Source organism: Methyloligella halotolerans (assembly GCF_001708935.1).
GTDB classification, from domain to species: Bacteria; Pseudomonadota; Alphaproteobacteria; order Rhizobiales; family Methyloligellaceae; genus Methyloligella; species Methyloligella halotolerans.
The window spans coordinates 279,698-337,368 of record NZ_MASI01000001.1 but is presented as its reverse complement, the minus strand read 5'-3'; the positions used below and the strand labels follow the sequence as shown (position 1 = coordinate 337,368).

General features: G+C 63.6%; 46 protein-coding genes, 3 tRNA genes and 5 pseudogenes (2 of these 54 running past the window's edge). 47 read left to right on the top strand and 7 right to left on the bottom strand.

The genetic code is table 11. The features are described from left to right. Positions 1–6: pseudogene (locus A7A08_RS01700) on the bottom strand (cysteine synthase A); it reaches 1,028 nt to the left of the window's first position. Between the two features lie 313 nt (positions 7–319). On the opposite strand from A7A08_RS01700, the gene A7A08_RS01695 reads away from it, so the two are divergent. The 45 genes and pseudogenes from A7A08_RS01695 to lpxB all read left to right on the top strand — a co-directional run bounded on the left by A7A08_RS01695 (position 320) and on the right by lpxB (position 49,397). Beyond that, positions 320–404, top strand: a tRNA-Leu gene (locus A7A08_RS01695). Positions 405–491: 87 nt separating this feature from the next. Beyond that, the gene (gene tig, locus A7A08_RS01690; protein WP_069093813.1) at positions 492–1,901 is read left to right on the top strand and encodes a trigger factor; all 1,410 of its coding nucleotides are present in this window, start codon (positions 492–494) and stop codon (positions 1,899–1,901) included. 185 nt (positions 1,902–2,086) lie between these two features. After that, positions 2,087–2,728, top strand: coding sequence for an ATP-dependent Clp endopeptidase proteolytic subunit ClpP (gene clpP, locus A7A08_RS01685; RefSeq protein WP_069093812.1), 642 nt, complete (start codon positions 2,087–2,089; stop codon positions 2,726–2,728). Positions 2,729–3,044: 316 nt separating this feature from the next. After that, positions 3,045–4,310 carry an ATP-dependent Clp protease ATP-binding subunit ClpX gene (gene clpX, locus A7A08_RS01680; RefSeq protein WP_069093811.1) on the top strand — a complete coding sequence of 422 codons (1,266 nt, stop codon included), beginning with the start codon at positions 3,045–3,047 and terminating at the stop codon, positions 4,308–4,310. Between the two features lie 326 nt (positions 4,311–4,636). Then, positions 4,637–7,072, top strand: a complete 2,436-nt coding sequence (gene lon, locus A7A08_RS01675; RefSeq protein ID WP_069093810.1) for an endopeptidase La — start codon at positions 4,637–4,639, stop codon at positions 7,070–7,072. Positions 7,073–7,267: 195 nt separating this feature from the next. Further along, a complete protein-coding gene (locus A7A08_RS01670) occupies positions 7,268–7,543 on the top strand; it encodes an HU family DNA-binding protein (RefSeq protein WP_069093809.1) in 276 nt (91 codons plus the stop codon). 236 nt (positions 7,544–7,779) lie between these two features. Then, a tRNA-Val gene (locus A7A08_RS01665) sits at positions 7,780–7,855 on the top strand. A 192-nt stretch (positions 7,856–8,047) separates the two neighbouring features. Further along, positions 8,048–8,124, top strand: a tRNA-Asp gene (locus tag A7A08_RS01660). A 208-nt stretch (positions 8,125–8,332) separates the two neighbouring features. Next, complete coding sequence (locus tag A7A08_RS01655; RefSeq protein ID WP_069093808.1) at positions 8,333–8,698, top strand: NADH-quinone oxidoreductase subunit A; 366 nt, start codon at positions 8,333–8,335, stop codon at positions 8,696–8,698. After that, positions 8,689–9,264: a NuoB/complex I 20 kDa subunit family protein gene (locus tag A7A08_RS01650; protein WP_083226351.1), complete on the top strand. Its 576-nt coding sequence runs from the start codon at positions 8,689–8,691 to the stop codon at positions 9,262–9,264. Before A7A08_RS01655 ends, A7A08_RS01650 begins: the two co-directional genes overlap by 10 nt. A gap of 27 nt (positions 9,265–9,291) precedes the next feature. Further along, positions 9,292–9,918 (top strand): NADH-quinone oxidoreductase subunit C, encoded by a 627-nt coding sequence (locus A7A08_RS01645; protein ID WP_069093807.1) that lies wholly within the window; start codon positions 9,292–9,294, stop codon positions 9,916–9,918. Continuing rightward, positions 9,915–10,364, top strand: a complete 450-nt coding sequence (locus tag A7A08_RS01640) for a thioesterase family protein (protein ID WP_069093806.1) — start codon at positions 9,915–9,917, stop codon at positions 10,362–10,364. Before A7A08_RS01645 ends, A7A08_RS01640 begins: the two co-directional genes overlap by 4 nt. 26 nt (positions 10,365–10,390) lie before the next feature. Beyond that, positions 10,391–11,618: pseudogene (locus A7A08_RS17065) on the top strand (NADH-quinone oxidoreductase subunit D). A gap of 257 nt (positions 11,619–11,875) precedes the next feature. Continuing rightward, positions 11,876–12,682 (top strand): NADH-quinone oxidoreductase subunit NuoE, encoded by an 807-nt coding sequence (gene nuoE, locus A7A08_RS01630; protein WP_069093805.1) that lies wholly within the window; start codon positions 11,876–11,878, stop codon positions 12,680–12,682. Continuing rightward, complete coding sequence (nuoF, locus tag A7A08_RS01625; protein ID WP_069093804.1) at positions 12,682–13,983, top strand: NADH-quinone oxidoreductase subunit NuoF; 1,302 nt, start codon at positions 12,682–12,684, stop codon at positions 13,981–13,983. The genes nuoE and nuoF overlap by 1 nt, the downstream gene beginning before the upstream one ends. 4 nt (positions 13,984–13,987) lie before the next feature. Next, positions 13,988–16,096, top strand: a complete 2,109-nt coding sequence (gene nuoG, locus A7A08_RS01620) for an NADH-quinone oxidoreductase subunit NuoG (protein WP_069093803.1) — start codon at positions 13,988–13,990, stop codon at positions 16,094–16,096. Further along, positions 16,089–17,110 (top strand): annotated as a pseudogene (gene nuoH / locus A7A08_RS01615) (NADH-quinone oxidoreductase subunit NuoH). The gene nuoG and the pseudogene nuoH overlap by 8 nt, the downstream one beginning before the upstream one ends. A gap of 25 nt (positions 17,111–17,135) precedes the next feature. Next, positions 17,136–17,627 (top strand): NADH-quinone oxidoreductase subunit NuoI, encoded by a 492-nt coding sequence (gene nuoI / locus A7A08_RS01610; protein ID WP_069093802.1) that lies wholly within the window; start codon positions 17,136–17,138, stop codon positions 17,625–17,627. 117 nt (positions 17,628–17,744) lie between these two features. After that, positions 17,745–18,347, top strand: coding sequence for an NADH-quinone oxidoreductase subunit J (locus A7A08_RS01605; protein ID WP_425348978.1), 603 nt, complete (start codon positions 17,745–17,747; stop codon positions 18,345–18,347). After that, on the top strand, positions 18,344–18,652 hold the full coding sequence (nuoK, locus tag A7A08_RS01600) for an NADH-quinone oxidoreductase subunit NuoK (protein WP_069093800.1): 309 nt from the start codon (positions 18,344–18,346) through the stop codon (positions 18,650–18,652). Before A7A08_RS01605 ends, nuoK begins: the two co-directional genes overlap by 4 nt. Positions 18,653–18,668: 16 nt before the next feature. After that, a complete protein-coding gene (gene nuoL / locus A7A08_RS01595) occupies positions 18,669–20,594 on the top strand; it encodes an NADH-quinone oxidoreductase subunit L (RefSeq protein WP_069093799.1) in 1,926 nt (641 codons plus the stop codon). Beyond that, positions 20,591–22,104 (top strand): annotated as a pseudogene (locus A7A08_RS01590) (NADH-quinone oxidoreductase subunit M). The gene nuoL and the pseudogene A7A08_RS01590 overlap by 4 nt, the downstream one beginning before the upstream one ends. Positions 22,105–22,114: 10 nt before the next feature. Further along, positions 22,115–23,542, top strand: coding sequence for an NADH-quinone oxidoreductase subunit NuoN (nuoN, locus tag A7A08_RS01585; RefSeq protein ID WP_069093798.1), 1,428 nt, complete (start codon positions 22,115–22,117; stop codon positions 23,540–23,542). Then, positions 23,542–24,333, top strand: a complete 792-nt coding sequence (locus A7A08_RS01580; RefSeq protein ID WP_069093797.1) for a biotin--[acetyl-CoA-carboxylase] ligase — start codon at positions 23,542–23,544, stop codon at positions 24,331–24,333. The genes nuoN and A7A08_RS01580 overlap by 1 nt, the downstream gene beginning before the upstream one ends. A gap of 85 nt (positions 24,334–24,418) precedes the next feature. Continuing rightward, positions 24,419–26,101, top strand: a complete 1,683-nt coding sequence (locus A7A08_RS01575; RefSeq protein WP_069093796.1) for a ribonuclease J — start codon at positions 24,419–24,421, stop codon at positions 26,099–26,101. Positions 26,102–26,318: 217 nt separating this feature from the next. Then, entirely contained in the window at positions 26,319–26,723 is a 405-nt protein-coding gene (gene mce, locus A7A08_RS01570; protein ID WP_069093795.1) for a methylmalonyl-CoA epimerase, read from the top strand. A gap of 12 nt (positions 26,724–26,735) precedes the next feature. Further along, a complete protein-coding gene (locus A7A08_RS01565; RefSeq protein WP_069093794.1) occupies positions 26,736–27,014 on the top strand; it encodes a DUF1467 family protein in 279 nt (92 codons plus the stop codon). A gap of 552 nt (positions 27,015–27,566) precedes the next feature. Further along, positions 27,567–28,916 (top strand): proline--tRNA ligase, encoded by a 1,350-nt coding sequence (proS, locus tag A7A08_RS01560; protein WP_069093793.1) that lies wholly within the window; start codon positions 27,567–27,569, stop codon positions 28,914–28,916. Further along, entirely contained in the window at positions 28,906–30,201 is a 1,296-nt protein-coding gene (locus A7A08_RS01555) for a lipoprotein-releasing ABC transporter permease subunit (RefSeq protein WP_069093792.1), read from the top strand. Before proS ends, A7A08_RS01555 begins: the two co-directional genes overlap by 11 nt. Positions 30,202–30,211: 10 nt before the next feature. After that, positions 30,212–30,937: an ABC transporter ATP-binding protein gene (locus tag A7A08_RS01550; protein WP_069093791.1), complete on the top strand. Its 726-nt coding sequence runs from the start codon at positions 30,212–30,214 to the stop codon at positions 30,935–30,937. A 167-nt stretch (positions 30,938–31,104) separates the two neighbouring features. Next, positions 31,105–34,622 (top strand): annotated as a pseudogene (gene dnaE / locus A7A08_RS01545) (DNA polymerase III subunit alpha). A gap of 233 nt (positions 34,623–34,855) precedes the next feature. Beyond that, positions 34,856–35,716 (top strand): 30S ribosomal protein S2, encoded by an 861-nt coding sequence (rpsB, locus tag A7A08_RS01540; protein ID WP_069093790.1) that lies wholly within the window; start codon positions 34,856–34,858, stop codon positions 35,714–35,716. Between the two features lie 86 nt (positions 35,717–35,802). Continuing rightward, a complete protein-coding gene (tsf, locus tag A7A08_RS01535) occupies positions 35,803–36,696 on the top strand; it encodes a translation elongation factor Ts (RefSeq protein ID WP_069093789.1) in 894 nt (297 codons plus the stop codon). 117 nt (positions 36,697–36,813) lie between these two features. Further along, complete coding sequence (pyrH, locus tag A7A08_RS01530; protein WP_069093788.1) at positions 36,814–37,554, top strand: UMP kinase; 741 nt, start codon at positions 36,814–36,816, stop codon at positions 37,552–37,554. A gap of 109 nt (positions 37,555–37,663) precedes the next feature. After that, positions 37,664–38,221 (top strand): ribosome recycling factor, encoded by a 558-nt coding sequence (frr, locus tag A7A08_RS01525; protein ID WP_069094259.1) that lies wholly within the window; start codon positions 37,664–37,666, stop codon positions 38,219–38,221. Between the two features lie 62 nt (positions 38,222–38,283). Further along, complete coding sequence (locus tag A7A08_RS01520) at positions 38,284–39,042, top strand: isoprenyl transferase (RefSeq protein ID WP_245290775.1); 759 nt, start codon at positions 38,284–38,286, stop codon at positions 39,040–39,042. Next, complete coding sequence (locus A7A08_RS01515) at positions 39,039–39,893, top strand: phosphatidate cytidylyltransferase (RefSeq protein ID WP_083226350.1); 855 nt, start codon at positions 39,039–39,041, stop codon at positions 39,891–39,893. The genes A7A08_RS01520 and A7A08_RS01515 overlap by 4 nt, the downstream gene beginning before the upstream one ends. Before the next feature lie 28 nt (positions 39,894–39,921). After that, a complete protein-coding gene (dxr, locus tag A7A08_RS01510; RefSeq protein WP_069093787.1) occupies positions 39,922–41,142 on the top strand; it encodes a 1-deoxy-D-xylulose-5-phosphate reductoisomerase in 1,221 nt (406 codons plus the stop codon). A gap of 44 nt (positions 41,143–41,186) precedes the next feature. Then, positions 41,187–42,332: an RIP metalloprotease RseP gene (gene rseP, locus A7A08_RS01505; protein ID WP_069093786.1), complete on the top strand. Its 1,146-nt coding sequence runs from the start codon at positions 41,187–41,189 to the stop codon at positions 42,330–42,332. 179 nt (positions 42,333–42,511) lie between these two features. Next, a complete protein-coding gene (bamA, locus tag A7A08_RS01500) occupies positions 42,512–44,854 on the top strand; it encodes an outer membrane protein assembly factor BamA (RefSeq protein ID WP_245290774.1) in 2,343 nt (780 codons plus the stop codon). Positions 44,855–44,933: 79 nt separating this feature from the next. Next, the gene (gene lpxD / locus A7A08_RS01495; protein WP_069093784.1) at positions 44,934–45,989 is read left to right on the top strand and encodes a UDP-3-O-(3-hydroxymyristoyl)glucosamine N-acyltransferase; all 1,056 of its coding nucleotides are present in this window, start codon (positions 44,934–44,936) and stop codon (positions 45,987–45,989) included. Positions 45,990–46,022: 33 nt separating this feature from the next. Next, complete coding sequence (fabZ, locus tag A7A08_RS01490) at positions 46,023–46,466, top strand: 3-hydroxyacyl-ACP dehydratase FabZ (protein ID WP_069093783.1); 444 nt, start codon at positions 46,023–46,025, stop codon at positions 46,464–46,466. 40 nt (positions 46,467–46,506) lie between these two features. Beyond that, positions 46,507–47,310: an acyl-ACP--UDP-N-acetylglucosamine O-acyltransferase gene (gene lpxA / locus A7A08_RS01485; RefSeq protein ID WP_069093782.1), complete on the top strand. Its 804-nt coding sequence runs from the start codon at positions 46,507–46,509 to the stop codon at positions 47,308–47,310. Next, positions 47,291–48,187 carry an LpxI family protein gene (locus A7A08_RS01480; protein ID WP_069093781.1) on the top strand — a complete coding sequence of 299 codons (897 nt, stop codon included), beginning with the start codon at positions 47,291–47,293 and terminating at the stop codon, positions 48,185–48,187. The genes lpxA and A7A08_RS01480 overlap by 20 nt, the downstream gene beginning before the upstream one ends. Beyond that, the gene (gene lpxB / locus A7A08_RS01475; RefSeq protein WP_069093780.1) at positions 48,180–49,397 is read left to right on the top strand and encodes a lipid-A-disaccharide synthase; all 1,218 of its coding nucleotides are present in this window, start codon (positions 48,180–48,182) and stop codon (positions 49,395–49,397) included. The genes A7A08_RS01480 and lpxB overlap by 8 nt, the downstream gene beginning before the upstream one ends. A 12-nt stretch (positions 49,398–49,409) precedes the next feature. Here the strand turns inward: lpxB and gltA are convergent, their stop codons facing one another. Both gltA and gltX read right to left on the bottom strand, forming a co-directional pair. After that, complete coding sequence (gene gltA / locus A7A08_RS01470; protein WP_069093779.1) at positions 49,410–50,732, bottom strand: citrate synthase; 1,323 nt, start codon at positions 50,730–50,732, stop codon at positions 49,410–49,412. A 161-nt stretch (positions 50,733–50,893) separates the two neighbouring features. Then, a complete protein-coding gene (gltX, locus tag A7A08_RS01465) occupies positions 50,894–52,330 on the bottom strand; it encodes a glutamate--tRNA ligase (protein WP_069093778.1) in 1,437 nt (478 codons plus the stop codon). A gap of 255 nt (positions 52,331–52,585) precedes the next feature. Between gltX and A7A08_RS01460 the strand changes: the two genes are divergently transcribed. Continuing rightward, positions 52,586–53,203 (top strand): DUF4131 domain-containing protein, encoded by a 618-nt coding sequence (locus tag A7A08_RS01460; RefSeq protein WP_169822892.1) that lies wholly within the window; start codon positions 52,586–52,588, stop codon positions 53,201–53,203. A gap of 6 nt (positions 53,204–53,209) precedes the next feature. Continuing rightward, positions 53,210–54,709, top strand: a complete 1,500-nt coding sequence (locus A7A08_RS01455; protein ID WP_083226349.1) for a ComEC/Rec2 family competence protein — start codon at positions 53,210–53,212, stop codon at positions 54,707–54,709. A gap of 18 nt (positions 54,710–54,727) precedes the next feature. Here the strand turns inward: A7A08_RS01455 and lexA are convergent, their stop codons facing one another. From lexA to trpC, 4 genes are all read right to left on the bottom strand, one after another. Next, a complete protein-coding gene (gene lexA / locus A7A08_RS01450; RefSeq protein WP_069093775.1) occupies positions 54,728–55,429 on the bottom strand; it encodes a transcriptional repressor LexA in 702 nt (233 codons plus the stop codon). A 283-nt stretch (positions 55,430–55,712) separates the two neighbouring features. Then, the gene (locus A7A08_RS01445) at positions 55,713–56,921 is read right to left on the bottom strand and encodes a molybdopterin molybdotransferase MoeA (RefSeq protein WP_069093774.1); all 1,209 of its coding nucleotides are present in this window, start codon (positions 56,919–56,921) and stop codon (positions 55,713–55,715) included. Then, positions 56,921–57,421 carry a cyclic pyranopterin monophosphate synthase MoaC gene (moaC, locus tag A7A08_RS01440; protein WP_069093773.1) on the bottom strand — a complete coding sequence of 167 codons (501 nt, stop codon included), beginning with the start codon at positions 57,419–57,421 and terminating at the stop codon, positions 56,921–56,923. Before moaC ends, A7A08_RS01445 begins: the two co-directional genes overlap by 1 nt. Continuing rightward, positions 57,418–57,671, bottom strand: the end of a protein-coding gene (gene trpC, locus A7A08_RS01435) for an indole-3-glycerol phosphate synthase TrpC (RefSeq protein ID WP_069093772.1). It continues 556 nt past the right edge of the window; only the last 254 of its 810 coding nucleotides appear in the window; the start codon falls outside the window, past its right edge; its stop codon occupies positions 57,418–57,420. Before trpC ends, moaC begins: the two co-directional genes overlap by 4 nt.

Genomic DNA, 57,671 nt, shown 5'->3' with positions numbered 1-57,671 from the left:
ATTCAAGAGAACGCTTCCCGCTTGGTGAGTGAAGCGGCAACGTACTTTAGGCCGACCGCTCGCGGCAAGCCGGGGAGGACGAATGCCAACACTCAATTGCCGCGCTTCCTTGCACGACGAGGCAAGGTACGAGCCATGGAACGAACCATGGAACGATGCAGGGAATATTGGATGGCATCCCCCCGAATGCCAGCCGCCCGGGAACCGAAACGGCCGGCGAGCCGTCTTGTCATTCGATAAAGGTCGCGTTCGCTTCGGGCTAGCCGTCGGCTCGAACGCTGTGATATAGCGCGCGTCAGAAACGAGCCGATCCTACTTTGCGGGCGTGGTGAAATTGGTAGACACGCCAGATTTAGGTTCTGGTGGCTTCGGCCGTGGGGGTTCAAGTCCCTCCGCCCGCACCAACCGCAAATCACGAGGCTTCACGAATTTCCGCTTTTCCGCGGCCGTCCGTCCGGACGGCTGTGGATGTCAGCAATAGGTCAGCCAGCATGAATGTCACCGAAACCACGAACGAAGGCCTGCGTCGCGAACTGAAGGTCGTGATCGGCGCCGACGAGCTCGAACAGAAGCTCGAGAAGCGTCTGGAGGAACTGAAGGACAAGGTCCAGCTCAAGGGGTTCCGTCCGGGTCACGTTCCGAAATCGCATCTCCGCAAGGTCTACGGTCGTTCGGTGATGGCCGAGATCGTCCAGCAGGCCGTGACCGAGGCGAGCCAGAAAGCAATCGCCGATCGCGAGGAGCAGCCGGCCTACCAGCCGAAGATCGCGCTGCCCGAGGACGAGACCGAGATCAACAAGATCTTCGAAGGCGATTCCGATCTTGCCTACACCATGTCCTTCGAGGTGATCCCCGATTTCGAGCCCATGGATTTCAAGAAGCTCGAGCTGGAGCGTCCCGTGGCCGAGGTCAGCAAGGCCGATGTCGACGACGCGCTGGACCGCCTGCGCAAGCAGAACGTCAACTACGTCGCCAAGGAGGGCGCCGCCAAAGAGGGCGACCAGGTGACCATCGACTTCGTCGGCAAGAAGGACGGCGAACCGTTCGAAGGGGGCAAGGCCGAAGGCGCGCCCCTCGTGCTCGGCTCGAACCGCTTCATCCCCGGCTTCGAGGAAGGCCTGATCGGCGCCAAGGCCGGCGACGAGAAGAATATCGAGGTGACCTTCCCGGAGGATTATCCGGAGAAGAGCCTCGCCGGCCAGCCGGTCGTCTTCGAGGTTACGGTGAAAGAGGTCGCCGGTCCCGAGGACCCCAAGCTCGACGACGAGTTCGCTAAGGGCCTCGGCCTTGAGTCTCTGGAGAAGCTCCAGGAGATGATGAAGGTCCGCCTGGAAGAGGATCGCAAGAGCGCTTCACGCATGAAGCTCAAGCGTCAGATGCTCGACAAACTGAACGAAGCCCATGACTTCCAGCTCCCCGAGGAGCTGGTGGAGAACGAGTTCAAGGCCATCTGGGATCAGGTGACCCACGACATCGAGCACCATGGAAAGAGCTTCGAAGCCGAAGGCACCACCGAGGAGAAGGCGAAGGAGGAGTATCGCTCCCTCGCCGAACGGCGTGTCCGGCTGGGCCTGCTTCTGTCCGAGGTCGGCAGCAAGAACGAAGTCCAGGTCACCGACGACGAGGTGAACCAGGCGCTGCTGGAACGCATCCGTCAGTTCCCGGGCCAGGAGCGGGAGGTCTACGAGTACTACCGCAACAATCCCCAGGCCCTGAACGAGATCCGCGCGCCCCTCTACGAGGACAAGGTGATCGACTACATCGCCGAGCTCGCCAAGGTGAAGGACAAGAAGGTCTCCGCTGACGAGCTCTACGAAGGCATGGACGGCGGCATGGCACCGCATAGCCATGATCACGATCATGACCACGACCATGATCATGACCACGGTCACGACCACTAGCTGCCGCGATTAAGGAAAGGGCCGCCCCCCTGTTACCCTTGCCGGCTCCTTCCCATATGGTGTAGCCGAACACGTCATAGGGCCGCGCGGCGATTCCCGTTTTCGGGGAGCGTCTCGGGGACCGGCAATCCGAAGCCGGCGTTCCGCCGGACCAATCCGATCATTCAGCGAAGCCAGGACGAACGATGTCAGACCCGATGGAAATCCAGATGAGCACCCTCGTTCCCATGGTGGTCGAGCAGACCAATCGTGGCGAGCGCGCCTACGACATCTACTCGCGCCTGCTGAAGGAGCGGATCATTTTCGTGACCGGGCCGATCGAGGACAACATTGCGTCCCTGATCATCGCTCAGCTTCTTTTCCTCGAGGCGGAGAACCCGAAGAAAGAGATCTCCATGTACATCAACTCGCCCGGCGGCGTGGTGACCTCGGGCATGGCGATCTACGACACGATGCAGTTCATCCGTCCGCCGGTCGCGACCCTGTGCACGGGCCAGGCCGCTTCCATGGGTTCGCTCCTGCTGGCGGCCGGCGAGAAGGGCATGCGTTACGCGCTTCCGAATGCGCGCGTCATGGTGCATCAGCCGTCCGGCGGCTTCCAGGGCACCGCTTCGGATATCGAGCGTCACGCCGAGGACATCGTAAAGATGAAGCGGCGCCTGAACGAGATCTACGTCAAGCACACGGGCCAGGACTACGACACCGTTGAACGGACCCTGGATCGTGACTACTTCATGACGGCAGAGGATGCGAAGGCCTTCGGTCTCATCGACGAGGTGATTCAGAAACGCGAGGTTCTGGAGAAGGCGACCGGCTCCAGCGAGTAGGACGCCACGAACGCCGCCCGCCCGTAGACCGGACCGGGACCGCTTCGACACCCTCCGCCGGCCTAGACGAGCGGCTGAAATTTCCTTTTGAAAGAGGGGCTTGAGCAAGCCCCGGGCGCCCGGCGACAGTCGGAAGCACCCGATTAATCAATCCTTGATCCCTGAAACCTACCATGGTCAGATTGCGGTATGGTGGGGGTCGCCAGATTGATATCCTTCCCCGAAACGGGAACTTTCATGCAAGGATAACAGGCCGAATCATCGCAGGCTGACCGTTTCCGTCTGCAATAGCAGCAGCTAAGAACTGGATAGGCGAATGAGCAAGGTGAGCGGAACCGACTCCAAAAACACTCTCTACTGTTCCTTCTGCGGCAAGAGCCAGCACGAAGTTCGCAAGCTGATCGCTGGCCCGACCGTGTTCATCTGCGACGAGTGCGTCGAGCTCTGCATGGACATCATTCGCGAAGAGAACAAGAGCTCACTCGTTAAGTCGCGTGACGGCGTACCCACGCCGATGGAGATCTGCCAGGTCCTCGACGATTACGTCATCGGCCAGGACTACGCGAAGCGCGTTCTCTCCGTCGCCGTCCACAACCACTACAAGCGGCTCAATCACTCCGGCAAGAACGGGGACGTCGAGCTCGCAAAGTCGAACATCCTGCTGGTCGGCCCGACGGGTTGCGGCAAGACGCTGCTTGCCCAGACGCTGGCCCGCATCCTCGACGTGCCCTTCACCATGGCCGACGCCACGACTCTGACCGAGGCCGGCTATGTCGGTGAGGATGTCGAGAACATCATCCTGAAGCTGCTGCAGGCAGCCGACTACAATGTCGAGCGGGCCCAGCGCGGCATCGTCTATATCGACGAGGTCGATAAGATCAGCCGCAAGGCCGACAACCCGTCCATCACCCGCGACGTGTCGGGCGAGGGCGTGCAGCAGGCGCTTCTGAAGATCATGGAAGGCACGGTCGCTGCCGTTCCGCCCCAAGGCGGCCGCAAGCACCCGCAGCAGGAATTCCTGCAGGTGGACACGACCAACATCCTGTTCATCTGCGGCGGCGCGTTCGCCGGTCTGGAGAAGATCATCTCCGGCCGCGGCCGTTCGACGTCCATCGGCTTCGGCGCCAAGGTCGGCAATGTCGACGAGCGCCGCACGGGCGACATCCTGAAGGAGGTCGAGCCGGAGGATCTGCTGAAGTTCGGTCTGATCCCCGAGTTCATCGGCCGTGTGCCTGTCATCGCGACCCTCGACGATCTCGACGAGGACGCGCTGATCCAGATCCTCACGGAGCCGAAGAACGCTCTGGTCCGCCAGTATCAGCGGCTCTTCGAGATGGAAGACATCCAGCTCTCCTTCGCCGAGGAGGCGCTCCGCACCATCGCCCGTAAGGCGATCGAGCGGAAGACCGGCGCCCGTGGCCTGCGCTCCATCATGGAAGGCATCCTGCTCGACACCATGTTCGAGCTGCCGAGCATGCAGGGCGTCGAGGAAGTCGTGATCAGCCCCGAGGTGGTCGAAGGCAAGGCGCGGCCCTTGCGCATCTACTCCGAGCGCCATGAGGAACTCGGCACCAGCGCCTAAAGGCTTGTGGTTGGTGCCGAATCCCCGCCATCATGGCGAAACTGCGGCCCGGCATCTGTTCTCGTCTGCCGTTCGCTGGCTAAATATATGAGATCGGGGAAGAAACCCCGGTCTCGCGTAGCCTTCGTTCTCCTTGAATTCGTGCCGCGTGGTCGCCATTTACGTCAACCGCGGATGATCCGGCGCGTATCTGCCGATCCGGACCTGGCCCCAGCCGGGTCAGCGTTCGTGGGAACAGATCCTGGGGGAGGATCAAGAAGGGCGAGTGATCAAGCCAACAAGGCACCGCTGGCCACCATCGCAAATGGACTGCCGACAGGATTATTATGACCGATCAAAAAGACACTCCAGACTTCGAGACTGGCGGGCAGGAGATCTTTCCCGTTCTGCCGCTCCGGGACATCGTCGTCTTTCCATACATGATCGTGCCGCTCTTCGTCGGGCGCGAGAAGTCCATCGCGGCTCTCGAAGAGGTCATGCGCGCCGACAAGCAGATTCTGCTGGCCGCCCAGAAGAACGCCAACGATGACGAGCCGAGCGCCGACGGCATTTACCGTGTCGGCACCCTGGCGTCCGTCCTGCAGCTTCTGAAGCTGCCCGACGGCACCGTTAAGGTGCTCGTCGAGGGTACGAAGCGGGCGGAGATCGACTCCTTCACCGACAAGGAAGAGTATTTCGAAGCCAAGATCGGCCTCGTCGACGAGGAGATGGGCACTGAGGACGAGATCGAAGCGCTGGCGCGGTCCGTGATCAGCCAGTTCGAGAGCTATGTGAAGCTCAACAAGAAGATCTCGCCCGAGGTTCTGGCGACGCTGAACCAGATCGAGGATTACTCGAAGCTGGCCGACACCATCGCGTCCCATCTGGCCATCAAGATTTCCGAGAAGCAGCAGGTCCTCGAGATCACGTCGGTCTCCGAGCGGCTGGAGCGCGTCTTCACCCTCATGGAGAGCGAGATCTCCGTCCTCCAGGTGGAGAAGAAGATCAGGAGCCGCGTCAAGCGTCAGATGGAGAAGACACAGCGCGAGTACTACCTGAACGAGCAGATGAAGGCGATCCAGAAGGAGCTCGGGGACGGCGATGAAGGCCGCGACGACCTGGCCGAGCTCGAAGAGAAGATCGAGAAGACCAAGCTTTCCAAGGAAGCTCGCGAGAAGGCCATGGCCGAGCTGAAGAAGCTTCGCCAGATGAGCCCCATGTCGGCCGAGGCCACCGTGGTCCGGAACTATCTCGACTGGCTGCTGTCGATCCCGTGGGGCGTGAAGGGCAAGATCAAGCGCGATCTCGACGATGCCCAGAACGTGCTCGACGAGGATCACTACGGGCTGGCCAAGGTGAAAGACCGGATTGTCGAGTACCTCGCCGTCCAGAACCGCACCAACGCCATGAAGGGGCCGATCCTCTGCCTGGTCGGACCGCCCGGCGTGGGCAAGACCTCGCTCGGCCGCTCCATTGCGAAAGCGACGGGTCGCGAGTTCGTGCGCATGAGCCTGGGTGGCGTCCGTGACGAGGCGGAGATCCGCGGTCACCGGCGGACCTATATCGGCTCCATGCCCGGCAAGGTGATTCAGTCCATGCGGAAGGCGAAGAAGACCAATCCGCTCTTCCTTCTGGACGAAATCGACAAGATGGGCGCGGATTTCCGCGGCGATCCGGCCTCGGCTTTGCTCGAGGTGCTCGATCCTGAGCAGAACAACACCTTCAACGACCATTACCTGGAGGTCGATTACGACCTGTCCAACGTGATGTTCGTGACCACGGCAAACACCCTGAACATCCCGCCGGCCCTCCTGGACCGGATGGAGATCATCAGGCTCGCCGGCTACACCGAGGAAGAGAAGACGCAGATCGCAAGACGCCATCTGCTTCCCGCCCAGATCAAGGCCCACGGTCTGGAAGAGGGCGAGATGAGCCTCGACGACGCCGGTCTGAAGGAGATGATCCGCCGCTACACCCGCGAAGCGGGCGTGCGTAATCTCGAGCGCGAGCTTGCGAAGCTGGCTCGGAAATCCGTCAAGGAGCTCCTGACCAGCGACAAGACCTCGATCGAGATCACCAAGGAGAACCTCGAGGACTATCTCGGCGTGCCGAAATATCGTTACGGCGAGGCGGAGCTTGAGGATCAGGTCGGCGTGGTCACCGGACTTGCCTGGACGGAAGTCGGCGGCGAGATCCTGACCGTCGAAGGCGTCATGATGCCGGGCAAGGGCAAGATGACCGTGACCGGCAACCTGCGCGACGTCATGAAGGAATCGATCCAGGCGGCCAGTGCCTATGTGCGCTCCCGCGCGGTCGAGTTCGGCATCGAGCCGCCGCTCTTCGAGAGGCGGGACATCCACGTCCACGTTCCCGAGGGCGCGACTCCGAAGGACGGTCCGTCCGCCGGTGTGGCGATGGTCACGACGATCATCTCCCTGATGACAGGCATCAAGGTCCGCCGCGATGTCGCCATGACCGGCGAGATCACGTTGCGCGGCCGGGTGCTGCCGATCGGCGGCCTGAAAGAGAAGCTGCTCGCAGCGCTTCGGGCCGGCATCAAGACGGTGATCATTCCGGAGGAGAATGCCAAGGATCTCACGGAAATCCCCGACGAGATCAAGAACAAGCTCGACATCAAGACGGTGTCGCGCATGGACGAGGTCGTGCCTCTGGCCTTGGTGCATCCGCCCCAGCGAATCGAATGGTCGGAGGATAGCGGAGAGAACAAAGAAGTGGTTCCGCCGAAGAACGAGGACCCCTCCACCGGGCTCACCGCGCACTAGCCAAACCGGCAGTTCGAACTCTGCCCCAAAAATGTCGTTTCTCTATGGTCCGGCTCAGCCAATGAGTCGGACCATTTTTGTTGATTTTCCGCCTTTTCTAGGCCAAGTCATACACCACATTGTTTAGAATCGCTTTCGCACCCCGCCGGCCCCGGGTGCGCGGCAGAGGTTTGGGGCCGAACGAAAGGATAGACCATGAACAAGGCTGACCTCGTAGCCGAAGTGGCGAAGGAATCCGATATCTCGAAGGATTCCGCCGAGAAGGCTGTCGACGCCACCTTCAAGACTATCGAGACGGCGCTCAAGAACGGCGACACCGTCCGGATTGTCGGGTTTGGCAATTTCCAGGTCGCCGACCGCAAGGCCTCCACCGGCCGCAATCCGCGCACCGGCGAAGCCGTGGAGATTCCGGCCTCGCGCGTGCCGAAATTTCGCGCCGGCAAGGCTTTGAAGGAAGCCTGCAACAGCTAACTGCTGGCCCAGGCGTCACGCGCCTGGGCGGCTTTCCCCTCTGCTTTGGGGAAGGCGGCATCGGCCTGATTGATGCCCTGCGAATCGTGGGGCTGCTCATTCTTTCGGCCCGATGCCAGGCGAACAGACGGTTCGCATTTTAGAAAAGTTTTCGGCAGCGTTCGTGCGCAGCGTCCATCCGGCATCCGCTCCATGCGTTGCGCGGGTCGGCCTGGTGACGGATATTTGCCGGGGACGGGCGGTTAGCTCAGCTGGTAGAGCGCCACGTTTACACCGTGGATGTCGGGAGTTCGATCCTCTCACCGCCCACCACGCTTCACCTTTAGTGGTTACGCGTGGCGCAAGCTTCGTTCGCATTGCACGCGGGCGAGGGCCCTTTCACGACTTCCCAACCGTCAAACGAACGATAGATGTCGATCAGGGCGTCTGTTCAGTTGACTTGGGGAATCGGAAGCCTTACACGCTGGAAGCCCTCGCTGCCTCGGCACGATCAGGGCATTCCGCGGGGGTGTAGCTCAGTTGGTTAGAGCGCCGGCCTGTCACGCCGGAGGCCGCGGGTTCGAGTCCCGTCACTCCCGCCACTTTCCCCTCACGAAAGAGCTCATAATCCTTATCGCCTGCGACCCCTGGCACCTTGCGTTGGGGGCGGTCGCTGCGCTAACCAGTACCCACGTCTGCGGGCGAGGAAGAGGACGAGCACGGTCGTCGCAAACCTCTAGCTTTGCCTCCGGGAGGCAGACAGGACTTCTCACGCCTTTGCGTCCGTCCCGGGACCTGTGAGGCGGTTTCATGAACGAGCTGCTGCAAGAGTATCTGCCGCTGGTGATTTTCATCGGCATCGCCTTTGCGATCAGCACTGTTCTTTTGGTCGTCCCCTTCTTCATCGCCCCTCAGGATCCCGATCCTGAGAAGGTCTCGGCCTACGAATGCGGCTTTCCCGCCTTCGACGACGCGCGCATGAAGTTCGACGTCCGATTCTACCTCGTGTCCTTGCTCTTCATCATCTTCGACCTCGAGGTCGCCTTCCTGTTTCCATGGGCGGTCGCATTCGACGATGTCGGCATGTTCGGCTTCTGGGCGATGATGGTCTTCCTTGGCATCCTCACGATCGGGTTCATATATGAGTGGGGGAAGGGAGCTCTGGAATGGGATTGACCGAAGATTCGATTCTCGAACAGGCGCAGCCGGAAGGGCGTCCGCGTATTCCGCAGGACCGCTTGCTGCCCCAGGTCTCGCGCTTCGACGAATTCTCCGATCAGCTCGCCGACAAGGGCTTTCTGCTGACCACGGCGGACGACCTCATCAACTGGGCGCGCACCGGCTCGCTCATGTGGATGACCTTCGGCCTGGCCTGTTGCGCGGTGGAGATGATGCAGGCCTCCATGCCCCGCTACGACCTGGAGCGATTCGGCTTTGCACCGCGCGCCAGCCCCCGCCAGTCCGACGTTATGATCGTCGCCGGCACGCTCACCAACAAGATGGCCGCGCCGCTCCGCAAGGTCTACGACCAGATGCCGGAGCCGCGCTACGTGATCTCCATGGGCTCCTGCGCCAATGGCGGCGGCTACTATCACTACTCCTATTCGGTGGTGCGCGGCTGCGACCGCATCGTGCCCGTCGACATCTACGTTCCAGGCTGCCCGCCGACCGCCGAAGCGCTGGTCTATGGCGTGCTGCTCCTCCAGAAGAAGATTAGGCGCACCGGCACCATTCAGCGCTAGCGTCACCTCAGAACTGTAAGCTCAAGCATGGACGACGCCCTGAACGATCTCGGCAAGCATCTCAGCGACAAGCTGGGCGCTGCCATTTCCGGCTATCGGGTCCGCTATGGCGAGCTGACCGTGGATGTAGCCCGCGACGAGATCGTCGAGGTCGCCACCTTTCTGCGTGACGACGACAAGTGCCGCTTCGTCTGCTTCATCGATATCTGCGGCGCCGACTATCCCGAACGGGAGGAGCGTTTCGACGTCGTCTATCATCTGCTCAGCCCGGACCTGAACCATCGGATCCGCCTGAAGGTGACCACCGACGAGACGAAGCCCGTGCCGAGCCTCGTGGACGTCTTTCCCGCGGCCGACTGGTTCGAGCGCGAGACATACGATCTCTACGGCGTCCTGTTCTCCGGCCATCCCGATCTGCGGCGCCTGCTCACCGATTACGGCTTTCAGGGCCACCCGCTCCGGAAGGACTTCCCGCTGACCGGCTTCGTCGAGGTGCGCTACGACGACGAGGCGAAGAAGGTCGTCTACGAGCCCGTGAAGCTCATGCAGGGCTTCCGCAATTTCGACTTCCTGAGCCCGTGGGAGGGCATGGACGAGGCCATCCCCGGCGACGAGAAGGCCGGCGATCCCGAAACGCGGGAGCAGAAGCGGTGAAGCCGACCCTCGTACCCGGACTGACGGCGCAGTTTGCGTACAGGATTCCCGACACGAAGACCGTGCCCAACCTCTATCCCGAGGCGGACGAGTTTCAGGAGATGCCGGAGGTCTTCGCCACGGGGTTCATGGTCGGGCTGATGGAATGGACATGCCTGAAGCTCCTCGCGCCTCATCTCGATGAGGGCGAAGGCAGCCTCGGAACCCATATCAACGTGTCCCACGCCGCAGCGACCCCGCCAGGGCTGACCGTCACCGTCGACGCCGAATGCATCGAAGTGCGCGGCCCCCGTCTCAAATTCCATGTCCGCGCCCATGACGGCGTCGGCATGATCGGGGAAGGGGAGCACGAGCGCTTCGTCGTCACCTGGGAGCGGTTCGACCGCGGGATGCAGAAAAAGCTACAAGCCGTGCGGGAAGCGCAATCCGAAGAGGCCGGCGCATGAGCACCGAGAACTTGAGCTCCGACAACATGACCAGCGACAGCGATCTGGAGAATCAGGACGCCGAGATCCTGAAGGAGAACACCGAAGACCGGAAGTTCACCATCAATTTCGGCCCTCAGCACCCGGCCGCCCATGGCGTGTTGCGCCTGGTCCTGGAGCTCGACGGCGAGGTGGTGGAGCGCGTCGATCCTCATATCGGGCTGCTCCATCGCGGCACCGAGAAGCTGATCGAGTACAAGACCTACCTCCAGGCGCTGCCCTATTTTGACCGGCTCGACTATGTCGCGCCCATGAATCAGGAGCATGCCTATTGCCTGGCCGTAGAGCGCCTGGTCGGCGTCGAGGTGCCGAAGCGCGCCCAACTCATCCGGGTGCTCTATTCGGAGATCGGCCGGCTCCTGTCCCATCTGCTCAACGTCACCACGCAAGCCATGGATGTCGGCGCGCTGACTCCGCCGCTCTGGGGCTTCGAGGAGCGCGAGAAGCTCATGGTCTTTTATGAGCGCGCCTCCGGTAGCCGCATGCATGCGGCCTATTTCCGGCCCGGCGGCGTGCACCAGGACCTGCCGCCGAAGCTCGTCGACGACATCTACGCCTTCTGCGATCCGTTCCTGAAGGTGCTCGACGACATCGAAGGGCTGCTGACCGACAACCGCATCTTCAAGCAGCGGAATGTCGATATCGGCATCGTCGATCTGGCCGACGCCTGGGCCTGGGGCTTTTCCGGCGTGATGGTGCGCGGCTCGGGCGCGCGTGGGACCTGCGCAAGTCCCAGCCTACGAGTGCTACGAGGAGATGGAATTCGACATCCCCATCGGCAAGAACGGCGACTGCTACGACCGCTATCTGATCCGCATGGAGGAGATGCGACAATCTGTCCGTATCATGAAACAGGCCTGTGAAAAGCTTACAACCGAGCCTGGCGACGTGCTGGTGGAGAACCACAAGATGGTGCCGCCGCGCCGGGATGAGATGAAGCAGTCGATGGAAGCCCTGATCCATCACTTCAAGCTTTACACCGAAGGCTATCACGTGCCGGCCGGCGAGGTTTATGCCGCGGTTGAGGCTCCCAAAGGGGAATTCGGCGTGTATTTGGTCGCCGACGACACCAACAAGCCGTATCGCTGCAAACTTCGCGCACCGGGCTTCGCCCATCTCCAGGCCATGGATTTCCTGTCGAAGGGCCACATGCTGGCGGATGTATCGGCGATTTTGGGTTCCATCGATATCGTGTTCGGCGAGGTCGATCGGTAGCGAGCCGGGTTGCATATCGCGCGGTTGCGGCCCTTGATTCACAGGGCTCAACAGGCAAGATGCGACCGAGAGAGATGAGATTCTGGTGAGAGGTCCGAAGCGGCCTCCGCCGACCGTTTTCGGGAGCGTTTCAGCGTTGGCGATTCCCCTCTTGGGGCGGGTCCTCTGGGAAGGACTGACGGGCCGGCGCAGGACGCCCCTTCAATACGCGTTTGCAGACTCTAGCGCCTGCAGGCGAACCACAAGAAGACAGCCGCATGAGCGTCCGACGCCTTGCAGATGAGCAGCCTGAGGCTTTCGCTTTCACGCCGGAAAACCTCGTTTGGGCAAAAACCACGCTCGAAAAATATCCCGAAGGCAAGCAGGCCTCCGGCGTGATCCCGCTGCTGTGGCGCGCCCAGGAGCAGATGGGCGGCTGGCTGCCCGAGCCGGCCCTGCGCTACGTCGCCGACATGCTGGATATGGCCTATATCCGCGTCTACGAAGTCGCGACCTTCTACACCATGTTCAATCTGGCGCCGGTGGGCCGCTACTACGTGCAGCTTTGCGGCACGACGCCATGCTGGCTGCGCGGCTCCGACGAGCTGAAGCAGACCTGCCGGGAGATGATCGGCGAGCCCGGCCACGTCACCGAAGACGGTCTGTTCTCCTGGATCGAGGTGGAATGCCTGGGCGCGTGCTCCAATGCGCCCATGGTCCAGATCAACAAGGATTATTACGAGGATCTCGACGGCGAGAAGCTCGCCTGGATCCTGAACGAGCTGAAGGCGGGCAGGGAGGTGATCCCTGGTCCCCAGAACGGCCGCCAGACCTCGGCGCCGGCGAGCGGTCCGACGAGCCTGACCAGCGACGAGCTTTACGAAATGTCGGAGGAGTCCGGCGCGGTCAATCCACCGCTCCAGGACGACGAGGCGAAGGAACCGACCGAGGCGGCCGACCGGCGCGCGGCGGACGTGCCGAAAGCGCCGGTGAAGAACGGTCAAGGGAAGAAGGTCGCCGGGGAAGGCGAAGAGGCCGCCAAAGCCGAGAAGCGAGACAATTCCAACGGGAAGGATGAGTCCTAATGCTCGCCGATAAGGACCGCATCTTCACCAATCTCTACGGTCTCCACGATTGGGGGCTGAAGGGCGCGATGGCCCGGGGCGCCTGGGACGGCACCAAGGACATCTTGGCGCGTGGCCACGAAGAGGTGATCGAGGAGGTGAAGGCGTCGGGCCTGCGCGGCCGCGGCGGCGCCGGCTTCCCGACCGGGCTCAAATGGTCCTTCATGCCGAAGGAATCCGACGGTCGGCCGAACTATCTCGTGATCAACGCCGACGAATCCGAACCCGGCACCTGCAAGGACCGGGAGATCATGCGCCACGATCCGCATCTGTTGATCGAGGGCGCCATGTTCGCCTCCTTCGCCATGCGGGCGCACACTTGCTACATCTACATCCGCGGCGAGTTCATCCGCGAGCGCGAGCGGCTCCAGGCGGCCATCGACCAGGCCTACGAGGCCAAGCTCATCGGCCCCGGCAACAAGAACGGCTGGGATTTCGATCTCTATCTGCATCACGGCGCCGGCGCCTATATCTGCGGCGAGGAGACCGCGCTGCTCGAAAGCCTCGAGGGCAAAAAGGGCATGCCGCGCCTGAAGCCGCCGTTCCCGGCCAATGTCGGCCTCTACGGCGCGCCGACCACGGTCAACAACGTCGAATCCATCGCCGCCGTACCCGACATCATGCGGCGCGGCGCGGCATGGTTCGCCGGTCTCGGCAAGCCCAACAACACAGGCACCAAGCTCTTCGCCATCTCAGGCCACGTGAACGAGCCCTGCGTGGTGGAAGAAGAGATGGGCATTCCCCTGCGCGAGCTGTTGGACAAGCATTGCGGCGGCGTGCGCGGCGGCTGGGACAATCTCCTGACGGTGATCCCCGGGGGCTCGTCCGTACCTTGCCTGCCGGCCGATCAGTGCAACGATCTCGATATGGATTTCGATACGCTGAAGGATCTGCAGACGGGCCTGGGCACCGCGGCCGTGATCGTCATGGACAAGTCCACCGACATCGTCCGCGCGATCGCGCGGATCTCCTACTTCTACAAGCACGAATCCTGCGGTCAGTGCACGCCCTGCCGGGAAGGCACCGGCTGGATGTGGCGCGTGCTGGAGCGTATGGCCGAAGGCAAGGCGGAGAAGCGCGAGATCGACATGCTGTTCGACGTGTCCAAGCAGGTCGAAGGCCACACGATCTGTGCGCTCGGCGACGCGGCGGCTTGGCCGGTCCAGGGCCTCATCCGAAATTTTCGTCACGTGATCGAAGAGCGGATCGATCAATACGCGGCCAAACCCATTCCGGCCTCCGTGCCGGTGGCAGCGGAGTAGGGCGATGCCTAAGCTGATCATCAACGACGCCGAGGTCGAGGTGCCCGACGGCATCACCCTGATCCAGGCCTGCGAGCTGGCCGGCGTCGAGATACCGCGCTTCTGCTACCACGAGCGTCTGTCCATTGCCGGCAATTGCCGCATGTGCCTCGTTCAGGTCGAAGGCATGCCGAAGCCGGTTGCATCCTGCGCCATGGGCGTCAGCGATCTGCGTCCGGGCCGCGACGGCACTCCGCCGACCATCTACACCGACAACGAGATGGTGAAGAAGGCGCGTGAAGGCGTGATGGAGTTCCTGCTGGTGAACCACCCGCTGGATTGCCCCATCTGCGATCAGGGCGGCGAATGCGATCTCCAGGACCAGGCCATGGCCTACGGGTTCGATGGCGGCCGGTTTGCCGACAACAAGCGCGCCGTGGAGAACAAATATCTCGGGCCGCTGATCGGCACCTATATGAACCGGTGCATCCACTGCACCCGCTGTGTGCGCTTCATGACCGAGGTGGCCGGCGTCGAGGAGCTCGGCGCCATCGGGCGCGGCGAGGATATGGAGATCACCACCTATCTGGAGCAGGGCATGATGTCGGAGCTTTCCGGCAATGTCGTCGATCTCTGCCCCGTCGGTGCGCTGACTTCAAAGCCCTATGCCTTCGTCTCGCGCCCCTGGGAGCTGTCCAAGGTGGATTCCGTCGACGTGATGGATGCGGTCGGCTCCGCCATCCGCGTCGATTCCCGCGACCGCGAGGTCCTGCGCATCCTGCCTAGGCCGTTCGATGCGGTGAACGAGGAATGGATCACCGACAAGACCCGTCATGTTTGGGATGGCCTGCGGACCCAGCGTCTCGACCGCCCCTATATCCGCGAGAACGGCAAGCTGCGCCCGGCGACTTGGGACGAGGCGTTCGGCGTCATTGCCGAAAAGCTGGACGGTCTCGACGGCAAGCGCTTCGCGGCCATCGCCGGCGATCTTGCCGCTCTGGAAGAGACCTATGCCCTGAAGCAGCTCTCCGACGCGCTGAGTTCGCCCAACACCGATTGCCGCCAGGACGGCGCCAAGCTCGATCCGACACTTGGCCGCGCCAGCTATCTCTTCAATTCGGGCATCGCCGGTATCGACGAGGCGGACGCGATCCTGCTGGTGGGCACCAATCCGCGCCTGGAAGCGGCGATCCTCAACGCCCGTATCCGCAAGCGCTACCGCGCCGATCCTCACAGCTTGACCGTCGGCGTGATCGGCGAGGAGAGCGATCTCCACTATCCTTATGAGTATCTCGGCGCCGGGCCCGATACCCTCAGCCAGATCGCCGACGGCTCCCACGAATTTCTGAAGAGCATCGAAGGGGCGAAGCGTCCCATGGTGATCGTGGGGCAGGGCGCGCTGGCCCGGAAAGACGGCGCCGGCGTTCTCGCAATGGCCGCCAAGGCAGCCCAGGCCATGGGCGCGCTGACCAAGGAATGGAACGGCTTCAACGTCCTCCACACCGCGGCTTCCCGCACCGGCGCGCTGGATCTCGGCTTCGTGCCCGGCAAGGGCGGCAAGGATGTCGACGGTATCCTCAACGCTGCCGAGAAGGGCGACATGGATGTCGTCTATCTGCTCGGCGCCGACGAGCTGGAGGTCGACCGCCTCGGCAAGGCCTTCGTGATCTATCAGGGCAGTCATGGAGACCGGGGCGCCCATCGTGCCGACGTCATCCTGCCGGGCGCCGCCTATACCGAGAAGGACGCCCTCTACGTGAACACCGAAGGCCGGCCCCAGAGCGGTGCCCGCGCCATCTTCCCGCCCGGCGAGGCCCGCGAGGACTGGAAGATCGTCCGCGCGCTGTCGGAGCGACTCGGCAAGACGCTGCCTTATGACAGCCTGGCCCAGCTTCGGTCCCGGATGTTCGCCGACAATCCGCATCTCGCGCTGATCGGCACCATTTCGCCGGCGGAAACCGCCGTCCTCGCAAATCTGGCGAAGACGGACGGCAAGGTCTCCAAGGGCGGCTTCAAGAGCCCCATCGCCGACTTCTACCTGACCAATCCCATTGCCCGCGCTTCCGCCATCATGGCCCAGCTGAGCGCGATGCATGCGGAAGCCGAAGAAGGAGCGACCGGCACCGATGGTTGAGCTCTGGAACGACTATGGCTGGCCGCTTTTCCTGATCGTGGCGCAGAGCGTCGCGATGATCGTCGTGCTCTTGGTGATCATCGCCTTCCTGCTCTATGCCGACCGGAAGGTGTGGGCGGCCGTCCAGATGCGTCGCGGGCCCAATGTCGTGGGCCCGTTCGGGCTCTGGCAGTCCTTCGCCGACCTGTTCAAGTTCGTCTTCAAGGAGCCGATCATTCCGGCCGCTCCAACAAGCTGCTCTTCCTGCTCGCGCCGCTCGTTACCGCCGGCCTCGCCCTATCGGCCTGGGCAGTGATTCCCGTGGCGGAGAACTGGGAGGTCGCCGATCTCAATATCGGCATCCTCTTCATCTTCGCCGTGGCGTCCCTCGAGGTCTATGGCGTGGTCATCGCGGGCTGGGCATCGAATTCCAAATACGCCTTCCTCTCGGCCCTGCGCTCGGCCGCTCAGATGGTTTCCTACGAGGTCTCCATCGGCTTCGTCATCGTGACCGTGCTGCTTTGCGCCGGCTCCCTGAACCTCTCGGAGATCGTGCTCTCCCAGGACTCGGCCTATGGCGCGCTTGGCTGGTACTGGCTGCCGCTCTTCCCGATGTTCGTGATCTTCTTCATCTCGTCCCTCGCCGAGACCAACCGGCCGCCCTTCGACCTCCTCGAGGCCGAATCTGAGCTCGTCGCCGGCTTCATGGTGGAGTATTCCTCCACCCCGTATCTGCTCTTCATGCTGGGCGAATACGTCGCCATCGTCATGCTGTCCGGCCTCGGCACGGTGCTTTTCCTCGGCGGATGGCTGTCGCCGATCCCCTTCGCCCCCTTCACCTGGGTGCCGGGGGTGGTATGGTTCCTGCTGAAGGTCTGCTTCCTGTTTTTCATGGTTGCCATGGTCAAGGCGATGGTCCCGCGCTATCGCTACGACCAGCTCATGCGGCTCGGCTGGAAGGTCTTCCTGCCGCTCTCCCTGGCCATGGTCGTCATCGTGGCCGGCGTTCTGAAATTCATGGGGAGCGGAGCATGAGGTCTGCAAGCGAAAGAGACCCCACATGAAACAGCTCATGCAATCGGCCAAGGCGCTGCTTCTGCTGGAGTTCGTGTCCGCGTTCTGGCTGGCGATGAAATACTTCGTCTCGCCGAAGCCGACCCTGAACTATCCGTTCGAAAAGGGACCGCTTTCGCCGCGCTTCCGGGGCGAGCATGCTCTGCGCCGCTATCCGAACGGCGAGGAGCGCTGCATCGCGTGCAAGCTTTGCGAAGCGATCTGCCCCGCGCAAGCCATCACCATCGAGGCGGGACCGCGCCGCAACGACGGCACTAGGCGCACCACCCGCTACGACATCGACATGGTGAAATGCATTTATTGCGGCTTCTGCCAGGAGGCATGCCCGGTGGAGGCGATCGTCGAGGGCCCGAATTTCGAGTTCGCCACCGAGACGCGCGAGGAACTCTACTACGACAAGGCCCGGCTGCTCGCCAATGGCGACCGCTGGGAGCGCGAGATCGCGCAGAACATTTCGCTGGACGCGCCGTACCGGTAGCCCGCAAGGCTTGCCACGGGGCGCGATGAGGATTTTGGGGGATCGAGTGCAGGCTTCTGACAAGACAAGCCTCGGACAAGAGGCGGCGGGAAGCTGCAAGGGAATAAGCGTCAGATTATGATCGCGAGCCTCTTCTTCTATCTGTTTGCGGCCGTTCTGGTCGGCTCCGGATTCATGGTGATCGCCAGCAAGAATCCGGTGCACGCCGTGCTGTTCCTGATCCTCGCCTTCTTCAATGCGGCGGGCCTCTTCGTGCTGCTCGGCGCTGAGTTCCTGGGAATGATGCTCATCGTCGTCTATGTCGGCGCGGTGATGGTCCTCTTCCTCTTCGTGGTCATGATGCTGGACGTCGACTTCGCCGAGCTGCGCGCCGGTTTCCTGCGCTACATGCCCATTGGCGCCACCGTCGGCATCATCGTGCTGCTGGAACTCGTCTTCGTGCTGACGGCCCTCTTCACCGCGCCCGACACCATCGCCGGCGCCCCCGACGCCGGCGTGAACAACACCCGGGCCCTGGGGCAGGTGCTCTACACCGACTATGTCTACCTGTTCGAGGCGGCCTCTCTGATCCTGTTGGTCGCCATGATCGGCGCCATCGTGCTGACCCTGCATCATCGGGTGAACGTCCGCCGTCAGGTGCCGTCCGTTCAGGTCGCGCGCGATCCCAAGACCGCCATCGAGGTGGTCAGCGTGCCGTCGAGAAAGGGGCTGTCCAAATGACCATCGGCCTCTCCCACTATCTCACCGTGGCAGCGATCCTCTTCACGCTCGGGATCTTCGGCATCTTCCTGAACCGGAAGAACATCATCGTCATTCTGATGTCCATCGAGCTCATCCTGCTGGCGGTGAACATCAATCTCGTGGCGTTCTCCGCCTTCCAGGGCAACCTGATCGGCCAGGTCTTCGCGCTCATCGTGCTGACCGTGGCGGCGGCGGAGGCGGCCATCGGCCTCGCCATCCTGGTGGTCTATTTCCGCAACCGCGGCACTATCGACGTGGCCAGCGTCAACGTGATGAAGGGGTAGGGGGCGAAACGCGCAAATGTACGAGGCGATCCTATTCCTGCCGTTGATCGGCGCGCTGTTTGCCGGGTTCTTCGGACGCCTGGTGGGCTATCGCGCCTGCGAGGTGGTCACCATCACCCTGATGATGGTGACGGCTGCGCTCTCCTGGCTGGCGTTCTATTACGTGGCGGTCCAAGGCCAGGACGTCCGCATCGAGCTCTTCGAGTGGATCCAGTCCGGCGATCTCTCCGCGGCCTGGGCCATCCGTGTCGACACGCTCACTGCCGTGATGCTCGTGGTGGTCAACACCGTGTCCGCCCTCGTGCACCTCTATTCCGTGGGCTACATGGACCACGACCCCCACAAGGAGCGGTTCTTCGCCTATCTCTCGCTGTTCACCTTCGCCATGCTGGCGCTGGTGACGTCCGACAACCTGCTCCAGCTCTTCTTCGGCTGGGAAGGCGTGGGTCTGGCCTCATACCTGCTGATCGGCTTCTGGTACGAGAAGCCGTCCGCTTGCGCCGCTGCCATCAAGGCCTTCGTCGTGAACCGCGTCGGCGATTTCGGTTTCGCGCTCGGGATCTTCGCCACCTTCACCGTCTTCGGCACGATCCAGTACGACCCGATCTTCGCCTCCGCCCCGGACCAGGTCGGCACGACATTCGATTTTCTCGGGATGCAGATCGATACGCTGACCCTGATCTGCCTGCTGCTCTTCATGGGCGCCATGGGCAAGTCGGCCCAGTTCCTGCTCCACACCTGGCTGCCCGACGCTATGGAAGGCCCGACACCGGTCTCGGCCCTCATCCATGCGGCGACCATGGTGACTGCAGGCGTGTTCATGGTGGCGCGACTCTCGCCGCTCTTCGAGCTTTCGCCCTTCGCACTCGATTTCGTCACCTTCATCGGCGCGACCACCGCCTTCTTCGCCGCGACGATCGCCCTCGTGCAGCCCGACATCAAACGAGTCATCGCCTATTCGACCTGCTCCCAGCTCGGCTACATGTTCACCGCGCTAGGCCTGGGAAATTTCGACCAGGGCGTCTTCCACCTGTTCACCCATGCCTTCTTTAAGGCCCTCCTGTTCCTCTGCGCCGGCGCGGTCATCCACGCCATGCATGACGAGCAGGACATGCGCCGCATGGGCGGCTTGCGGAAGAAGATGCCGTTCGTCTGGGCGACCATGCTGATCGGCAGTCTTGCGCTCACCGGCTTCCCGTTCACCTCCGGCTACGTCTCCAAGGACGCCATCATCGAAGGCGCCTGGGCCGGTCACGGCGCCATCGCCATGTATGGCTGGGTGATGACATTGGGGGCGGCCGCACTCACCTCGTTCTACACCTGGCGGCTGATGTTCATGACGTTCGAGGGCCGCAGCCGCGCGAAGGCCGATGTCTACGATCATGCCCATGACGCGCCGTGGGTGATGGCCGTGCCCCTCGGCATCCTCGCCATCGGCTCGCTCTGGGCCGGCGCCTTCTTCATGCACGACTTCATCGGCTACGACGCCACCGCCTTCTGGCGCGGCTCCATTGTCACCCACCAGGCGGAGCATCACGAGGTGTCCTGGCTGATCTTCCTCCTGCCGACCATCATGATGCTCGGCGGTCTAGCCCTGGCTTGGTACTTCTACATGGTGAAGCCGCTCATCCCGTTCGGCCTGTCCAAGCGGTTCCGGAGCGCCTACCAGTTCCTGCTCAACGCCTGGTATTTCGATGCGCTGTATGACCGGATCTTCGTCCGGCCGGCGAAATGGCTCGCCCGCACCCTGTGGCAGGTCGGCGACCGCAAGATCATCGACGGGCTGGGGCCGGACGGCATCTCCGCCCGCGTCGTCGACATCACAAACCGCGTGGTCCGTATCCAGACCGGATACATCTACCACTACGCCTTCATCATGCTGATCGGGGTGGCGCTTCTCATCACATACTTCATGTTCACCGGGGGAGGGCTGCAGCGATGAGCTATAGCTGGCCCATTCTCTCCACGGTCACGTTCCTCCCCGTTCTCGGCGCCCTGCTGATTGGGCTGCTTCGCTCCGACGACGAGAGCGCCGCCCGCAACGCGCGGTGGATTGCGCTCTGGACGACCCTGATCACCTTCGCCATCTCGCTGCTGATCTGGCGGGACTTCGATCCCACCACGGCGGACTTTCAGTTCGTCGAGCACAGGGAATGGATCGGGCCGATCAACTTCCACATGGGCGTGGACGGCATCTCCATGCTGTTCATCATCCTCACCACCTTCCTGATGCCCCTCTGCATCCTGGCGAGCTGGCTGTCGGTGAAGACCCGTGTGAAGGAGTACATGATCGCCTTCCTGGTGCTGGAGACGCTGATGATCGGCGTGTTCGGCGCGTTGGATCTGGTGCTGTTCTACGTCTCTTCGAAGGCGGCCTGATCCCGATGTTCCTGATCATCGGCATCTGGGGCGGTCCGCGCCGCGTCTATGCGAGCTTCAAGTTCTTCCTCTACACGCTCGCCGGCTCGCTGCTCATGCTGCTCGCCATCATGGCGATGTATTGGGAAGCCGGGACCATGGATATCCCGACCCTGCTGCAGCACGACTTCCCGCCCTCCATGCAGGCCTGGCTTTGGTTCGCATTCCTGGCGTCCTTTGCGGTCAAGATGCCCATGTGGCCGGTCCATACCTGGCTGCCCGACGCACATGTGGAGGCGCCGACCGCAGGCTCCGTCATTCTCGCCGGTATCCTCTTGAAGATGGGCGGTTACGGCTTCCTGCGCTTCTCGCTGCCCATGTTCCCGCTGGCATCGGCCGAGTTCGCACCGCTGATCTTCGTGCTCTCGGTGATCGCGATCATCTACACGTCCCTCGTTGCGCTCGCCCAGCAGGACATGAAGAAGCTGATCGCCTATTCGTCCGTCGCCCATATGGGCTTCGTGACCATGGGCATCTTCACGGTCACCATGCAGGGGCTGCAGGGCGGCATCTTCCAGATGATCTCCCACGGTATCGTCTCCGCCGCGCTCTTCCTCTGCGTCGGCGTCGTCTACGACCGGATGCACACCCGCGAGATCGCAGCCTATGGCGGCCTCGTCGCCCGCATGCCCATCTACGCCTTCTGCTTCATGGTCTTCACCATGGCCAATGTCGGCTTGCCGGGCACCTCGGGCTTCGTGGGCGAATTCCTGACCCTGCTGGGCTCCTTTCAGGTGAACACCTGGGTCGCGGTCTTTGCCACCACGGGCATCATCTTCTCGGCCTGCTACGCGCTGTTCCTCTATCGCGCGGTGGTGTTCGGCAAGCTCGAGAAGCCCAACCTGAAGCTCATCGAGGATATGAGCTGGCGGGAGATCGGCATCATGACGCCGCTGATCATCCTGACCATCCTGTTCGGCTTCTACCCGGCGCCGATCATGGATGTGACCAGCGTCTCCGTGACCGAGCTCATGAACCAGTATCAGAACGCGGTCGCCGCAGCGGGCGACATCCGCTTCGCCTTCGCCCCGTAAGGAGTCGTCCTTGTCCGCCGCCGATTTCACCGTTCTTCTGCCCGAGCTGATCCTGCCCATCGGCGCCATGGCGCTGCTGATGCTGGGCGTCGCGCGGAAGGAGGATTCCGCCTCCCTCGCGGTGGGGCTCGCGATTCTCGTTCTCGCCCTGGCGGCCGCGGCGGTCCTTATGGGCGAGGGGACCGAGACCTTGTTCAAGGGCGCGATCGTCGTCGATCCCTTCGCCAGGGTGATGAAGATGCTCACCCTGATTGGCGCGGGCGTCACGCTCTACATGTCCGTCGATTATTGGCGCTCGGCCGACGAGCTGAAATACGAGTTCCCCGTGCTGGTGCTCCTCTCGGTCACCGGCATGATGCTGATGATATCGGCCAACGACCTGATCACCCTCTATGTGGGGCTGGAGCTCCAGAGCCTCGCGCTGTACGTGCTCGCGGCCTTCCGCCGGGATTCCGTGCGCTCCAGCGAGGCCGGCCTGAAATACTTCGTCCTCGGCGCGCTTTCCTCCGGCATGCTGCTCTACGGCGCCTCGCTGATCTACGGTTTCTCCGGCAGCACCCTGTTTCCGGCGATCGCCGCGAGCATCGGCGACGCCAATCCCAATCTCGGTGTGATCTTCGGCCTCGTCTTCCTGATGGCCGGCTTCGCCTTCAAGATCTCCGCCGTGCCGTTCCATATGTGGACGCCGGACGTCTACGAAGGCGCGCCGACCCCCGTCACCGCATTCTTCGCCGCGGCCCCGAAGATGGCCGCTTTCGCACTTCTGGTCCGCACGCTCTTCGCCGCCTTCCCGGATGCCATCCCCGAATGGCAGCAGATCGTCGCCTTCCTCGCCATCGCCTCCATGGCGCTGGGCTCTTTCGCGGCCATTGGCCAGACCAACATCAAGCGGCTGATGGCCTATAGCTCCATCGGCCATATGGGCTACGCGCTGGTGGGGCTTGCCGCCGGCACGGAGGAGGGCGTCGCGAGCGTCATCATCTATCTCGCGATCTATCTGGTCATGACCCTCGGCAGCTTCGCCTTCATCATGGCGCTCCGCCGCGACGGAAAATATGTCGAGGACATCTACCAGTTGGCCGGGCTGTCCCAGACCAATCCCATGATGGCCTTCATGTTCGGCAGCCTGCTCTGGTCGCTCGCCGGCATCCCGTTCCTCGCGGGCTTCTTCGCCAAATTCTACGTGTTCCTGGCCGCCATCAACGCGGAGCTCTATGCGCTCGCCGTGATCGGCGTGCTGCTGAGCGTGGTGGGCGCTTTCTACTACCTGCGCATCATCAAGATCATGTATTTCGACGAGCCCCTTGAGCCCTTCGCAGCGGTGCCGCGGCCCCTGGCCGGCGTGCTCACCGCGAGCGGTCTCCTGATCCTGCTCTTCTTCCTCTATCCGTCGCCGCTGATTGCCGTCGCCAATGCCGGCGCCAGCGCGCTCTTCTGATGGCCGTCGTTTCCACGACCCTTCCCAAGCTTCCGCAAGGTTACCGTCTGCTTCGTCTCGACTCGACGGACTCTACCAATGCCGAAGCGCTCCGCCGTGCGAGCGCCGGCGAGGACGGGCCGCTCTGGATCTGGTCCGCGCGCCAGTCCAGGGGCAGGGGGCGCTCCGGGCGCGACTGGCAATCACAGACCGGCAATCTCTTTGCGAGCCTGTTGATCAGTCCGAGCTGCCCGCTGGCGACCGCCGTTCAGCTCGGCCTTGTCGCAGGGCTCGCCGCCCATCAGGCCGCCGCCACGGTCATTCGGGAAGCAGGGAAGGCCGAGCTGCTGCCGAAGCTCACCCTGAAATGGCCGAACGACGTGTTCCTCGGTTCCGCCAAGCTTGCGGGCATCCTCGTGGAGAATGCGGCCACCCCGGACGAGAACCGCTCGACCGTGGTGATCGGCACGGGCATCAATCTCGCCCATCATCCGGAGACCCTGCCCAAGCCCGCCACGAGCCTCGCCGCACATGACATGGAGGTTCAGCCGGCCGAGATGCTCCGTGCCTTAAGTGAGACAACCGACCGCTGGCTCAAGAAATGGTCCGACGGCGCAGGCTTTCAGGAGGTCCGGTCCGCCTGGATGGACCGGGCCAACGCGATCGGCGATCCGATCTCCGTGCAACTGCCCAACGAACGCCTGGAAGGCCGCTTCCAGGGCCTCGATGCGACCGGCGCCCTTCGCCTGGAGCTTCAGGACCATAAGGAACGGCGCATTACAGCGGGTGACGTCTTCTTTCCAAGCGCGTAAGACCCGGGTAAAAGCTGTCGCGCGCCCGTCATGAGTATCGTGACCGGCCGTCTGCAACCGAACGTTTGCGCAATCGAAAGTCTGAATGTCCCGCCGCAACTCTGATCCCAAAAACGATTTCGTCTTCGGCGCCCTCGGGGGCATCGGCGAGATCGGCATGAACCTCTATCTCTACGGCTTCGGTCCGCCGCGCGACCGCGAGTGGCTGATCGTCGATATCGGTATCACCTTTCCGACCGATGCCGAGCCCGGCGTCGACGTGATCCTGCCCGATATCCGCTTCCTGGAGGAGGAGCGCCACAACATCGCGGGCATCCTCCTCACCCATGCCCACGAGGATCACTACGGCGCGATTCCGGATCTCTGGGAAAAGATCGGCGCGCCGGTCTACGCCACGCCATTCACCGCGGCGATGCTGAAATCGAAGCTGAAGGAGACATCCTTCGCCGACGAGGTTCCGATCCACATCGTGCCCCTTGGAGGCCATCGGAAGATCGGGCCTTTCGACATCGAGCTGGTCTCCATGTCCCACTCGATTCCCGAACCCAACGCCGTCTTCATCAAGACGCCCCTGGGCAATGTCCTCCATACCGGTGACTGGAAGCTGGACGAACAGCCCCTGACCTCGCCGCCCACGGACCGGGACCGGTTGCGCGAGATCGGAGAAGCGGGCGTCGACACCCTCATCTGCGATTCCACCAACGCCATCCGCGAAGGCATCTCGCCGTCGGAAGCCGACGTCGCCAAGACCCTCGCCGCCATGATCCGCGAAGCGCCGCGCCGGGTGGCCGTGACCACTTTCGCCTCCAATGTCGCGCGCATCCTCTCCGTCGCACGCGCCGCCCGCCAGGCCGGCCGCGAGCTCGTCGTCGTGGGCCGCGCCATGTACCGGGTCATCGAAGCGGCCCAGGAGACCGGCTATCTGGATGACGATTTCCGCTTCGTGTCGGAGACGGAGTTCGACAGCCTCCCGCCCAAGAAGGTGGTTGCGCTCTGTACAGGCAGCCAGGGCGAGCCGCGCGCCGCCATGGCGCGAATCGCCCAGGACAGCCATCCGAATGTCAGCCTGGATGCCGGCGACCAGGTGATCTTCTCCTCCCGCACCATTCCGGGCAACGAACGCGCCGTGGCCCGCGTCCAGAACGGTCTCTCAGACAAGGCCATCGAGATCATCACCGACCAGGACGGCTTGGTTCACGTCTCCGGCCATCCGCGCCGCGGCGAGCTGGAACAGCTCTATTCCTGGCTTAAGCCGAAGCGGGCGATACCCGTGCACGGCGAAGGGCTTCATCTCGAGGCCCATGCAGAATTCGCCGAAGAGCTGGGCGTGGAGCAGGTCCTGCGCATCCGGAACGGCGATCTCGTACGCCTGGCGCCCGAGCCCGCCAAGATCATCGACGAGCTTCCGACGGGGCGCCTCTACCGCGACGGGCGCATCATCCTGTCCGAAGGCGAAGGCCATGTCCGCGAGCGCCGCAAGCTCAGTTTCGTCGGCACCATTTCCCTCTCGGTCGTTCTGTCCGACCGGGGCGAGATTCTCACCGATCCCATGGTCGCCATTCTCGGCGTGCCCGTCGCCGATGCGGACGGCGAACCCATGGAAGACATCGCTATCGATGCGGCCATCGGTGCCTTGGAGAGTATCCCGCGTCCACGGCGCAAGGACCGCGCCATGGTGGCCGAGGCGCTATCCCGCGCCGTCCGCGCCGCGGTGAATCAGGCAGTCGGCAAAAAGCCGATCTGCTCGGTGATGGTCCAGGTGGTTTAGGCCCGCGACTCTTTCAGAAGTCATCCCCGGCCTTGTGCCGGGGATCCATAACCCCGGTCTCGGTTCTTTCAACGGGCGTCGGTGTTCATGGATTGCCGGGACAAGCCCTGCAATGACACTCCTATAGGCTGAGACCTCGCCGCCACTGGCGAAACGCCGCCCGAGCCATTACAAGAGGCGGCAAAGCACGGACGAGAGTTAAGAGGAGCGAACGCCCATGATCGGAAAGCTGAACCACGTCGCCATTGCAGTGCCCGACCTGAAAGCAGCGGCCGACATCTATCGCAACACACTGGGCGCCAAGGTTTCGGCGGAGGAGCAGCAGCCCGAGCACGGGGTCACCACCGTCTTCATCGAGCTGCCCAACACCAAGATCGAGCTGCTGGGCGCGCTGGGCGAGAATTCGCCGATCGACAAGTTCCTCGAGCGCAATCCGGGCGGCGGCATCCATCACCTCTGCTATGAGGTCGATGACATCACCACCGCCAAGGACAAGCTGGTCGCAGACGGGATCCGCGTCCTGGGAGACGGTGAACCGAAGATCGGCGCCCACGGCAAGCCGGTTCTCTTCCTGCACCCGAAGGACTTCTCTGGGACTTTGGTCGAGCTGGAACAGGCCTAAGAGGCCCCCCCGATGGACTTCCTCTACGGCTTTGCCGTCTACTTCGTGATCTGGTGGATCGTGCTCTTCGCGATCCTCCCCTTCGGCGTCCACCCGCAAGGCGAGAGCGAAGAGGAGACCGTACCGGGCTCGGCGGAAAGCGCCCCCACGAAAACCCATTTCGGTGCGAAGCTGATCGCGACCACCCTGGTGGCAGGCGTGATCTTTGCCGCCGTCTATTTCCTCATCTTCCAGGGGGTCGTGACCCTCGACAATATTCCGTTCCTGCCCCGATACGAGAGCATGTACTAGGGGCGCCCCCACGCGGCGGCCGCAATTTCGCCACGTTCTGGAACGTGCCCAGCACCGCTGGCTTCGGGCAAAAAAAAAGAGCAAGGCCGGCGCGCCTCGCTCTCTAGATTTTTTATAGCTCTTACGTTCCGTCTCAATTGGCCAGCCGGATCTTGACGTCCGGCGAACCGCGGCAGAACGGCTGCGCATATTGAAAAATATATAGATTTGGCGCGGCTAGAGCGTTTCCTCCCAAGACTTGGACCTGAGACTTGGACTGGTCCAATCTCTCAACGAGCGACAAAGTCGAGATTGTTTTTTGGTCCCGTCCTCAGCGCGTTGTGGGCGCACACTAACTCAGCCGCGCCATATTGTCACCACACATTGTGACCTCTCGACGCATGTTTCAGGGGACCGTTTCGAATTCGCCCTGTAACGGGCAGCGCCATTGCGCCGTTTCGCCAAAGTGAGCTATTAGCGCGGCACAGGCAGCCGGGCTTCGCCGTACGAATCGACAGCAAGACCCGGCGATCCGCCCGACCGTTTCATCCCGCTGGTACCGACAGGGCCCTCATGCGCCTCAGCCAATATTTCCTTCCGATTCTGCGCGACGATCCCAAGGAAGCAGAGATCGTCTCACACCGCCTGATGCTGCGGGCCGGCATGATCCGCCAGTCCAGCGCCGGCATCTATTCGTGGCTGCCGTTGGGCTACAAGGTGCTGAACAAGATCGAGCGGATCGTCATCGAGGAGCAGGACCGCGCAGGTGCCCTGCAGCTTCTCATGCCGACCATCCAGCCCGCCGAGCTCTGGCGGGAGAGCGGCCGCTACGATGCCTACGGCAAGGAGATGCTGCGCATCACCGACCGGCACGAGCGCGACATGCTCTACGGGCCGACCAATGAGGAGATGATCACCGAGATCTTCCGGGCAGGGGTGAAGTCCTACAAGGACCTCCCGAGGAACCTCTATCATATCCAGTGGAAGTTCCGGGATGAGGTCCGACCCCGCTTCGGCGTCATGCGCGGCCGCGAGTTCCTGATGAAGGATGCCTATTCCTTCGATCTGACGAAGGAGGACTCGGTCCGTTCCTATCACAAGATGTTCGCTTCCTACTTGCGGACCTTCGCGCGGATGGGCTTGCGCGCCGTCCCCATGCGGGCCGAGACGGGCCCCATCGGCGGCGATCTTTCCCACGAGTTCATCATCCTGGCCGAGACGGGCGAATCCGCCGTCTATTGCCACAGGGATCTTGTAGAGATGGCGCCACCGCCGGAGGACATCGATTACGGGAGCGATCTCACCCCCTATGTCGATGCCCGCACCGCGCTCTACGCCGCCACCGAAGACGTGCACGAGCCGGAGCGCTTCGAGAAGGAAGTGCCTAAGGACAAGCAGCTCTCCGCCCGCGGCATCGAGGTCGGGCAGGTCTTCTATTTCGGCACCAAATACTCCGAGCCCATGAACGCGAAGGTGCAGGGCCCCGAGGGCGAGTTGATTCCGGTCGAAATGGGATCCTACGGTATCGGCGTCTCCCGCTTGGTCGGCGCCATCATCGAAGCGTCCCACGACGATGCGGGCATCATTTGGCCGCAAAGCGTGGCTCCCTTCGATGCCGGTCTGATCAACCTCAAGGCCGGCGATGCGGCGACCGACGAAGCGTGCGAGAAGCTCTACCGGTCTCTGCAGGCGGCGGGGCTCGACATTCTCTACGACGACCGCGACGATCGGGCCGGCGCCAAGTTCACCACCATGGATCTGATCGGGCTTCCCTGGCAGATCGTGGTCGGGCCGAAAGGGCTCGCCTCCGGCGAGGTGGAGCTGAAGCACAGGGCGACAGGCGAGAAGATCGCCATTTCGCCCGACGACGTGACCGAACGCCTTCGCGAAAACGTCGAGGCGGCCATACGGGGTGACGCATGAGCGACGCGAGCAAGACTGCAAGGTAAGCGGAACGGGCCAGTCCTTCGCGCCCTTCGAGTGGCTCGTTGCTGTCCGTTACTTGCGCCCCCGCCGGAAGGAGGGCTTCATCTCGGTCATCGCCGGCTTCTCCTTCCTCGGCATCCTGCTGGGCGTGGCCACCCTCATCATCGTCATGGCGGTCATGAACGGCTTCCGGCAGGAGCTGTTCGATAAGATGCTCGGCCTCAACGGCCATGTGGTCGTGCACCCCCTCGATGACGATTTCACCGACTACAAGGACGTGGCGAGCCGCATCACCGGCATCGGCGGCGTGCAGCACGCGATTCCGCTGATCGAAGGCCAGGTGATGATCACCACCCCGGCCACCCAGACCGGCGCGCTGGTCCGCGGCGTCACCGAGAAGGACCTGAAGGAGCTGGGCGCCGTCGCCCAGAACGTCCGCTTCGGCACCCTGGAAGGCTTCGACGAAGGGGAGGGGCTCGCCCTAGGCTCCCGGCTCGCCAACAATCTCAACGTGAAGGTCGGCGACGAGGTGAGCCTGCTCTCCCCACGGGGCGCCTCCACCGCGCTTGGCACCGCGCCCCGGGTGAAACGCTACCCCGTGAAGGCGATCTTCGAGCTCGGCATGTCGGAATACGATTCTTCGATCTTGTTCATGCCGCTGGCCGAGGCGCAGCGTTACTTCAACAAGCCCGGCAGCGTGACCGTGCTCGAAGTCGTGCTCGATTCTCCCGACGAGGTCGGCGAGCTCGGACCCAAGATCCTCGATGCGGGCGGACCGACCATCTATATCAGCGACTGGCGCCAGCGGAACGCCACCTTCTTCAATGCGCTGGAGGTGGAACGAAACGTGATGTTCTTGATTCTGACGCTGATCGTTCTTGTGGCCGCCCTCAACATCATCTCCGGCATGATCATGCTCGTGAAGGACAAGACCGGCGACATCGCCATCCTGCGCACCATGGGTGCGAGCCGCGGCGCGGTGATGCGCATTTTCTTCATCACCGGCGCCAGCATCGGCGTGGTGGGCACGCTGGCCGGGCTGGCCCTGGGCGTGCTGGTCTGCGTGAATATCGAGAGCATCCGCGAGTTCATCGCCTGGGCGACCAATACGGAGCTCTTCTCGCCGGAGCTCTACTACCTCTCCCAGATGCCCGCCGAGATGGACACCGGCGAGACCGTCTCTGTCGTCGTCATGGCGCTCGCGCTTTCCGTGCTCGCCACCCTCTACCCCTCCTGGAAGGCCTCCCGGCTCGACCCCGTGGAAGCCCTGAGATACGGCTAGGCGTAAATTCGTGGACACCGCATCCAAGACCGAACCGGCGCTTCGCCTCGAGGCGCTGACCCATGAGTTCAAGCAGGGCCCCCGCGAGCTGAAGGTGCTCGACGGCGCCTCCGCCGAGATATTCCCTGGCGAGACCGTGGCGCTGCTCGGCCCCTCCGGCGCCGGAAAGTCGACCCTGCTGCATATCGCCGGCCTCCTGGAGCAGCCCTCCAGCGGCAAGGTGATGATCGGCGGCATCGATTGCGGCGCCCTGGACGACAAGGGGCGGACCCGCATGCGCCGCCAGGAGATCGGCTTCGTCTACCAGTTCCATCATCTGCTGCCGGAATTCTCGGCCACCGAGAACGTCGTGCTGCCCCAGATGATCCTGGGGAGAGACCGCCCGACGGCCGAGGCCCGCGCTGCTGAGCTGCTGGCCGCCTTCGGGCTGACCGAACGCGCCGACCATCGCCCGTCCCAGCTTTCCGGCGGCGAGCAGCAGCGCGTCGCCATCGCCCGTGGCGTTGCGAACAACCCCGCACTGCTCCTGGCCGACGAACCGACCGGCAATCTCGACCCTCACACGGGCGAGAAGGTCTTCGCCGAGTTGCTGGACCTGGTCCGCAACTCCGCCGTGGGCGCTCTCATCGCCACCCATAATCTGGAGCTGGCGAGCCGGATGGACCGGGTAATCCGTCTGTCGGAGGGTAAGCTGGTCGAAGAGACCATCGTCGTCGGAGAAATTTCCACCGAATAGAGCCGCCAATCTGCGCGACGCGCATTCTCACTTGACGACGAGAACAAAATAAGAACATGCTTTAACCGTGAATTATGGGGACGGAGCAGGGCCGCGACGCCGCGAGCCTTCCACCGGCGCCCAGAATCGCGGAGGTGTAGGAGGGTCACTCCCGAGCCGGAATCAGTATGCCAGAGACCGAAACATCAGAGCCGAAAGCGCCGGACCAGAAGCGGATCTTCATCCATCTGCGCACCCATTCGGCCTATTCGCTTCTGGAAGGCGCGCTGAAGATCAACCAACTCGCGAATTTCGCGAAAGACGATCGCATGCCGGCCTTGGCGCTGACCGACAGCAACAATCTGTTCGGCGCGCTGGAATTCTCCACCGTCATGAGCGGGGCGGGGGTGCAGCCCATCATCGGCTGCAGCCTCTCCGTGAGCCTCGACCCTCCCAAGCCCGTCACGCCGGGCGCGGAGCCCGATCCGATCCGGCCCGACGGGCGCCTCGCACTCCTTGCCAAAAGCGAGCTCGGCTACCGAAACCTGATGCGGCTCTCCAGCGAGGCCTATATCGCAGGCGCCGAAACCGGTACCCTCGTGGTCACCCGAGACCAGCTCGCCGAGCATTCCGAAGATTTGATCGCGTTGACCGGCGGTCCGGACGGCCCCATCGACAGCGCCTTCGCCCGGGCCCATGCCGATACGGCCCGCGCGCGTCTCGCCTTCCTGCATGGGATCTTCGGCGACCGGCTCTATGTGGAACTGCAGCGTCACGGGCTACCCCACGAACGCGCCGTCGAGCCCCATCTGCTCCAGGCCGCCTACGACCTGCGCCTGCCGATCGTCGCGACAAACGAACCGTATTTCGCCGAGACCGAGGATTATGAGGCCCACGACGCGCTGCTCTGCATCGCCGAAGGCAGCTATATCTCCGTGGACGAGCGGCGCCGCCTGAGCCCTCAGCATTACTTCAAGTCCCAGGCTGAAATGGTGGCGCTGTTCGCCGATCTGCCCGAGGCAATCGACAACACCGCCGAGATCGCCAAGCGCTGCGCCTATTGCCCGACGAAGCAGGCGCCCATGCTGCCGAGCTTCGTCTCCGGCGAGACCTCTCCGGAAGAGCGCGCCGAAGCCGAGGCCGCCAAACTGCGCGAGGTCGCCGAAGCGGGCCTCCAGAAGCGGCTCGAGGCCCAGGGCCTCGCGCCGGGTCAGACGGAGGCGGATTACAAGGAGCGCCTCGACTTCGAGCTCGATGTCATCATCCGCATGCGCTACCCGGGCTACTTTCTGATCGTTGCGGACTTCATCCAGTGGGCGAAAGCGCAGAAGATTCCCGTGGGGCCGGGCCGCGGCTCCGGCGCCGGCTCCCTCGTCGCCTGGGCGCTCACCATCACCGATCTCGATCCGATCCGCTTCGGCCTGATCTTCGAACGCTTCCTCAACCCCGACCGTGTGTCGATGCCCGACTTCGACATCGATTTCTGTCAGGACCGGCGCGACGAGGTGATCACCTACGTCCAGAACCATTACGGCGCCGACCGGGTCGCCCAGATCATCACCTTCGGTAAGCTCCAGGCCCGCGCTGTGCTGCGCGATGTCGGCCGCGTCCTCCAAATGCCCTACGGCCAGGTCGACAAGCTCTGCAAGCTGGTCCCCAACAACCCCGCCAATCCGGTGACCCTGGCCCAGGCCATCGAGGGCGAGCCGCGTTTGCAGGAGGCCCGCGACGACGAGGAGATCGTCGCCAAGCTTTTGGATATCGGCCAGCGCCTGGAAGGGCTCTACCGCCACGCCTCGACCCATGCGGCGGGCGTCGTGATTGCCGACCGGCCCCTGATCGATCTGGTGCCCCTCTACCGCGATCCGCGCGCGCCTCTGCCGGCGACCCAGTTCAACATGAAATGGGTGGAGGATGCCGGGCTGGTGAAGTTCGACTTCCTCGGCCTGAAGACCCTCACGGTCATCGAGCAGACGGCGAACTTCATCCGCGCCAAAGGCGACGAGATCGATCTGGTCCGCCTGCCGCTCGACAATCAGCCGACCTTCGACATGCTGGCCAAGGGCGAGACCGTCGGCGTGTTCCAGGTGGAAAGCCAGGGCATGCGCCGGGCGCTGGTCGACATGGTGCCGGACCGCTTCGAGGATCTGATCGCCCTGGTCGCGCTCTATCGGCCGGGCCCCATGGCCAATATCCCGCTCTACTGCGCGCGCAAGCTCGGCGTGGAGAAGATCGAATACATCCATAAGGATCTGGAGCCGATCCTCGCGCCGACCTACGGCGTCATCACCTATCAGGAGCAGGTACAGCAGATCGCCCGCGATATGGCGGGCTTTACCCTGGCGGAAGCCGATCTCCTGCGCCGTGCCATGGGCAAGAAGATCCGGTCCGAGATGGCCAAGCAGGGCGAGCGCTTCATGAAGGGCGCTGCCGAGCGGGGCTACGACAAGAAGACCGCCCAGGCGGTCTTCGATGCCTGCGCCAAGTTCGCCGAATACGGTTTCAACAAATCCCACTCCGCGCCATATGCGCTGCTCACCTACCAGACCGCCTATCTGAAGGCGAACTACACGGTCGAGTTCATCGCCGCCTCCATGACCCTCGACATGGGCAACGCCGACAAGCTCTCCGGCTTCGTCCGCGAGGCGGAGCGGCTCGGCATCGAGGTGCTTCCGCCTTCCGTAAACCATTCCGAGGTGGCCTTCCTGCCGCGCGAGGACGCCATCCGCTATTCCCTGGCCGCCCTTCGCAATGTCGGCCGTCAGGCGGTCGAGCACATCGTCGAGGAGCGCGAGGCGAGGGGACCCTTCAAGGACATCTCCGATTTCGCCCGCCGCATCAGCCCCCGCTACGTCAACAAGCGGGCGCTGGAAAATCTCTGCTACGCCGGGGCATTGGACTGTCTCGGCGTCGAGCGTGCGGTGGCCTACGCCAATATCGATCGCATCATGCCGCCGGGCTCCAGAGCCTGGAAGCCGCCGCAGGCGGCCAGAACGATCTCTTCGTCCTCGGCGCCGAAGGGCCGCCGCCGATTCCCATGCGCCCCGCCAAACCCTGGCTGCCGACCGAGCGCCTCTCCTACGAGTTCGACGCCGTCGGCGTGTTCCTCTCCGGACATCCCCTCGACGATTACGAGGACGTGCTGACCCGCCTCCGCGCCGAAAGCTGGTCCCAGCTTGCCGCAAAGGCGCGCCAGGGCAAGGTCGTCGGCCGGGTCGCCGCAACGATCCTCGCCAAGCGCGAGCGTAAGAGCCAGCGCGGCAACGCCTTCGCCTTCGTCGCCGCCTCCGACCGCTCCGGCCAGTTCGAAGCGGTGATCTTCTCCGAAGCCCTCTCCGCCGGGCGTCCGCTATTGGAAACCGGCAATGTGGTACTGCTCGATCTGGAGGCGGAGCTCGATGGCGAGGGCGGCGACAGCGTCAAGGCGCGCATCAACAACGTGTCGTCCCTGGAAGAAGCCGCCGCGAAGCTGCCCCAAGGGCTGAAAGTGGTGGTCGATGGCGCCGGAGGCTTGAGCGCGCTGGCCGAGGAGCTGTCCCAGGCCCAGAACGGGACCGGCAAGCGCAGCACACTGCGCATAGTGGTCCGCCTCGACGATCTCGACCGGGAGGTTGAGTTCGAGCTGGGGCAGGGCATCAACGCGACCCCGCGCCGGAAGAGCGCCCTCGCCATCATCGACGGGGTCAGCGAGGTCGAAGCCCTCTGAGGCTTCCTTCGTTGCAAGGCCGGCGTTGCAAGGCCGCTAAAATCTGCGGCTTCCCGGCGCTTGCCAATTCGCCGCGTCCTCCCTATAACCCGCCTCATCTCACACGCGGGGATGCGTTGCGGTTCCACGACAATCGGTTCCGCTCTCGCTCCGGTGAGCGCTCCGGCTCTTGAAAGGCTCGGGCGTTTCATAACCCCGCGGAGGAAGAAACCGGAAAAAGGAGACGCAGGCCCATGGCACTGCCCGACGTGACGATGCGTCAGCTGTTGGAAGCTGGCGTGCATTTCGGCCACCAGACCCACCGCTGGAACCCGAAAATGGCCCCCTATATCTACGGGGAGCGCAACAACATCCACATCATGGATCTGACCCAGACCGTGCCGCTGCTGCACCAGGCCCTGGTCCAGATCTCCGATACGGTCGCCAAGGGCGGCCGCGTGCTGTTCGTCGGCACCAAGCGTCAGGCCTCCGAGGCCATCGCCGAAGCCGCTCGCTCTTGCGCGCAGTACTACATCAACCACCGTTGGCTGGGCGGCACGCTCACCAACTGGCGGACCATTTCCCATTCCATCAAGCGGCTGAAATCCTTGGAAGAGCTGTTCGCGGGCGACACCCACGGCCTCACCAAGAAAGAGCTGCTGCAGCTCACCCGCGAGAAGGACAAGCTCGAGCGGTCCCTGGGCGGCATCAAGGATATGGGCGCGCCGCCGGATCTCATGGTCGTCATCGACACCAACAAAGAGAGCATCGCCATCGCCGAGGCCCACAAGCTTAATATGCCTGTCGTGGCGATCGTGGATAGCAATTGCGATCCCGACGGCATCAACTTCCCGGTCCCGGGCAATGACGACGCCGGCCGCGCGATCACGCTGTATTGCGACCTGATCGCCCGCGCCGCGCTAGACGGCATCGAGCGCGCCCAGGGCAACATCGGCGTCGATATCGGCGAAGCCGAGGAGCCCGTGGCCGAGACCGCCCTTGCGGACGAGGCCGAGGAAGCCGCCCCGGAATCGAAAGAGGACGAGACGCCGGCTGCCGAGGCGGCGGGCGAGACCAAAACCGACGACGCGAAGGCCGAAGAGCCGGCCAAGTAGGTTTTCGAACCGAGAGAGAGGGTTCGGATCGACAATGGCTCCGAACCCTCATGCGTCACAGTCGAACTTTTCCATTAGAGGATCGAATGGCGACCATTACCGCAAGCATGGTGAAGGAACTGCGCGAGAAGACCGGCGCAGGCATGATGGACTGCAAGACCGCCCTGAACGAGACGGACGGCGACATGGAGGCGGCCTCCGATTGGCTGCGCACGAAGGGTCTGGCACAGGCTGCCAAGAAGGCTGGCCGCACCGCGGCCGAGGGCCTCATCGGCGTGTCCTGGAAGGATAACGCCGCGGCCCTCGTGGAGGTGAACTCCGAGACGGACTTCGTCGCCCGCAACGAGATCTTCCAGGAGATGGTCCAGAAGATCGCCGAGGCCGCCCTCGGCGCCAAAGGCGATCTCGCGAGCCTCGAGAAGGCCTCCTATCCCGGTGGCAGCGCGAGCGTGGAAGAGACCGTCAAGGAGACCGTCGGCTCCATCGGCGAGAACATGCAGCTCCGCCGCACCGCCTATCTGACCGTCAATGACGGTGTCGTGGCCCACTACATCCATAACGCCATGGGCACTGGTCTCGGCAAGATGGGCGTGATCGTGGCCCTCGAATCCACCGGCGACAAGGAAGCGCTGGGTGAGTTCGGCCGTCAGGTCGCCATGCATGTCGCGGCCTCCAATCCCCAGGCCGTCACGACCGACGAGCTGGACAAGGACCTCGTGGACCGCGAGCGCGCCGTCCTGGTCGAGCAGGCCAAGGAATCCGGCAAGCCCGACAACGTCATCGAGAAGATGGTCGAGGGGCGCCTTCGCAAGTTCTACGAAGAGGTCGTCCTCCTCTCCCAGACCTATGTCATCGACTCCGAGCTCACGGTCGAAAAGGCCGTCGAGCAGGCTGCGAAGACCGTGGGCGCGCCCATCAAGATCACCGGCTTCTATCGTTATGCTCTCGGCGAGGGCATCGAGCAGTCGGACGAGGAATAATTGCGGCGCGGGCGCCGCGCCCTTAGAAACGTGGCGTAACGTTTTCGATTCTCGCCGGTGACGGCCCATTCGGGTGCGTCCCCGGCGAGAGAGTCTTGCGCGGCCGGAGTCTGCCCCATGGCCTCACATCAGCCGCCGCTGGCCTATCAGCGGATACTTCTCAAGCTTTCCGGCGAGGCTCTGATGGGACCCGGCGCCGGCGGCATCGACGTCGCGACCCTCAACCGCATCGCCTCCGATATAGCCGAAGCCGTCGAGCTTGGTGCCGAGGTCTGCCTAGTCGTCGGCGGCGGCAATATCTATCGCGGCCTCGCCGGAGCTGCCCAGGGCATGGACCGGGTGAGCGGCGACTTCATGGGCATGCTGGCCACCGTGCTGAACGGGCTGGCGCTCGGCAGCGCTCTGGAGGACAAGGGCTGCTCGGCCCGGGTGATGTCCGCCATCCCCATGCCGACCGTCTGCGAACCCTTCATTCGCCCCGTGGCGCTCCAGCATCTCGAAAAGGGCCGCATCGTCGTGCTCGCAGGCGGCACCGGCAATCCATTCTTCACCACCGATACCGCGGCAGCCCTCCGTGCTGCGGAGATGAACTGCAACGCCCTCTTCAAGGCGACCCAGGTGGACGGCGTCTATACCGCCGATCCCAAGCTGGTGCCCGACGCCGAGCGATACGACGCCCTGAGCTTCCATGAAGTGCTCGAGAAGGATCTGCGCATCATGGACGGCCCGGCCATCGCCCTTGCTCGCGATAACAAGATTCCGATAGTTGTGTTCTCCTTGAAGGAGAAGGGCGGCCTAGCCGGCGTTCTGCAGGGGCGTGGCGCCTTCACGACAATCGGCGGCGAGTTGACTGACTAGGGCCAGGCCGGCGGCCGTTTCCGGTTTCCGCCTGTGGGCATTTGCCCGGACGTGTAAAGCAAGACCAAAAGGACAGCCGGCTCAGGAACCGGCGACCAGGGAGAGTATGATGGCGGATTTTGACCTCGGTGAAATCGAACGGCGCATGCGCGGCGCGCTGACGTCGGTCAAGCAGGATTTCGCCGGTCTCCGGACCGGACGGGCCAGCGCCGGCATGCTCGACCCGATCCAGGTAAATGCCTATGGCGCCAATATGCCCATCAATCAGGTCGCCTCGGTGAACGTCCCCGAGCCGCGCATGATTTCCCTCCAGGTCTGGGACAAGGGTCTCGTCTCGGCCGTTGAGAAGGCGATCCGAGAGTCCGATCTCGGCCTCAATCCCGTCGTCGAAGGCCAGGTCATGCGCCTTCCCATCCCGGAGCTCAACGAAGAGCGCCGCCAGGACCTTGCCAAAGTGGCCCACAAATATGCCGAGCAGGCCCGCATCGCGGTCCGCAATGTGCGCCGCGACGGCATGGAAGGCTTGAAGAAGATGGAAAAAGATGGGGAGATGAGCAAGGACGAGCACCACGATTTCGCCACCGAAGTGCAGGACCTCACCGATACGGTCATCAAGGAGATCGACGAGGCTCTTGCGGCGAAAGAAGCCGAGATCATGCAGGTCTAGCAGCGCGGATCTCCATCAAACCGAAGACCTCGGCCTCGATTGAGCACCATTGGGAGCAGGACATGACATTCGCCATGGAAGAGCCCGGCCTCCCATCCGCTGAGGATACCGGACCGGGCCACGTGGCCATCATCATGGACGGCAACGGCCGATGGGCCCAGGAGCGGGGGCTTCCGCGCACCGAGGGCCATCGCCGGGGCGTCGACGCTGTCCGGCGCACGGTTCAGGCCGCCATGGAGCTGGGGCTGACCCATCTCACCCTGTTCAGCTTCTCGTCAGAGAATTGGTCCCGCCCGAAGGCGGAAATCCGCGATCTCTTCGGTCTGATGCGCATGTTCGTCCGGCGCGATCTGGCCGATCTCCACAAGCACGGCGTACGGATCAACGTGATCGGCTCCCGCGAGGGACTGGAGAACGACGTCCTCAAGATGATTGACGACGCCGTCGCCCTGACCAAGGACAATGACGGCCTCGTCCTGACCATCGCCTTCAACTACGGCGCCCGGGACGAGATCGCCCGTGCCGCCCGCAAGATCGCCGAGCAGGTGGAGCAGGGCGCCCTGTCGGCCGAGGACGTAACCCAGGAAACGGTCGCGGCCAATCTCGACACCGCTGATCTGCCGGATCCCAATCTCCTGATCCGCACCAGCGGAGAGCTGCGTCTCAGCAATTTCCTCCTCTGGCAATTGGCCTACGCCGAGTTCGTCTTCGTCGACACGTACTGGCCAGATTTCAATCGGGACACTCTCGAAGGCGCCATCGCGGAATATCAGCAGCGCAGCCGGCGCTTCGGCGGCGTGACAGCGAGATCGACCGCGTGAGCGAACCCAACCACGCCTCCGCCGAGAGTGCCGAGACCCCGAAAGGCCCTTCGGAGTTCGTCACCCGCCTTATCTCCGCGCTTTTCATGGCCGTTTTCGCTATCGCGGCTGTCATTGCGGGGTCCTGGGCGTTCGCCTTGCTGGTGATCGTGGCGGGCCTCATCGTCAACTGGGAGTGGGCCCGCATGGTCCGCGGCAGCGGCTACGATGGTCTCGCCCTCATGCACGGGGCGGCCCTTCTGGTCCTCGTCGTCCTGACGGAGACCGCGCGCTATATCGAGGCCGGCGCGGTGCTTGCCGTGGCTATCGCCGCAACGATCCTTATGGGCTATCGCGACAAGCTCCGATGGTCGCTTGCGGGTGTTCTATACATCCTGCTCCCGGCCATGGCGCTCATCTGGCTGCGCTCCGATCCGGAATATGGCGTCTGGGCGTTGCTCTTCGTCATGGCTGTAGCCTGGACGGCCGATAGCGCCGCCTATGTCGGAGGCCGGCTCATCGGCGGACCGAAGCTGGCACCCCGCATCTCGCCCAAGAAGACCTGGGCCGGCTTCGCCTCCGGCGTGTTGTGCTCCGGCCTCGTCGGGTTTGCGGCAGGCGCGTTCGTTCCGGCCGGCAACGCGCTCGCCCTGTGCGCCGTCGCCATCATCCTGGCCGTGGCGGGCAGCCTGGGCGACCTGCTGGAAAGCGGCGTGAAGCGCCACTTCAATGCCAAGGACACGAGCAGTCTGATTCCGGGCCATGGCGGTTTGCTGGACCGCATCGACGGGCTGCTGATCGCCAGCCTTGCCGCCGCCCTCATCGCCTTCCGCGATATCGCGGCGCCCGGACAGGGCTTGTTGCAATGGTAGTCAAGCCGACCGAACAGCCGAGCGCCCCATGACACTGCCTCTCGACAGCTCCGCCTATCGGACGACGCCTGCGCGGGAGCGGCCGCCGCGGCGCGTCACGGTGCTCGGCGCCACGGGCTCTATCGGCGAGAACACCCTCGATCTCATCGGGCGCGATCCGGCACGCTATCGAATCGTCGCGCTCACCGGCGGCGAAAACGTCGAACGCTTGGCGGAGCTCGCCATCCACCACAAGGCGGAGCTTGCGGTGATCGCCGATGAGACGCGCTACGAAGCGTTGCGCGAGCGCCTTGAAGGCACGGGTATCGAGGCCGCTGCCGGCCGCCGAGCCGTTATCGAAGCGGCAAGCCGGCCGGCCGATTGGACCATGGCGGCCATCGTGGGGGTCGCGGGGCTCGAACCGACTCACGCCGCCCTCAAGCAGGGCGCGACCGTCGCCGTGGCCAACAAGGAATGTCTGGTCTGCGCCGGTCCCGTCTTCATGGCTGAGGTGCGCCGTCACGGCGCCACGCTGCTGCCGGTCGATTCGGAGCATTCCGCCGCCATGCAGATCCTCAGCCAAAGCCCGGATGTCGAGATCGACAAGCTTTGTCTCACCGCCTCCGGCGGGCCGTTCCGCTGCTCTACCCGGCAGGAGATGGCCTCCGTCACGCCGGAACAGGCTTTGAAGCATCCGAACTGGTCCATGGGCCGGAAGATCACCCTCGATTCGGCGACCCTGATGAACAAGGCGCTGGAAATGCTCGAAGCCCAGCACCTGTTCGATCTGCCGCCGGATCGAATCGATGCGGTCATCCATCCCCAGTCGATCGTCCATTGCCTCGTCTACTACCGCGATGGCTCCGTGCTGGCCCATATGAGCCCGCCCGATATGCGCACACCCATCGCCTACACCTTGGCGTGGCCGGAACGCATGCAGGTGCCCATGCCGCCGCTCGATCTGCCCAAGCTCGCGACCCTGACGTTCGAGGCGCCCGACGAGGACCGATTCCCGGCGCTTCGCCTCGCGCGCCATGCACTGCAGACCGGCGGCAGCGCCGGCGCCGTGCTCAACGCCGCCAACGAGGTGGCGGCGGAAGCGTTTTTTGCCGGCGCCATCGGATTCATCGCTATAACGGAGATCGTGGAACGGGTGCTCAGCGAATCGCCGGAGCTCGTGGACCGCGCGCCGGGGCGCATCGAAGAGGTCATCGCCATCGACGAAGAGGCGAGGCGCCGCACGCGAGAATACTTGCCCGCCTTCGCCTGAGTGGCCATATTCACGCCTGAAAATCAGAACGTTAAAGGTTTCCCATGGATATTCTGAGCGCGCTTTGGGGCTATGGAGACAGTCTGCTCTCCTATGTCGTCCCATTTCTGCTGGTGCTCACCGTCATCGTCTTCGTCCACGAGCTCGGCCACTTCCTCGTGGCCCGCTGGTGCGGCGTCGGTATCAGCGTGTTCTCCATCGGCTTCGGGCCTGAGATCGCGGGCTTCACCGACAAGCACAACACGCGCTGGCGGTTTTCGTGGATACCGCTCGGCGGCTACGTGAAGTTCATCGACGACGAGAACGCTGCGAGCGCGCAAGGCCGCGAAGCCTTCGAGAAGCTCTCAGAAGAAGACAAAAAGCGCAGTTTTCAGGGAAAAACTCTTGCCCAGCGCGCGGCTATCGTCGCTGCGGGCCCAATCGCCAACTTCCTTCTCGCCATCGCCATCTTCACGGTGATGTTCAGCCTGTTCGGCCAGCAGGTCACCGCGCCGAATGTCGATGTGGTGCGCGAGGGCAGCGCCGCGGAAGCCGCCGGATTCAAGCCGGGCGACGTGGTGCTCGAGGTCGACGACACGCGAATCGAGAGCTTCGGGGAGATGCAGCGAATCGTCAGCACTCAGCCCGGAGAGGAGCTGTCCTTCCTGGTCGAACGCGACGGCAAAGAGATTCGACTCACTGCCACGCCCGAGCTGCAGGAGGTCGAGGACCGCTTCGGCAACAAGATCCCCATGGGCATACTGGGGATTCAGCGCAACGCCGGCGCCAGCGAATGGACCTTGAAGCGCGAAGATCCGATCACCGCGCTGGGCATGGCGGTCAACCAGACCTGGTTCGTGGTCAGCCATTCGCTCGGCTACGTCTACGACGTGGTCATTGGCCGTGCAAAACCCGACCAATTGGGCGGTCCCATCCGGATTGCCCAGGTTTCCGGCCAGGCAGCGAGCCTCGGAATTCTTGCCGTCATCAACTTTGCTGCGATAATCTCCATCAGTATCGGACTGATAAACCTTTTCCCGATACCGATGCTCGATGGCGGTCATCTTCTGTATTACGCTGTCGAGGCGATCCGGGGTCGGCCGCTCTCCGAACGCAGCCAAGAGGTCGGTTTCCGGATTGGCCTTGCGGTCGTTCTTATGCTAATGATCTTCGCAACTTGGAATGATTTGATCCATCTAAGCTTTTCGTAACGGCGTAGACGCATTGTGCAGGTGGGCGAGGGACAAGACCCGCCGCACGCTTTGGGGACAGCCAACAAAAAAGGGCCACAAAAGCTGGTCAGCTTCGATCCTGCATACGCGTCTGTGGGGGATCGGCGTGAAGGGGGACATCACCAGCAATGGTGCGGTGTAACTGGTTTAGCGGGCTGATGTTTTTGGCCCTAGTACTGTTTGGCGCCCTGCCGATTTATGCCGGCATGGGTTACGCCACGGGGGATGAGTCGGCTTACGCTCAGGCCGGCGGAACCATCACGTCCATTCAGGTGCAGGGAAACCGGCGTGTCGAGCCGGCAACAGTGCGCGCCTATTTGACCTTCTCTGTCGGAGATCCCTACGACCCGGCAGAGGTCGACGAATCTCTGAAAACCCTGTTCTCCACCGGTCTGTTCAAGGATGTCCGCATCCGCCGCAGCGGCGGCACCGTGATCGTCGTGGTGCAGGAGAACCCAATCGTGAATCGCGTGGCCTTCGAGGGCAACGACGATGTCGATGACGAGACGCTTCAGGCCGAAGTCTCCCTGAAGCCGCGCTCCGTCTACACCCGCTCGCGGGTGCAGCAGGACGTGCAGCGCATTCTGGACGTCTATCGCCGCCAGGGCATGTATGCCGCCGCGGTGGATCCGAAGATCATCAATGTCGAGAACAACCGGATCGACGTGGTCTACGAGATCCGCGAGGGCGCGACGACCAAGGTCCGCTCGATCAACTTCATCGGCAACAACTCCTTCAGCGATTCCCAGCTCCGCTACGTCATCTCCACGACTCAGACCAACTGGCTGAGCTTCCTGAAGAACACCAACATCTACGATCCCGACCGCCTGAACCTGGATAAGGAGCTGCTGCGCCAGTTCTATCTGAAGGAAGGCTATGTCGACGCGCGCATCGTTTCGGCGACGGCCGACATGGATCCCAACGGCAAGGGCTTCTACATCACCTTCGTGATCGACGAAGGGCCGCGCTATCGTGTCGGGCAGGTCGACATCGAATCTCATCTGCCGTCTGTGAACGTCGAATCCCTGCGCCGCGACATCCAGTCGAAGCCCGGCCGCTGGTACGACGCTGAAAAGGTTGAGAACTCCGTCGAGGCGCTGACAGTCGACGTTTCGGAGCAGGGCTACGCCTTCAGCCAGGTGAGGCCGCGCCTCTACCGCGATCCGGCGACCCAGACCGTCGGCATCACCTACATGATCGAGCAGGGCCCGCGCATCTATATCGAGCGCATCGACATCGTCGGCAACTACCGCACCCTGGATAACGTGATCCGGCGCGAGTTCCGACTGTCGGAAGGCGATGCCTATAACCGCCTTCTCGTGGAGGCGGCGCGCCAGAGGCTGCGCAAGCTCGGCTTCTTCAAATCGGTCGATGTGGATACCCGTCAGGGTAGCTCGCCCGACCGCGTGGTCATTGTCGTGACCGTCGAGGAGCAGGCCACCGGCGAGCTCTCCTTCGGTGTGGGCTATTCGACCTCGGAAGGCATCATCGGCGATATCAGCATCTCCGAACGCAACCTGATGGGCCGCGGCCAGTATGTCCGCTTGGGCGTTTCGGGCAGCCAGGAGCGTCTGCAGTTCGACCTCAGCTTCACGGAGCCGCGCTTCCTCGGCCGCGATCTGGCCGCCGGCTTCGACGCGTTCCATAAGGACGTCGACTACTCGAACGTGGCCTCGTTCTCGCAGCGGAACACCGGTGGCGTGCTGCGCCTCGGCTTCCCCGTGGCACAGGATACCCGTCTCGGCCTGCGCTACTCCTACGAGCATGAAGAGGTCTATGACGTTCAGCCCGACGCATCGCCCGTTATCGCCTCGTCAGAGGGCGAGGCGAACGTGTCGAGCATCGGCTATACGCTGGCTTACGACACGCGAAACCTTCCGCAGTCTCCGACCCAGGGTATCTTCTTGTCGTTCTCGCAGGATCTCGCCGGCGTCGGCGGTGACGTGAACTACATCCGGACCGTGGCGGATGCCCGTGGCTACTATCCGATCACCAAGAAGCTGACCTTCGCCGGCCGCCTGCAGGGTGGCGTGATCGAGGGCTGGGGTGACGATCAGTGCGGCACGAACCTTTCGAATTCCGATCCGGGTTGCCTGCGCTTGACCGACCTCTTCTTCAAGGGCGGTGAAACGATCCGCGGCTTCGAGCGTGCCGGTTTCGGCCCGCGCGACATCGGCTCACCCGACAACGATGCCCTGGGCGGCAAGATCTACTATGCCGCCACCGCGGAAGTGCGTTTCCCGATGCCGCTCATTCCGGAAAATCTCGGCATGCAGGGCGCCGTCTTCGTGGATGCCGGCTCGCTCTATGACGCCAGCTCCCTCGCCAAGAATCTGGCCGAGGATCTGGCCGATGGCGATGACCTGCGGGCTTCCGCCGGTTTCAGCGTGATCTGGGCTTCGCCGCTTGGACCGTTGCGTGCCGATATCGCCCATGCGTTCCTGCATACGGATTATGATGAGCTCGAGGTGTTCCGCTTCGGCGCCTCGACCAACTTCTAGGACGGACCCGTCCGAGCCCCAACTTTCATAGTGTCTCGGCCGGGTCGTCCGCTCAGGCGTGATCGGTAGGCGTTGAACCATGGAGCATCCCGGCTTCTTCGAAAGAGCAGGGCCCTTTTCGGCCGCCGAGCTTGCGGAGAAGCTCGGCACCGAGCTGGCCGGCTCCGGCGACACCGAAATCTCGGACATCAAGACCCTTGGTTCGGCCGGGCCCGACGATCTCGCCTTTCTCGACAACCGGAAATATCTGGACGACTTCCGCGCGACCAAGGCCGGCGCGTGTCTTGTCTCGCCGCGCTTCGCCGAACAGGCTCCAGATGGTCTGACCTGCCTGACCACCAAGGATCCCTATGGGGCTTATGCCAAGGCTCTGGCGATCTTCTATCCCGGCTCGCTGATCCCGCGCTCGACCCATCCGGCCAGTGAGGGGCATGTTCATCCCTCTGCCACGTTGGAAGACGATGTGGTGATCGAGCCCGGTGCCGTAATCGGCCCCGAGGCGCGTATCGGCAAAGGGACCAGAATCGCCGCAGGCGCAGTGATCGGCTTTCGGGTCCATGTCGGCCGGGACTGCTATATCGGCCCGAACGCCAATCTTATCCACACCCTCGCTGGAAACCGGGTGGTGATCCATTCCGGCGTCTGCACCGGCCAGGATGGATTTGGCTTCGCCATGGGCGCAGCGGGCCACCAAAAAGTCCCGCAAATCGGCCGGGTTATCATTCAGGACGGTGTTGAGATCGGCTCAAATACGACCATCGACCGGGGCGCGTTAAGGGACACGATCATCGGCGAGGGCACAAAAATTGATAATCTCGTGCAAATCGGGCACAACGTCGCCATCGGAAGGCATTGCATTATCGTCTCGCAAACCGGTATTTCAGGCAGCGCAGTTCTCGGTGATTTCGTCGCCCTGGGCGGCAAGGTCGGTGTCGAAGGCCATGTCACCATCGGAGACGGCGCCCAGATCGCTGCCACGAGTGTCGTCAGGGGCGAGGTTCCGGCCGGGGCGCGGTGGGGCGGCGTTCCCGCCAAACCGGTGAGGCTTTGGTTTAGAGAGGTCACGCTTCTGCGCCAGCTGGCCGAAGGCAAGTTGAAGATTCAGGGTGACAAGGAAGATGGCGACGCCGGCTGACGGTAGCGCCGCTTGTATAAGGAGTGAGGCCGCATGAATGAGAGCGGTGTAATGGCAGAGCTCGGCACGGCTGAGGTCGTGGATATCATGAGGCTCCTGCCGCATCGTTATCCGTTTTTGCTCGTCGATCGCATCGTCGACATGGATGGCGACCGGTCCTGCACCGGCATCAAGAACGTGACCGTGAACGAGCCGTTCTTTCAGGGGCATTTTCCCGATAATCCGGTGATGCCGGGCGTGCTTCTCATCGAGGGCATGGCCCAGACCGCCGGCGCGCTCTGCATGCGTTTTGTCGAGGATTTCTCCAAGCCGCCGATCGTCTATCTCATGGCGGTGGACCGGGCCCGCTTCCGCCGTCCCGTGATTCCCGGCGACACGGTCTATTACCAGGTCAACAAGATGCGCAACCGCGGCAAGGTCTGGCGTTTCCGCTGCGAGGCGACCGTCGACGCAACGTGGTTGCCGAGGGCGAGGTGAGCGCCGTTATCGTCGACGACGTCGAATAGGCGCGCATTCTATGGCCAATATTCATGCGACCGCAGTGGTCGATCCCGGTGCGACGCTCGGCGCCGACGTCAGCGTCGGGCCGTTCTGCGTCATCGGCCCCAATGTGACCCTCGGCGACGGCGTGACCCTCCAGTCCCATGTCACGATCACCGGCCGCACGACCCTGGGGAAGGGCTCAACGGTCTTTCCGTTCGCCTCTCTCGGCCAGCCGCCCCAGGACACCAAGTACAAGGGCGAGGACACCGAGCTCACCATCGGCCAGCAGGCGATCATCCGCGAACATGTGACGATCCACATCGGCAGTGTCGGCGACGACCAGAAGACGATCATCGGCGATCGCTGCATGCTGATGGTCGGCGCCCACGTCGCCCATAACTGCAAGCTCGGCAACAACGTCCTGATGGTGAACAACGCCACCCTCGGCGGCCATGTGCGCCTGGCGGACAATGTCATCATCGGCGGGCTTTCGGCCGTGCATCAGTTCGTCCGCGTCGGCGAGGGCGCCATGATCGGCGGCATGACCGGCGTCACGGCAGACCTGATTCCCTTCGGGATGGCGATCGGCGACCGGGCCGCTCTGTCGGGCCTCAACATCGTCGGGCTGAAGCGCAAAGGCGTACCGCGCGAGGAAATCCATCAGCTGCGCCAGGCTTATCGCATGCTGTTCGGCCCGGAAGGCAATCTCACCGAGCGCTGCAATGCGGTCGAAGAGGCTTTCGGAAGCAACCCGCGCGTGAAGCAGATCCTCGATTTCGTCCGCTCCGACACCGATCGGCAGTTCCTGATCCCCCACCATGGCGGCTCCCACGGATAATCCCGGGCTCCCTCAGGCGGGCCAGACGGGGAAGGGCACGCTGGCGATCCTCGCAGGCGGCGGCAATCTTCCGTCCGTCGTCGCCGAGGCGGCGCTTGCGAAAGGCCGCCCGGTCTTCGTCATCGGCCTCAGGGGCCAGGCGGATGAACAGGTCATCTCCCGCTATCCCCATGGCTGGATGGATTGGGGCCAGATCGGCCGGCTGTTCTCCATGCTGGAAGACGCCGCATGTACGGAGATCGTCATCATCGGTCCCGTCACCCGTCCGGACGTCAAGCACCTGAAGGTCGATAGCGGCGCCCTGAAGATCATCCCGTTCCTGAAGACACTCGGGACGGGCGGCGACGACCGCATCCTTTCGAGCATCGTCCGCTTCTTCGAGGAACGGGGCTACCGCGTCATAGGGGCGTCCTCTATCGCGCCCGAGATTCTGGCGAATGAAGGTCTGCTTACCAAGAAGGGGCCGAGCGATCACGACCGCGCGGATATGGAGGTGGGATTCACCGCCGTGGACCGGCTGGGCGAGCTCGATATCGGTCAAGCCGTCGTCGTGGTGAACCGGCATGTTATGGCCGTCGAAGCCGCCGAAGGGACCGACGCCATGCTCGCCCGTTGCGCAGAACTCAGGACGAAACGCTACCGCTTCCGTCAGAAGAAGCTCGGTGTCCTGGTGAAGGCGCCGAAGCCGGGACAGGAGGAGCGCATCGACCTGCCGACCATCGGCGCCCGCACCGTCGAGATGGCGGCCGAGGCCGGCCTGGCGGGGATTGCGATTGCTGCCAACAGCGTTCACCTCGCCGAGCGGGAGAAGGCCATCGCCCGGGCCAACAAGCTCGGGCTCTTCCTCATCGGCGAGAAGCGGGACGAAGATGGCTAGGGCGGAAGACATCGCCGGCGACCGGCCCTTGCGGCTCTATCTCGTGGCCGGCGAGCATTCCGGCGATGCCCTGGGCGCGAAGCTGATCCAGGGGCTGCGTCAGCTCAGCGAGCGCCCGTTGGAGCTGGCTGGCGTCTCCGGCGAGCTCATGGAGGCCGAGGGCTGTCCCAGCCTGTTTCCCCTGAGCGATGTCTCGGTGATGAGCCCGCTTGCCATCCTCCGCCAGCTGCCCTTCCTGATCCAGCGCATCAACGAGACCGCGGAAGCGGCCATCGCCTATCAGCCCGACGTTCTGGTGATTCTGGACAGCCCGGAATTCACCCATCAGGTGGCCAAGCGTGTGCGGCGCTGGGCGCCTCATATCCCCATCATCGATTATGTCTCGCCGACCGTCTGGGCCTGGCGCCCGGGCCGCGCCAAGAAGATGCGCCGCTATATCGACCACGTTCTCGCGATCCTGCCCTTCGAACCGGAGGTGCACGAGCGGCTCGGCGGGCCGGCTTGCTCCTATGTCGGCCATCCCCTCGTAGAGCGGGTGAATGAGTTGGAGACATTGGACCCTTCGCCTTTGCGCGACGAACTCGGCATCGATCCGGACCGGAAAGTGCTCCTCGTCCTGCCGGGCAGCCGCCGCAGCGAAGTGCAGCGCCTCATGGAGCCGTTCGGCCAGGCCATCGCGTTGCTGCTGGAGAAGATCCCGGACCTGCAGATCGTATTGCCGACCGTGGCGAGCGTCCGGGACCTCGTGGAGGAGGGGATCAAGACCTGGCCGCTCCAGCCCCGCATCGTAACCGGCACCGAGAACAAGTTCGCCGCGTTCAAGCTCGCCGACGTGGCGCTCGCCGCCTCAGGCACTGTGACCCTGGAGCTCGCCTTGAGCCGCACGCCCATGGTGGTGGCCTATAAGGTGGATCCGCTTGCCGCCTATATCCGCTACATCATCCTGGTGGACATGGTCGCCATGGCGAACCTGATCTTGGGGCGAAAGGCGTTTCCGGAGCTGCTGCAATATTACTGCACGCCGGAAGCCCTGGCCGAAGCGCTCCTGCCGCTGCTTCAGGGCGGGCCGGAGCTCGAGGAGCAGAAGAAAGCGCTGGATGAGGTGATCCGCCTGGTCACGGAAAAGGACGAACCGCCCAGCATCCGGGCGGCCCGCATCGTGCTCTCATACGCGGAAGCGCAGGACGCGCCCTCGCGCGCCGATATCTAGGCCGGCAGACGCTTAGCCGCGCTCGTCCATGGCAACGTAGGAGCGTTCCGTCGGGCCCGTATAGAGCTGCCGCGGGCGCCCGATCCGCTGATACGGGTCCTCGATCATCTCCTTCCACTGGGCGATCCAGCCGACGGTCCGCGCGATGGCGAACAGAACCGTGAACATTTCCGTCGGGAAGCCCAGCGCCCGCAGGGTGATGCCGGAATAGAAGTCGATATTCGGATAGAGCTTCTTCTCAATGAAGTAGTCGTCGTTCAGCGCGATATGCTCCAGCTCCAGCGCGACCTTCAGGGTCGGATCGTCACCATGGCCGACCGCCTCGAGCACTTCGTGGCAGGTCTTCTGCATGATCTTGGCGCGCGGATCGTAGTTCTTATAGACCCGGTGGCCGAAGCCCATGAGGCGGAACGGATCGTTCTTGTCCTTGGCGCGGGCGATGAACTCCGGAATGCGGTCCACGGTGCCGATGCGCTGCAGCATGGTGAGCGCTGCCTCGTTGGCGCCGCCATGGGCCGGCCCCCACAGACACGCGATACCCGCCGAGATGCAGGCGAACGGGTTGGCCCCAGAAGAGCCGGCGAGCCGGACCGTCGAGGTCGAGGCGTTCTGCTCATGATCGGCATGTAGGATGAAGATGCGGTCCATGGCCCGCGACAGGACCGGGTCGACCTTGTAGGGCTCGCACGGCACGGCGAAGCACATGTTGAGGAAGTTCGCCGAATAGTCGAGATGGTTCTGCGGATAGATGAAGGGCTGGCCGATCGAATATTTGTAGGCCATGGCCGCGATCGTCGGCATCTTCGCGATCATGCGGATCGAGGCCATCTCCCGCTGCTCCGGATCCCGGATATCGGTGGAGTCGTGATAGAACGCCGAGAGCGCGCCCACGACGCCGACCATGACCGCCATGGGATGGGCGTCGCGACGGAACCCCGTGAAGAACTGGCTCATCTGCTCGTGCACCATGGTGTGGTACGCGATGCGCTTGGAGAAATCGTCGAACTGCGCCTTGGTCGGCAGCTCGCCGTACAGCAGCAGGTAGCCCGTCTCCAGGAACTTGCCCGTTTCGGCCAGCTGATCGATGGGGTAGCCCCGATAGAGCAGCACCCCCTCGTCGCCGTCGATATAGGTGATCTTCGATTCGCAGGAGGCGGTGGACGTGAACCCCGGATCGAAGGTGAAGTTGTTGGTTTTCTGGTAGAGGCTCGTGACGTCGATCACCTCAGGCCCGAGCGTTCCCTTGCGGATCGGCAGCTCCGCCGACTCGCCGTCGATCTTGAGGACGGCATCTTTCTCTGCCTGAGAGGCGTCGTAACGTTCTGCGATGCTCATATCTTAGCCTCCTACGCCTATCGCGGCCGAAGTGGCGGCATCGGCGATGCCGCGCAAGCTTGGCCGGAAACTTTTAATCTCTAGCAAGAGCAATCATATTGCAGTGCAGAAACAACTGTCTGCCATTTTAGTGCAACGCAACAAAGACGCACGCCCAAACTCTAGGCATTCGTGGGATATCCCGTCTGGTCGCCGATCCGGCCCAGAGCCTCGTCGCGACCCAGAACCACCAACACGTCGAAGATACCCGGCGAAGTGCTCTGGCCCGTCAGCGCGGCCCGAAGCGGCTGCGCGACCTTGCCGAGCTTCCGCTCCGTCTCGTCGGCGAACGTCCGGATGCAAGCCTCCAGAGGCTCCGCCGACCAGTCGTCGAGCGCCTCCAGTCTAGGCTGAAGTTCCGACAAAGTCTGCCGTCCCGCATCGTCGAGCAGCTTCTCCGCCTTCTCGTCCAAGGCGAGGGGACGCTCGGCGAACAGGAAGGCCGCATTCTCGATGAGCTCCACCAGGGTCTTCGCACGCTCCTTCAGCCCGGGCATCGCCTGGACGAGCTTGGTCTCGCCGTCACTTTCGAGGGCCGCCGCCATGGCGTCGCCGTCTTTAAGGTGGGGCAGGAGGGACTTGATCGCCGCGACCAGCGCCTCGTCGGAACTGTGGCGGATGTAATGGCCGTTCAGGTTCTCCAGCTTGGCGAAGTCGAACCGCGCCGCCGACTTGCCGATCGCATCGACGTCGAACCATTCGATCATCTGCTCCGGCGAGATGATCTCGTCGTCGCCGTGGCTCCAGCCGAGCCGCACGAGATAGTTGCGCAAGGCGGCGGGAAGGTAGCCCATTTCCCTGTAGGCCTCGACCCCGAGCGCGCCGTGCCGCTTCGAGAGCTTCGCCCCGTCGGGACCGTGGATCAGAGGCACGTGGGCGAAGACCGGCCGCTCCCAGCCCAGCGCTTCGTAGATCTGGCTCTGACGCGCGGCGTTGGTCAGATGATCGTCGCCGCGGATCACATGGGTGATTCCCATATCGTGGTCGTCCACCACCACGGACAGCATATAGGTCGGCGATCCGTCGCTGCGCAGCAGCACCAGATCGTCAAGATCCTTGTTGGCGAAGGTCACGCGGCCCTGGACCTGATCCTCGATGACCGTCTGCCCCTCCTGCGGGGCCTTGAACCGGATCACATAGGCAGCGCCCTCCGGCGCCTCCGATGGGTCGCGATCCCGCCATAGCCCGTCATAACCCGGCGCGCGGCTTTCCGCCCGGGCCTGCTCGCGCATCGCCTCGAGCTCTTCCTTGGTCGCATAGCACCGATAGGCCTTGCCCTCGGCAAGCAGCTGCTCCGCGACCTCCCGGTGCCGCTCGGCACGCGAGAACTGGTAGACGGGCTCGCCGTCCCAATCGAGCTCCAGCCAGCGCAGCCCGTCGAGGATCGCCAGGATAGCGCCCTCGGTGGAACGCGCCCGGTCGGTGTCCTCGATCCGGAGCAGCATCTTGCCGCCCTGGGCCTTCGCGTAGAGCCAGTTGAAAAGGGCCGTGCGCGCGCCGCCGATATGGAGATAGCCCGTCGGCGAGGGCGCAAAGCGGGTGATAACCTGATCGCTCATGTGGAGAATTCGTCTTCGTATGATTGGCCCGGTCGTTTGTCGCCGGCGCGGGCTGTTTAGCACAGCGCCCAGCTTCGCGTAAGAGTCGGGGACACCACGCAAGAGTGGTATAAGATCGGCGTATCGCGTCAGAGTAGGGGGTGGGCGCGGCGTGCGCCCTTATCCGGCATGGTGTTTGCGCCGGACCGTGAAGCCGGAGAGGCTTATTTTCCGTCGCGCTACGGGCGCCAGCGGCTCGAGCGCCTATGGTGCGGGGTGAGAGCCGCCGTCGAAGTCCAGTGGGACCGCAAGGTGCTCTGGCTTCCGGTTTTCTTTGCCTGCGGCATCCTTCTCTATTTCAGTCTGAAGAGCGAACCCGGACTGCTGCCGAGCGTGTCCCTGGCCGCAGCGGCCATGGCGCTCATCGCCATCTTCCGCCGCAACGTGCTGCTGCTCACCGTATTCGCCGCGGCGGGGAGCGCCAGCCTGGGCTTCGCCTTCGCCAAGATCCACACCGAGCTCGCCCGCGCCCCGGTGATCGCCGAGGAGACCGATTTCGCCAGGGTCAGCGGCTGGGTCGAGGAGGTGGAGCGGCAACACGGCCAGCGCGACCGCATCCTGCTGCGCTTGTTCGCAATGGAAAAGCGGGCGCCCGAGGAGACCCCGTACCGGGTGCGGATCAGCATCGGCAAGACCGCCGCGAAGCCGATCCGGACCGGAGACGCCATCGCTCTCTGGGCGACGCTGATGCCGCCGCCCGAGCCGGCTGAGCCGGGCGGATTCGACTTCGGCCGCAAGGCCTGGTTCGCCGGGCTTGGCGCCGTCGGCTACGCCACGAGCCGAATCGACGTGGTGCAGAACGCGCCTTCCCCACCGCTCTCCATACGCGTCTGAGCAGGCATCGACCGGATCCGGAACGCCATCAACGCGCGGATCGATGCGAGCCTGCCAGGCGAGGAGGGCGGTCTGGCAAAGGCCCTCATCACCGGCGACCGCGGCGGCGTCTCCGACGAGGTGCAACAAGCTATGCGGGATTCGGGTCTCGCCCATATCCTGTCGATCTCCGGGCTGCACATGATGCTGATGGCGGGAACGGTATTCTGGGCCTTGCGCGCGTTGCTTGCCTCGATCCCGGCGCTGGCATTGCGGTTTCCGATCAAGAAATGGGCCGCGGCCGCATCCCTGGCCGCCGCGCTGTTCTATCTCGCGATCTCCGGCGCAGCGCTCCCCACCATCCGCGCCTGGATCATGATGAGCATCGTCCTTCTCGCTGTGATCCTCGACCGGCCCGCCATCACCATGCGCAACGTGGCCCTGGCGGCACTTGCGATCCTCATCGTCGCGCCCGAATCGGTTTTCGATCCGAGCTTCGAGATGTCCTTTGCGGCCGTTATCGCCCTGGTCGCCCTCTACGAAGCCATGGCGGGGCGGAAGCGGCCCGAGCTCGACGACGTCAGCCTGACCTGGCGGACCTTGCGTTTCGCGTGGCTGGCGATCTGGGCGGCCGGCGTCACAACCACCGTGGCCGGTCTCGCCACGGCGCCCTTCGCGGCCTACCATTTTCACCGCGTCTCCTATTACGGGCTGGCGGCGAACCTGCTTGCGGCGCCCATCGTCGGCCTCCTGGTGATGCCCATGGCGCTGCTCTCCGTCGTCGCCATGCCCCTGCATCTGGAGCACGTGCCGCTATTGGTGATGGGGGTGGGGCTCGACGCCCTGGTCTGGGTCGGCGAGACGGTTGCGGCCTGGCCCGGGGCGATCTCCATCGTCCCGAGCATGTCCGGAACCAGCCTCTTCCTGATCGTCGCCGGTGGCCTATGGCTCTGTCTCGTCCACGGCGCGCTCCGGCAGGCGGGCTGGGCGGCCATCGCGTTAGGGCTCTTCACCGCGGGTACGGCGCCGCGGCCGGACCTGCTGATCGAACGCGAAGGGAAAGCCATGGCGGTGCGGGGGGAGGACGGGCTTCTGGCGCTACTTCCCGGCAGCCACAAGAACTATAGCGCCCAGAAATGGCTGGAAGCCGACGGCGATGCCCGCGATCCCGCATTGGCCGCCCAGAGCGAGAGCTTCACCTGCGATTCTCTAGGCTGCCTGACCGCCCTCGGGACCAGGCGCGTTGCTTTCCTGACCGATCCGGCCGCGGCCGAAGAGGATTGCCGGAGCGCGGATATCCTCATCGCCCAATTCTACGCGCCGAAGATCTGCGCGGGACCGGCTGTGGTCGTCGATCGCCGCTCCTTGCGGGACAACGGCGCCTACGCGCTCTATCTGGTCGATGGATCCCTGCGGATCGAGACGGTCGGAGAGGTGCGCGGCCGCCGCCCTTGGGCGGTGACCACGGTCGCGCAAGAAAGCCTCGGGAGTGGCCGGCCCGACCGCGTCAGGCTCGGCAAAAAGTAGAACCTAGGAATGCGGCGCCTAATAGCGCCGGATCAGCCCCACCAGACGGCCCTGCACACGGACCCGGTCCGGCCCGAAGATGCGCGTCTCATAAGCCGGATTGGCCGCCTCGAGGGCGATCGAGTCGCCCCGGCGCCGCAGCCGCTTCAGGGTTGCCTCTTCCTCGTCCACCAAAGCAACGACGATATCGCCGTTATCGGCCGTATCGGATTTCCTCACGATGATCGTATCGCCTTCCAGAATGCCGGCCTCGATCATGGAATCGCCTTTCACCTCCAGGGCGTAATGCTCGCCCCTGGTGAGGATCTCAGGCGGTACATCGATGGAATGGCTGCGATTCTGGATCGCTTCGATCGGCACGCCGGCCGCGATACGGCCCATGACCGGGACGGTGACGGTCTGCGGCTCGTCGGCATCGGCCAGCGCGGGCTTGCGGCCGAGGCTGCCTTCAATCACCGCCGGCGAGAAGCCGCGCTGGCGGCCGGCGCCAAGCGGCTGCGGCATCGATTCCGGCAGCTTCAGGATCTCCAGCGCCCGGGCCCGATGGGGCAGGCGGCGCAGAAAACCGCGCTCTTCCAAAGCCGTGATGAGCCGGTGAATACCCGACTTGGAGCGGAGATCCAACGCCTCCTTCATCTCGTCGAAGGAGGGGGGCACGCCCGTCTCCTTCAGCCGCTCATGAATGAACATGAGGAGGTCTTTCTGTTTTGAAGTCAGCATATCCGCCCCTGCGAAAATTGTGTCGCCGCCACCCTCATAGGCCTCGTGGGCAGCGCGACATCTATGGACAAAGCATGAACAACACTACATGTTCTAGTTGTGTTCCGCAAGTCCCTACGAGAAGTCCCCACGACACGGCACCGCCAAATCACCGGTGCCCTCGCGAATGAAAGCGCTGCCGCCATGAGAAATCGGGCAAGCGCACCACGCACAACAGTATGAATCCTCAGCTTTTGAGCTGATTCGGTTGCCGAGGCCTTAATGGATCGCTGGGTCCGGGCGTTTAGAGATTGAGCGGCAGGACCGAAACGGTCTCGCCGCGCTCGGCGGCGGGAGCTTCGGGGGGCCGCACGATCAGGCAATCCGCTTTCGCGAACGCCGCCATGAGGGCGCTGTCCTGGGACATCTGCGGCGAGACGAGGCGCTCGCCCGCGTCATTCCATTTCGACGTTCCGCGGATGTAATGCTGGCGTGGCCCGTTCGTCTCGAGGGGAGCGGCCAAAATCGCCTTCTGCCGGACGTCCTCGCGACTGGAAAGGCCCAGCATGCGGGCCAGCATCGGTCGCAGGAACACATGGGCACAAACCATGGCAGAGACAGGGTTGCCCGGGAGCCCGAGGATCCGCTGAGCGCCACGGGTCCCGAAGATCAGCGGTTTGCCGGGACGCATGGCGATCTTCCAGAAATCCAGGGTCATGCCCTCTGCCTGCAGGACCTGACCGACCAGATCGCGATCGCCTACGGACGCACCGCCGACCGTCACCAGGATATCGGCGTCGGCGCCCGCGGCGATCATGCTCGCCAGACTGTCCGGGGTGTCTTCCGCGATGCCGAGGACCTTGGCGTCGCCGCCCGCGTCCAGCACCAAGCCGCAAATCCCGTAGGGTACGGAGGAGATAATCTGATCGGGCGCCGGATCGAAACCGGGCGGCACAAGCTCATCGCCGGTCGCCAGAATCGAGACCTTCGGCTTTCGCCGCACCCGCAGCTCCGTGGCGTTCGCTGCCGCCGCCAGCATCATCTGGCGCGGACCGATCACCGTGCCCGAATCGAGAACCACCTCGCCACGGTGGAAGTCCTGGCCCTGGGGGCGGATATGCCGTCCGGCCTCCGCCTCGCGGATCGTCACCCGCCGGGAATCCTCGCCGGTCTCCACGTTCTCCTGAGGCACCACCGTGTCGGCGCCCCGGGGCACCGGCGCGCCCGTGAAGATACGAACCGCTTCGCCGGCGCCGACCTTGGCCGCGTAGCCGCTTCCGGCCGCGGCCTCGCCGACAAGCTTCAGGGTGGCGGGCAGGCTTTTCACGTCGTCGCCCCGGACCGCATAGCCGTCCATCGCAGAGGCATCGAACGGAGGCTGGGTCAGATTGGCGGAAACCGCCTCGGCGAGCACGCGATTGCGAGCATTGCCCAGGGAGACCGGCTCGGCGGGCAGGGGGCCGAGCCCCTTCACGACGCGCGCGAGCGCCTCATCCACCGGCAATAGGCTCATTACCGGACCTCCGCCTCGCCCGCGGCCCGATAATGGCCGGACCGGCCGCCGGCCTTTTCCAGCACGCGGATACCCGACATAACCATGCCCCGATCCACCGCCTTGCACATGTCGTAGACCGTGAGGCAGGCGACCGAGACGGCGGTCAGCGCCTCCATCTCCACCCCCGTCTTGCCGTCGACCTTCACCGTCGCGCGGACGTTCAGCTTGCCCGCCTCGCGCTCGGCATCGAATTCGACCGCAACCTTGTTGAGGGCCAGGGCGTGACAGAGCGGAATGAGCTCATGGGTGCGCTTGGCCGCCATGATCCCGGCGATCCGCGCGGCCGCGAGCACGTCGCCCTTCTGCGCTTTGTCCTCCAGAATGAGATCGAGCGTGGAGGGCGCCATGGAGACATAGCCTTCGGCGACGGCCAGGCGGCTGGTGATATCCTTGGCGGAGATATCGACCATCCGCGCTTCGCCGCGCTCGTTGATATGGGTGAGGGCGGATGAGCTCATCGTCCTGCCTCCATTTCCTCGGATTTGAGTAACGCACGGGTCGCCGACGCCACGTCCGCATGACGCATCAGGCTTTCACCGACCAGAAAGCAGCGGACTTTCGAGGCGGCAAGCCGCTCGAGATCCGCATGTTCGCCGAGACCGCTTTCCGACACCACCGTACGGTCCTGCGGAACGCGGGGCGCCAGCCGTTCCGTCACCGCGAGCTTCGTCTCGAAGCTCTTCAGATCCCGATTGTTGATCCCGATCA

What these genes read in the sequence shown, in the direction of transcription:
- tig (WP_069093813.1), top strand. Translation starts at nt 492, where the DNA reads ATGAATGTCACCGAAACCACGAACGAAGGCCTGCGTCGCGAACTGAAG.
- clpP (WP_069093812.1), top strand. Translation starts at nt 2,087, where the DNA reads ATGTCAGACCCGATGGAAATCCAGATGAGCACCCTCGTTCCCATGGTG.
- clpX (WP_069093811.1), top strand. Translation starts at nt 3,045, where the DNA reads ATGAGCAAGGTGAGCGGAACCGACTCCAAAAACACTCTCTACTGTTCC.
- lon (WP_069093810.1), top strand. Translation starts at nt 4,637, where the DNA reads ATGACCGATCAAAAAGACACTCCAGACTTCGAGACTGGCGGGCAGGAG.
- A7A08_RS01670 (WP_069093809.1), top strand. Translation starts at nt 7,268, where the DNA reads ATGAACAAGGCTGACCTCGTAGCCGAAGTGGCGAAGGAATCCGATATC.
- A7A08_RS01655 (WP_069093808.1), top strand. Translation starts at nt 8,333, where the DNA reads ATGAACGAGCTGCTGCAAGAGTATCTGCCGCTGGTGATTTTCATCGGC.
- A7A08_RS01650 (WP_083226351.1), top strand. Translation starts at nt 8,689, where the DNA reads ATGGGATTGACCGAAGATTCGATTCTCGAACAGGCGCAGCCGGAAGGG.
- A7A08_RS01645 (WP_069093807.1), top strand. Translation starts at nt 9,292, where the DNA reads ATGGACGACGCCCTGAACGATCTCGGCAAGCATCTCAGCGACAAGCTG.
- nuoE (WP_069093805.1), top strand. Translation starts at nt 11,876, where the DNA reads ATGAGCGTCCGACGCCTTGCAGATGAGCAGCCTGAGGCTTTCGCTTTC.
- nuoF (WP_069093804.1), top strand. Translation starts at nt 12,682, where the DNA reads ATGCTCGCCGATAAGGACCGCATCTTCACCAATCTCTACGGTCTCCAC.
- nuoG (WP_069093803.1), top strand. Translation starts at nt 13,988, where the DNA reads ATGCCTAAGCTGATCATCAACGACGCCGAGGTCGAGGTGCCCGACGGC.
- nuoI (WP_069093802.1), top strand. Translation starts at nt 17,136, where the DNA reads ATGAAACAGCTCATGCAATCGGCCAAGGCGCTGCTTCTGCTGGAGTTC.
- A7A08_RS01605 (WP_425348978.1), top strand. Translation starts at nt 17,745, where the DNA reads ATGATCGCGAGCCTCTTCTTCTATCTGTTTGCGGCCGTTCTGGTCGGC.
- nuoK (WP_069093800.1), top strand. Translation starts at nt 18,344, where the DNA reads ATGACCATCGGCCTCTCCCACTATCTCACCGTGGCAGCGATCCTCTTC.
- nuoL (WP_069093799.1), top strand. Translation starts at nt 18,669, where the DNA reads ATGTACGAGGCGATCCTATTCCTGCCGTTGATCGGCGCGCTGTTTGCC.
- A7A08_RS01580 (WP_069093797.1), top strand. Translation starts at nt 23,542, where the DNA reads ATGGCCGTCGTTTCCACGACCCTTCCCAAGCTTCCGCAAGGTTACCGT.
- A7A08_RS01575 (WP_069093796.1), top strand. Translation starts at nt 24,419, where the DNA reads ATGTCCCGCCGCAACTCTGATCCCAAAAACGATTTCGTCTTCGGCGCC.
- mce (WP_069093795.1), top strand. Translation starts at nt 26,319, where the DNA reads ATGATCGGAAAGCTGAACCACGTCGCCATTGCAGTGCCCGACCTGAAA.
- A7A08_RS01565 (WP_069093794.1), top strand. Translation starts at nt 26,736, where the DNA reads ATGGACTTCCTCTACGGCTTTGCCGTCTACTTCGTGATCTGGTGGATC.
- proS (WP_069093793.1), top strand. Translation starts at nt 27,567, where the DNA reads ATGCGCCTCAGCCAATATTTCCTTCCGATTCTGCGCGACGATCCCAAG.
- rpsB (WP_069093790.1), top strand. Translation starts at nt 34,856, where the DNA reads ATGGCACTGCCCGACGTGACGATGCGTCAGCTGTTGGAAGCTGGCGTG.
- tsf (WP_069093789.1), top strand. Translation starts at nt 35,803, where the DNA reads ATGGCGACCATTACCGCAAGCATGGTGAAGGAACTGCGCGAGAAGACC.
- pyrH (WP_069093788.1), top strand. Translation starts at nt 36,814, where the DNA reads ATGGCCTCACATCAGCCGCCGCTGGCCTATCAGCGGATACTTCTCAAG.
- frr (WP_069094259.1), top strand. Translation starts at nt 37,664, where the DNA reads ATGGCGGATTTTGACCTCGGTGAAATCGAACGGCGCATGCGCGGCGCG.
- A7A08_RS01520 (WP_245290775.1), top strand. Translation starts at nt 38,284, where the DNA reads ATGACATTCGCCATGGAAGAGCCCGGCCTCCCATCCGCTGAGGATACC.
- dxr (WP_069093787.1), top strand. Translation starts at nt 39,922, where the DNA reads ATGACACTGCCTCTCGACAGCTCCGCCTATCGGACGACGCCTGCGCGG.
- rseP (WP_069093786.1), top strand. Translation starts at nt 41,187, where the DNA reads ATGGATATTCTGAGCGCGCTTTGGGGCTATGGAGACAGTCTGCTCTCC.
- bamA (WP_245290774.1), top strand. Translation starts at nt 42,512, where the DNA reads ATGTTTTTGGCCCTAGTACTGTTTGGCGCCCTGCCGATTTATGCCGGC.
- lpxD (WP_069093784.1), top strand. Translation starts at nt 44,934, where the DNA reads ATGGAGCATCCCGGCTTCTTCGAAAGAGCAGGGCCCTTTTCGGCCGCC.
- fabZ (WP_069093783.1), top strand. Translation starts at nt 46,023, where the DNA reads ATGAATGAGAGCGGTGTAATGGCAGAGCTCGGCACGGCTGAGGTCGTG.
- lpxA (WP_069093782.1), top strand. Translation starts at nt 46,507, where the DNA reads ATGGCCAATATTCATGCGACCGCAGTGGTCGATCCCGGTGCGACGCTC.
- A7A08_RS01480 (WP_069093781.1), top strand. Translation starts at nt 47,291, where the DNA reads ATGGCGGCTCCCACGGATAATCCCGGGCTCCCTCAGGCGGGCCAGACG.
- lpxB (WP_069093780.1), top strand. Translation starts at nt 48,180, where the DNA reads ATGGCTAGGGCGGAAGACATCGCCGGCGACCGGCCCTTGCGGCTCTAT.
- gltA (WP_069093779.1), bottom strand. Translation starts at nt 50,732, where the DNA reads ATGAGCATCGCAGAACGTTACGACGCCTCTCAGGCAGAGAAAGATGCC.
- gltX (WP_069093778.1), bottom strand. Translation starts at nt 52,330, where the DNA reads ATGAGCGATCAGGTTATCACCCGCTTTGCGCCCTCGCCGACGGGCTAT.
- lexA (WP_069093775.1), bottom strand. Translation starts at nt 55,429, where the DNA reads ATGCTGACTTCAAAACAGAAAGACCTCCTCATGTTCATTCATGAGCGG.
- A7A08_RS01445 (WP_069093774.1), bottom strand. Translation starts at nt 56,921, where the DNA reads ATGAGCCTATTGCCGGTGGATGAGGCGCTCGCGCGCGTCGTGAAGGGG.
- moaC (WP_069093773.1), bottom strand. Translation starts at nt 57,421, where the DNA reads ATGAGCTCATCCGCCCTCACCCATATCAACGAGCGCGGCGAAGCGCGG.